54 protein-coding genes (2 of these 54 cut by a window edge) are annotated in these 55,973 nt (G+C 67.2%); 27 read left to right on the top strand and 27 right to left on the bottom strand.

Features of this window, described 5'->3' with window-relative positions; all coding sequences use genetic code 11:
* The 10 genes from cofD to J2S76_RS09810 all read left to right on the top strand — a co-directional run.
* Positions 1-804, top strand: the 3' portion of a protein-coding gene (gene cofD / locus J2S76_RS09855; protein WP_307059950.1) for a 2-phospho-L-lactate transferase. The gene continues 132 nt to the left of window position 1, outside the view; only the last 804 of its 936 coding nucleotides appear in the window; its start codon lies beyond the left edge, outside the window; it ends in the stop codon at positions 802-804.
* On the top strand, positions 801-1,466 hold the full coding sequence (cofC, locus tag J2S76_RS09850; protein WP_307059947.1) for a 2-phospho-L-lactate guanylyltransferase: 666 nt from the start codon (positions 801-803) through the stop codon (positions 1,464-1,466). The genes cofD and cofC overlap by 4 nt, the downstream gene beginning before the upstream one ends.
* Before the next feature lie 147 nt (positions 1,467-1,613).
* Positions 1,614-2,714: an ABC transporter ATP-binding protein gene (locus tag J2S76_RS09845; protein ID WP_307059945.1), complete on the top strand. Its 1,101-nt coding sequence runs from the start codon at positions 1,614-1,616 to the stop codon at positions 2,712-2,714.
* Positions 2,711-3,847 carry an ABC transporter ATP-binding protein gene (locus J2S76_RS09840; protein WP_307059943.1) on the top strand — a complete coding sequence of 379 codons (1,137 nt, stop codon included), beginning with the start codon at positions 2,711-2,713 and terminating at the stop codon, positions 3,845-3,847. The genes J2S76_RS09845 and J2S76_RS09840 overlap by 4 nt, the downstream gene beginning before the upstream one ends.
* A 31-nt stretch (positions 3,848-3,878) precedes the next feature.
* Positions 3,879-5,279: an extracellular solute-binding protein gene (locus J2S76_RS09835; RefSeq protein ID WP_307059941.1), complete on the top strand. Its 1,401-nt coding sequence runs from the start codon at positions 3,879-3,881 to the stop codon at positions 5,277-5,279.
* A 229-nt stretch (positions 5,280-5,508) separates the two neighbouring features.
* Positions 5,509-6,432: a carbohydrate ABC transporter permease gene (locus J2S76_RS09830; RefSeq protein ID WP_307059938.1), complete on the top strand. Its 924-nt coding sequence runs from the start codon at positions 5,509-5,511 to the stop codon at positions 6,430-6,432.
* An 11-nt stretch (positions 6,433-6,443) separates the two neighbouring features.
* A complete protein-coding gene (locus tag J2S76_RS09825) occupies positions 6,444-7,280 on the top strand; it encodes a carbohydrate ABC transporter permease (protein WP_307059937.1) in 837 nt (278 codons plus the stop codon).
* Positions 7,281-7,285: 5 nt separating this feature from the next.
* Positions 7,286-7,783 (top strand): hypothetical protein, encoded by a 498-nt coding sequence (locus J2S76_RS09820; protein ID WP_307059936.1) that lies wholly within the window; start codon positions 7,286-7,288, stop codon positions 7,781-7,783.
* Between the two features lie 25 nt (positions 7,784-7,808).
* Entirely contained in the window at positions 7,809-9,371 is a 1,563-nt protein-coding gene (locus J2S76_RS09815; RefSeq protein ID WP_307059935.1) for a GMC family oxidoreductase, read from the top strand.
* The gene (locus J2S76_RS09810; protein ID WP_307059933.1) at positions 9,368-10,087 is read left to right on the top strand and encodes a phosphoribosyltransferase; all 720 of its coding nucleotides are present in this window, start codon (positions 9,368-9,370) and stop codon (positions 10,085-10,087) included. The genes J2S76_RS09815 and J2S76_RS09810 overlap by 4 nt, the downstream gene beginning before the upstream one ends.
* 6 nt (positions 10,088-10,093) lie before the next feature.
* Here J2S76_RS09810 and J2S76_RS09805 read toward each other — a convergent pair whose 3' ends face one another.
* Positions 10,094-12,388 (bottom strand): xanthine dehydrogenase family protein molybdopterin-binding subunit, encoded by a 2,295-nt coding sequence (locus J2S76_RS09805; RefSeq protein WP_307059932.1) that lies wholly within the window; start codon positions 12,386-12,388, stop codon positions 10,094-10,096.
* A gap of 164 nt (positions 12,389-12,552) precedes the next feature.
* On the opposite strand from J2S76_RS09805, the gene J2S76_RS09800 reads away from it, so the two are divergent.
* From J2S76_RS09800 to J2S76_RS09790, 3 genes are read left to right on the top strand one after another with little or no spacing between them, the layout of a single operon-like run.
* Positions 12,553-14,952, top strand: coding sequence for a xanthine dehydrogenase family protein molybdopterin-binding subunit (locus tag J2S76_RS09800; protein ID WP_307059929.1), 2,400 nt, complete (start codon positions 12,553-12,555; stop codon positions 14,950-14,952).
* The gene (locus J2S76_RS09795) at positions 14,949-15,764 is read left to right on the top strand and encodes an FAD binding domain-containing protein (RefSeq protein WP_307059927.1); all 816 of its coding nucleotides are present in this window, start codon (positions 14,949-14,951) and stop codon (positions 15,762-15,764) included. The genes J2S76_RS09800 and J2S76_RS09795 overlap by 4 nt, the downstream gene beginning before the upstream one ends.
* Positions 15,761-16,951 (top strand): xanthine dehydrogenase family Fe-S subunit, encoded by a 1,191-nt coding sequence (locus J2S76_RS09790; protein ID WP_307059925.1) that lies wholly within the window; start codon positions 15,761-15,763, stop codon positions 16,949-16,951. The genes J2S76_RS09795 and J2S76_RS09790 overlap by 4 nt, the downstream gene beginning before the upstream one ends.
* Positions 16,952-16,981: 30 nt before the next feature.
* On the opposite strand, the gene J2S76_RS09785 is transcribed toward J2S76_RS09790, so the two are convergent.
* The 3 genes from J2S76_RS09785 to pxpB form a co-directional block, all read right to left on the bottom strand.
* A complete protein-coding gene (locus tag J2S76_RS09785; RefSeq protein WP_018389522.1) occupies positions 16,982-17,734 on the bottom strand; it encodes a GntR family transcriptional regulator in 753 nt (250 codons plus the stop codon).
* A 107-nt stretch (positions 17,735-17,841) separates the two neighbouring features.
* Positions 17,842-18,882: a 5-oxoprolinase subunit C family protein gene (locus J2S76_RS09780; RefSeq protein WP_307059922.1), complete on the bottom strand. Its 1,041-nt coding sequence runs from the start codon at positions 18,880-18,882 to the stop codon at positions 17,842-17,844.
* Positions 18,879-19,640 (bottom strand): 5-oxoprolinase subunit PxpB, encoded by a 762-nt coding sequence (pxpB, locus tag J2S76_RS09775; RefSeq protein WP_307059920.1) that lies wholly within the window; start codon positions 19,638-19,640, stop codon positions 18,879-18,881. Before pxpB ends, J2S76_RS09780 begins: the two co-directional genes overlap by 4 nt.
* A gap of 138 nt (positions 19,641-19,778) precedes the next feature.
* Between pxpB and J2S76_RS09770 the strand changes: the two genes are divergently transcribed.
* On the top strand, positions 19,779-20,549 hold the full coding sequence (locus J2S76_RS09770; RefSeq protein ID WP_307060217.1) for a LamB/YcsF family protein: 771 nt from the start codon (positions 19,779-19,781) through the stop codon (positions 20,547-20,549).
* A 31-nt stretch (positions 20,550-20,580) separates the two neighbouring features.
* On the top strand, positions 20,581-22,995 hold the full coding sequence (gene cofH / locus J2S76_RS09765) for a 5-amino-6-(D-ribitylamino)uracil--L-tyrosine 4-hydroxyphenyl transferase CofH (protein ID WP_307059918.1): 2,415 nt from the start codon (positions 20,581-20,583) through the stop codon (positions 22,993-22,995).
* A gap of 25 nt (positions 22,996-23,020) precedes the next feature.
* Here cofH and J2S76_RS09760 read toward each other — a convergent pair whose 3' ends face one another.
* The 10 genes from J2S76_RS09760 to J2S76_RS09715 all read right to left on the bottom strand — a co-directional run bounded on the left by J2S76_RS09760 (position 23,021) and on the right by J2S76_RS09715 (position 32,569).
* Positions 23,021-23,398, bottom strand: a complete 378-nt coding sequence (locus J2S76_RS09760; protein WP_307060214.1) for a hypothetical protein — start codon at positions 23,396-23,398, stop codon at positions 23,021-23,023.
* A gap of 126 nt (positions 23,399-23,524) precedes the next feature.
* Complete coding sequence (locus tag J2S76_RS09755) at positions 23,525-24,469, bottom strand: LLM class flavin-dependent oxidoreductase (protein WP_307059916.1); 945 nt, start codon at positions 24,467-24,469, stop codon at positions 23,525-23,527.
* Positions 24,470-24,606: 137 nt separating this feature from the next.
* Complete coding sequence (locus tag J2S76_RS09750; protein WP_307059914.1) at positions 24,607-25,404, bottom strand: CoA-transferase subunit beta; 798 nt, start codon at positions 25,402-25,404, stop codon at positions 24,607-24,609.
* Positions 25,394-26,350: a CoA transferase subunit A gene (locus J2S76_RS09745; RefSeq protein ID WP_307059912.1), complete on the bottom strand. Its 957-nt coding sequence runs from the start codon at positions 26,348-26,350 to the stop codon at positions 25,394-25,396. The genes J2S76_RS09750 and J2S76_RS09745 overlap by 11 nt, the downstream gene beginning before the upstream one ends.
* 9 nt (positions 26,351-26,359) lie before the next feature.
* Positions 26,360-27,856 carry a pyridoxal-phosphate dependent enzyme gene (locus J2S76_RS09740; RefSeq protein ID WP_307059910.1) on the bottom strand — a complete coding sequence of 499 codons (1,497 nt, stop codon included), beginning with the start codon at positions 27,854-27,856 and terminating at the stop codon, positions 26,360-26,362.
* A 100-nt stretch (positions 27,857-27,956) separates the two neighbouring features.
* Positions 27,957-28,673, bottom strand: a complete 717-nt coding sequence (locus tag J2S76_RS09735) for an ABC transporter ATP-binding protein (protein ID WP_307059908.1) — start codon at positions 28,671-28,673, stop codon at positions 27,957-27,959.
* A complete protein-coding gene (locus J2S76_RS09730; RefSeq protein WP_307059906.1) occupies positions 28,666-29,424 on the bottom strand; it encodes an ABC transporter ATP-binding protein in 759 nt (252 codons plus the stop codon). The genes J2S76_RS09735 and J2S76_RS09730 overlap by 8 nt, the downstream gene beginning before the upstream one ends.
* Positions 29,421-30,368 (bottom strand): branched-chain amino acid ABC transporter permease, encoded by a 948-nt coding sequence (locus J2S76_RS09725; RefSeq protein ID WP_307059903.1) that lies wholly within the window; start codon positions 30,366-30,368, stop codon positions 29,421-29,423. Before J2S76_RS09725 ends, J2S76_RS09730 begins: the two co-directional genes overlap by 4 nt.
* The gene (locus J2S76_RS09720) at positions 30,365-31,228 is read right to left on the bottom strand and encodes a branched-chain amino acid ABC transporter permease (protein ID WP_307059901.1); all 864 of its coding nucleotides are present in this window, start codon (positions 31,226-31,228) and stop codon (positions 30,365-30,367) included. The genes J2S76_RS09725 and J2S76_RS09720 overlap by 4 nt, the downstream gene beginning before the upstream one ends.
* A gap of 117 nt (positions 31,229-31,345) precedes the next feature.
* Positions 31,346-32,569, bottom strand: coding sequence for an amino acid ABC transporter substrate-binding protein (locus J2S76_RS09715; protein WP_307059899.1), 1,224 nt, complete (start codon positions 32,567-32,569; stop codon positions 31,346-31,348).
* Positions 32,570-33,003: 434 nt separating this feature from the next.
* On the opposite strand from J2S76_RS09715, the gene J2S76_RS09710 reads away from it, so the two are divergent.
* Genes J2S76_RS09710 through J2S76_RS09700 form a run of 3 tightly spaced genes read left to right on the top strand, consistent with a single transcriptional unit; the run spans position 33,004 to position 34,902 of the window.
* Positions 33,004-33,489, top strand: coding sequence for an SRPBCC family protein (locus J2S76_RS09710; protein ID WP_307059898.1), 486 nt, complete (start codon positions 33,004-33,006; stop codon positions 33,487-33,489).
* A gap of 45 nt (positions 33,490-33,534) precedes the next feature.
* Complete coding sequence (locus J2S76_RS09705) at positions 33,535-34,068, top strand: (2Fe-2S)-binding protein (protein ID WP_307059896.1); 534 nt, start codon at positions 33,535-33,537, stop codon at positions 34,066-34,068.
* Positions 34,069-34,077: 9 nt separating this feature from the next.
* Complete coding sequence (locus J2S76_RS09700) at positions 34,078-34,902, top strand: FAD binding domain-containing protein (RefSeq protein WP_307059894.1); 825 nt, start codon at positions 34,078-34,080, stop codon at positions 34,900-34,902.
* Positions 34,903-34,956: 54 nt separating this feature from the next.
* Here J2S76_RS09700 and J2S76_RS09695 read toward each other — a convergent pair whose 3' ends face one another.
* The 7 genes from J2S76_RS09695 to J2S76_RS09665 form a co-directional block, all read right to left on the bottom strand.
* A complete protein-coding gene (locus J2S76_RS09695) occupies positions 34,957-35,640 on the bottom strand; it encodes an SDR family NAD(P)-dependent oxidoreductase (RefSeq protein ID WP_307059892.1) in 684 nt (227 codons plus the stop codon).
* Positions 35,637-35,999: a thiol-disulfide oxidoreductase DCC family protein gene (locus J2S76_RS09690; RefSeq protein WP_307059889.1), complete on the bottom strand. Its 363-nt coding sequence runs from the start codon at positions 35,997-35,999 to the stop codon at positions 35,637-35,639. The genes J2S76_RS09695 and J2S76_RS09690 overlap by 4 nt, the downstream gene beginning before the upstream one ends.
* Complete coding sequence (locus J2S76_RS09685) at positions 35,996-36,976, bottom strand: NAD(P)/FAD-dependent oxidoreductase (protein ID WP_307059888.1); 981 nt, start codon at positions 36,974-36,976, stop codon at positions 35,996-35,998. The genes J2S76_RS09690 and J2S76_RS09685 overlap by 4 nt, the downstream gene beginning before the upstream one ends.
* On the bottom strand, positions 36,973-37,422 hold the full coding sequence (locus tag J2S76_RS09680) for a DUF3429 domain-containing protein (RefSeq protein ID WP_307059886.1): 450 nt from the start codon (positions 37,420-37,422) through the stop codon (positions 36,973-36,975). Before J2S76_RS09680 ends, J2S76_RS09685 begins: the two co-directional genes overlap by 4 nt.
* Positions 37,423-37,478: 56 nt before the next feature.
* Positions 37,479-38,474: a sodium-dependent bicarbonate transport family permease gene (locus J2S76_RS09675; RefSeq protein ID WP_307059884.1), complete on the bottom strand. Its 996-nt coding sequence runs from the start codon at positions 38,472-38,474 to the stop codon at positions 37,479-37,481.
* A gap of 127 nt (positions 38,475-38,601) precedes the next feature.
* The gene (locus tag J2S76_RS09670; protein WP_307059882.1) at positions 38,602-39,588 is read right to left on the bottom strand and encodes a TerC family protein; all 987 of its coding nucleotides are present in this window, start codon (positions 39,586-39,588) and stop codon (positions 38,602-38,604) included.
* Between the two features lie 186 nt (positions 39,589-39,774).
* Positions 39,775-40,011, bottom strand: coding sequence for a hypothetical protein (locus J2S76_RS09665; protein WP_307059880.1), 237 nt, complete (start codon positions 40,009-40,011; stop codon positions 39,775-39,777).
* Between the two features lie 93 nt (positions 40,012-40,104).
* On the opposite strand from J2S76_RS09665, the gene J2S76_RS09660 reads away from it, so the two are divergent.
* Positions 40,105-41,025, top strand: a complete 921-nt coding sequence (locus tag J2S76_RS09660) for a hydrogen peroxide-inducible genes activator (RefSeq protein ID WP_307059878.1) — start codon at positions 40,105-40,107, stop codon at positions 41,023-41,025.
* On the opposite strand, the gene J2S76_RS09655 is transcribed toward J2S76_RS09660, so the two are convergent.
* Entirely contained in the window at positions 41,017-41,625 is a 609-nt protein-coding gene (locus J2S76_RS09655; RefSeq protein ID WP_307059877.1) for a TetR/AcrR family transcriptional regulator, read from the bottom strand. The genes J2S76_RS09660 and J2S76_RS09655 overlap by 9 nt on opposite strands.
* Before the next feature lie 201 nt (positions 41,626-41,826).
* Between J2S76_RS09655 and J2S76_RS09650 the strand changes: the two genes are divergently transcribed.
* The 4 genes from J2S76_RS09650 (at position 41,827) to J2S76_RS09635 (ending at position 48,299) form a co-directional block, all read left to right on the top strand.
* Positions 41,827-43,095, top strand: coding sequence for an efflux RND transporter periplasmic adaptor subunit (locus tag J2S76_RS09650; protein WP_307059875.1), 1,269 nt, complete (start codon positions 41,827-41,829; stop codon positions 43,093-43,095).
* 9 nt (positions 43,096-43,104) lie between these two features.
* A complete protein-coding gene (locus J2S76_RS09645) occupies positions 43,105-46,251 on the top strand; it encodes an efflux RND transporter permease subunit (RefSeq protein ID WP_307059873.1) in 3,147 nt (1,048 codons plus the stop codon).
* Between the two features lie 46 nt (positions 46,252-46,297).
* A complete protein-coding gene (locus J2S76_RS09640) occupies positions 46,298-47,890 on the top strand; it encodes an efflux transporter outer membrane subunit (RefSeq protein ID WP_307059871.1) in 1,593 nt (530 codons plus the stop codon).
* Positions 47,891-48,014: 124 nt separating this feature from the next.
* A complete protein-coding gene (locus J2S76_RS09635) occupies positions 48,015-48,299 on the top strand; it encodes a hypothetical protein (RefSeq protein WP_307059869.1) in 285 nt (94 codons plus the stop codon).
* 37 nt (positions 48,300-48,336) lie between these two features.
* Here J2S76_RS09635 and J2S76_RS09630 read toward each other — a convergent pair whose 3' ends face one another.
* Genes J2S76_RS09630 through J2S76_RS09615 form a run of 4 tightly spaced genes read right to left on the bottom strand, consistent with a single transcriptional unit; the run spans position 48,337 to position 51,867 of the window.
* Complete coding sequence (locus J2S76_RS09630; protein WP_307059867.1) at positions 48,337-49,182, bottom strand: metal ABC transporter permease; 846 nt, start codon at positions 49,180-49,182, stop codon at positions 48,337-48,339.
* Positions 49,179-50,003, bottom strand: coding sequence for a metal ABC transporter permease (locus tag J2S76_RS09625; RefSeq protein WP_370874728.1), 825 nt, complete (start codon positions 50,001-50,003; stop codon positions 49,179-49,181). Before J2S76_RS09625 ends, J2S76_RS09630 begins: the two co-directional genes overlap by 4 nt.
* 35 nt (positions 50,004-50,038) lie before the next feature.
* Entirely contained in the window at positions 50,039-50,926 is an 888-nt protein-coding gene (locus J2S76_RS09620; RefSeq protein ID WP_307059864.1) for a manganese/iron ABC transporter ATP-binding protein, read from the bottom strand.
* A complete protein-coding gene (locus J2S76_RS09615) occupies positions 50,923-51,867 on the bottom strand; it encodes a metal ABC transporter substrate-binding protein (RefSeq protein ID WP_307059863.1) in 945 nt (314 codons plus the stop codon). The genes J2S76_RS09620 and J2S76_RS09615 overlap by 4 nt, the downstream gene beginning before the upstream one ends.
* 308 nt (positions 51,868-52,175) lie before the next feature.
* Here J2S76_RS09615 and J2S76_RS09610 point away from each other — a divergent pair, with 308 nt between their 5' ends.
* The gene (locus J2S76_RS09610; RefSeq protein ID WP_307059861.1) at positions 52,176-53,099 is read left to right on the top strand and encodes a hypothetical protein; all 924 of its coding nucleotides are present in this window, start codon (positions 52,176-52,178) and stop codon (positions 53,097-53,099) included.
* Between the two features lie 117 nt (positions 53,100-53,216).
* Positions 53,217-53,471 carry a DUF2188 domain-containing protein gene (locus tag J2S76_RS09605; protein WP_307059859.1) on the top strand — a complete coding sequence of 85 codons (255 nt, stop codon included), beginning with the start codon at positions 53,217-53,219 and terminating at the stop codon, positions 53,469-53,471.
* 123 nt (positions 53,472-53,594) lie between these two features.
* Here J2S76_RS09605 and J2S76_RS09600 read toward each other — a convergent pair whose 3' ends face one another.
* A complete protein-coding gene (locus J2S76_RS09600) occupies positions 53,595-54,494 on the bottom strand; it encodes a LysR family transcriptional regulator (RefSeq protein ID WP_307059857.1) in 900 nt (299 codons plus the stop codon).
* Between the two features lie 114 nt (positions 54,495-54,608).
* Between J2S76_RS09600 and J2S76_RS09595 the strand changes: the two genes are divergently transcribed.
* Both J2S76_RS09595 and J2S76_RS09590 read left to right on the top strand, forming a co-directional pair.
* Positions 54,609-55,568, top strand: coding sequence for an extracellular solute-binding protein (locus J2S76_RS09595; protein ID WP_307059855.1), 960 nt, complete (start codon positions 54,609-54,611; stop codon positions 55,566-55,568).
* A protein-coding gene (locus tag J2S76_RS09590) for an ABC transporter ATP-binding protein (RefSeq protein ID WP_307059853.1) crosses the window boundary here: on the top strand, positions 55,565-55,973 show its 5' end (the start). 692 nt of this gene lie beyond the right edge of the window; the window shows 409 of its 1,101 coding nt (coding positions 1-409); its start codon is at positions 55,565-55,567; the stop codon falls past the right edge of the window. The genes J2S76_RS09595 and J2S76_RS09590 overlap by 4 nt, the downstream gene beginning before the upstream one ends.

Here is a 55,973-nt window from a genome sequence, read left to right as displayed (position 1 = left end):
CTGCACATCTCGCCCGACATCGACACGCTGCTCTACACGCTGGCCGGGCTCGACGACCCGGTGAAGGGCTGGGGACGGCGTGACGAGACGTGGACCTTCACGCGCGCGCTGGCGGAACTGGGCGGCGAGGCCTGGTTCCAGCTCGGCGATGGCGATCTCGCCATCCATGTCGAGCGCACGCGGCGCCTGGCGGCGGGCGAGACGCTCTCGCAGGTGACGGAGGCGCTGCGGCGCCGGCTCGGCATCGGCGCGCGGATCGTGCCGATGAGCGACGAGCCGGTCGCCACCCGCGTGCACACCGACGAGGGATGGCTGGATTTCCAGCATTATTTCGTCCGCCGGCGCTGCGAGCCGCGCGTGGTCGGGCTCGATTTCGCTGGCGCCGGTGAGGCGCGGATGGCGCCGGAGGTGGCGGCGGCCTTTGCCGATCCGGCCCTGCGGGCGGTGATCCTGTGCCCGTCCAACCCCTATCTCAGCGTCGATCCTATTCTCGCCGTGCCCGGGATGCGGGCGGCGCTGGCCGGGTGCGCCGCGCCTGTCATCGCCGTCTCGCCGATCATCGCCGGGCAGGCGGTGAAGGGGCCGACGGCGAAGATGATGGCCGAGCTCGGGCTGGAGCCAAGCGCGGAAACGGTGGCGCGCCATTATGAAGGGCTGATCGACGCCTTCGTGGTCGACGAAGCTGATGCCGGCCTTGCGATCGCGGGAATGCAAATTGCCGCCACCCCGACCCTGATGCGCAGCCTCGCCGACAAGCAACGCCTCGCCCGTTTCGTGCTCGGCCTGGCGGCGCGACTTGCATGAACGCAAAGACGGGTGGCATCTGGGCGGTCGTGCCAGTGAAGCCGTTCACCCTCGCCAAGCAGCGCCTCGCCGGCGCGTTCACTCCCCTTTTCCGCCAGGAACTGGCGCAGGCCATGCTGTGCGACGTGCTGGCGGCGCTGCGGGAGGCGCGGGCGCTGGCCGGCTTTGCTGTGATCACCGCCGATCTGCAGGCGGGCCGGCTGGCGCGGGACCATGGCGGCCATTGGTTGATCGAGCGCGAGGTTCGCGGCCTCAATGCCGCAGCGACCGAGGCGGCCGCCGTCCTCGCCGCGGAAGGGTGCGCGGCGGCGCTGGTGCTGCCCGGCGACCTGCCGGCCGTGACGGCGACGGAGATTGACGGGTTCATTGCCAGCCATGGGCCGGGCCGGGCGGTCAGCCTGATTCCGGCAGAGGACCGGCAGGGCACCAATGGCCTGCTGGTCACGCCGCCGGCGGCGCTGGACTTTGCCTTCGGCCCGGGGAGCTTTGCGCGGCACCGGGAGGGCGCGCGGGCGCTCGGCATTGTGCCGCAGCTGCATGAGCCTGAGCGCTTTCCCGGGTTCGCGCGCGACATCGACACGCCGCAAGCAGTGCGCCGGCTGAGGGGCCTTCCGCCTTCGTCAAGCACCGGCCGGCTGCTCGCCTCCGTGCGCTGCTCATAATCGGTGCAGCCTGCGCGCACGAGGCGTCGTTTTGTGCAGGCGCGGCGTGATCGACCCGCGCGAGCTTAAGTTATCCTGAGTTTCTATAAACCAGCACATTTTGGCACAGAACTTGGATGGATCATCGGCATAGCCCTGGAGTGCCGGATGTCATCCATCGCCTTTGTCTCCGTTTCCAAGCGCTACGGCGAGGTTAATGCGGTCAGCCAGCTCGACCTCGCCTGCGCGTCGGGAGAAATGCTGGCGCTGCTCGGTCCCTCGGGCTGCGGCAAGAGCACGACGCTGAAGATGGCGGCGGGCATCGAGGCCGTCTCCTCGGGCGAGATCTATTTCGGCGAGCGGCCGGTGTCCCATCTTGCGCCCGGGGCGCGCAACATCGCCATGGTGTTCGAGGACTACGCCCTCTATCCCCGCATGACCGTGTGGGAAAACGTCGCCTTCCCGCTGAAGGTGCGCGGCATTACCGGCCAGCCGGCGGCGCAGCGCATCGGCGAGGTGCTGCAGCTGCTCGGGCTGCGGCAGATGGCGGAGCAGGATGTGCGCGGCCTTTCCGGCGGCGCCCAGCAGCGGGTGGCGATCGGCCGGGCGCTGGTGCGCGATCCCGACGTGATCCTGTTCGATGAGCCTCTCTCCCATCTCGATGCCGACCAGAAGGTGCAGCTGCGTGCCGAGATCAAACGGCTGCAGAAGCTGCGGCAGGTCACGTCCATCCTCGTCACCCATGACCAGACCGAGGCCATCGCCATGGCGGACCGGGTGGCGGTGATGAACCATGGCGTGCTCCAGCAGGTGGGCGCGCCGCAGGACCTCTATGAGCATCCGGCAAATCTCTTTGTCGCAAATTTCATCGGCGAGCCGCCGATGAACCTGATGGAAGCCACCCTTGCCGAGGGAGGCCGCGTGGTCGGCGCGGGGTGGAGCACGCGGCTCGGCTCGGCGCGCCTCGGCACGCTGCCGGCGGGCGCCAGCGTCATCATCGCCGGCATCCGTCCGGAGAACATCGCGGTGCGTGGGCCAGACGCGGCGGGAGAGGCGCGCGGCACCATCGTCTATCGCGAGCCGCGCGGCGATGCCGACATTCTCACCGTCGCCCTCGACTCCACGGGCGAAGCGGCGGTGAAGCTGATTGCGGAAATCCCCGGTCCCGCGCCCTGGCGGACGGGCGACCGGGTGACGCTGGGCATCGACGAGGCGCGGCTGCTGGTCTTCGACGCCGTGAGCGGGCGAAACCGGGAGGTTGTGCCATGAGTGCTTCGGTCCCGACCGGGCTTGCCGCGCTCGGCATCTGCAAGAGCTTCGCCCATCAGGTCTTGCACGACATCGGCATCGACATCGCGCCGGGCGAACTGGTCGCCCTTACCGGGCCCTCAGGTGCCGGCAAAACCACCTTCTGCCGCATTCTCGCCGGGCTGGAGCGGCCCGATGCCGGCAGCGTGGCGCTGGGTGGCCTGGATCTCGCACGCGTGCCGCCGCAGCAGCGGCGTGTCGCGCTGATGTTTGAATCCTATGCGCTCTATCCGCACCTCACCGTGCGCGGCAATGCACTCTCCCCGCTGCAGGCCCCAAGCGGCCGGCTCGATCCTGCAGCGGCCGCCGCGCGCGTCGACGAGGTGCTGGAACTGCTGGAAATACACCATCTCGGCGATCGGCTTCCAGGCGCGCTCTCGGGCGGGCAGAAGCAGCGGGTGGCGCTCGCCCGCACCTTGGTGCAGGCGCCGGACCTCTACATTCTCGACGAGCCGATCTCCCATCTCGACGCCAAGCTGCGCCACAAGCTGCGCGGCGAAATCCGCCGCCGCCTCGCCGGCCAGCAGGTGCCGACCCTCTGGTCGACGCCGGACGGCATGGAAGCTCTCTCGGTCGGCGACCGTGTGGTGGTGATCGATGGCGGGCGTGTTGAGCAGGTCGGCACCCCGGAGGACATCTGGCTACGGCCGGCGAGCACACGGGTGGCCCGGCTGCTCGGCGACCCGCCGATGAACCTGATCGAGGGGCAGCTGAAGCGGGAGAACGGCACGCTGTTCTTCACCCGCCGGGAGCTGCGCCTCGCCCTACCGCCGGCCCTCGCCCGGGCGGCCGTTCAGGCGGGCAGCGATGCGGTCAGTCTCGGCATACGGCCGGATGACATTGCTTTCGCCGCACCAGACACAACCGGCGCAGTGGGCGCCGAAGTCTATTCCAACGAGCCGTTCGGAAAGCACGCCATCGTCACCCTCGATCTCGGCGCCATGCTCGCCAAGGCGAAGACGAGTATGGCCATTGCCGCCTCGCTCGGGGACGGCTGGGGCGATGGCATCGGCCGGCCGGTGGGACTGATGTTCCCGAAGGAGGGGCTCGCGCTTTTCGACGGGACGACGGGCCGCGCGCTGCCCGGCACTTGAAGCCGCTTACCATAAACAGAGGGAAAGAGCGATGAAGAGCAGGTTCTGGTGTTTCGCCGCCGCCTTGGCGGCCTCGACCGTGCTGATGGCACCGGTGGCAAAGGTGCAGGCGGACGACACGTCCTTCTACGCCGAGGCGGCCAAACCCTATAAGGGCAGCACGATCCGCGTGCTCGACGAGATCACGCCGTTGCAGGAGACCCTGTCCAAGATCGTGCCGGACTTCCAGAAGGAGACCGGCATCAAGGTGGAGTGGGAACTGCTCAACCACTTTGAGGTCATCAACAAGGGCCAGGCCGACATGTTGTCTGGCCGCGGCTATTATGATGCCATCATGCTGCACGGCTTCCAGCTCGGCCCGATGATCTCGGCCGGGGTGATCCGCGAGCTCAACGATTTCGTCACCAATCCGAAGCTCGCCAACCCGAACCTGAATTCGGCGGACTTCATCCAGAACCCGTTCAAGACGGCGGCTTTTGTCGGCGACAAGCAGTATTCCTTCATCAACTGGAACTATAACCAGATCTATTGGGCGCGCGCCGACCTGCTGAACGACCCCGGTGAGAAGGAAGCGTTCAAGGCCAAATATGGCTATGAGCTGGCACCGGCCGCCACCATCGAGCAGATGCGCGACATCGCGGAATTCTTCACCCGCAAGAAGGGTGCGATGCTCGCCGGCAAGCCGCTGGAGAGCGATTTTTACGGGATCGTGCTTGAGGGCATCAAGGGTGGTTCTACCTTCCCGACGCTATGGAACAACTTCGTCAAGAATTACGGCGGCAACCTGATCGATGCCGCCGGCAAGCCGGACTTCGACAGCCCGCAGACCGTTGCCGCGCTGAAGATGTGGCATGAATTGTGGACATTCGCCCCGCCCGGCATCGCCGAATACTCGCTGGTTGACGTGCCGACGGTGATGGGCAACGGCATTGCGGCGCAGTCCATCGCCTGGTCGGACTTCGTGCTCGGCATTGACAAGCCCGGCGTTTCGCCGCTCGCCGGCAAATTCGTCTACGGCCCGATCCCGATCAAGGCCGGCTCAAAGGAGCGCTATGCCGAGGCCGAACCGTCGGTCACCGTCATCAGCGCCGCCTCCAAGAGCCCCGAGGCCACTTTCATCTTCCTGCAGTGGCTCGCCGACAAGAAGCAGCAGGACAAGTTGATCGCGCTCGGCGCCGGCGGCGTGCCGATCCGTGAGTCGTCGTGGGCGCTGCCGGCAATCACCGGCTCGGCCAACAAGACGCTCTATGTCGCGATGAAGGCGACCCTCGACGTAGCCGAGGCCAAGCCGAAGATGCCGAAATTCTACGAGATCTACGACGTGATGAGCGGCGTCGCGCAGGAAGTTGGCCTCGGCCGGATCACCCCGGAAGAGGGCGCCAAGAAAGGTCAGGCGGAACTCCTCAAGCTCTGCACCAAGTGCCTGCTGTGACGCGCCGGCTCTGACGCCTGTTGTGACGGGGTTCCCGTCATCCTGAGGTGCGCGCTTCAGCGCGCCTCGACGGATGGAGGTTCCGGGCGCACCCGGACGACCTTCCTTCAAGGCCCGGCAGAAGCCGGGCACCTCAGGATGGTTATCCCGCCCACATCGCCCAGAAACTCCGTCTCTCCCGCAAAGCGGCGGGGGCGCCTTTCCCCTTCGGACGACCACGAGGACCACCATGGCGATCGCCGGCGACACCATCACGGCCACGGATGCGCTGGCTCCGCTGCCGCGCGAGCGGCTCTGGTACCCGTACCTTCTCATCGCGCCGTCGATGATCATGCTGGTCGTGGTCTCGCTCGTGCCGTTCCTCTACACGATCTATCTGAGCTTCCACGCCGCCAAGTTCGGTCGCGTGACCGACTTCATCGGCTTCGAAAATTACGCGGTGCTGCTCACCGATCCCCGCTTCTGGAACTCCATCGGCGTCGCCGCCACTTTCGTGCTGATCGCGGTGCCGGTGGAATTCATGCTCGGGCTGGCCGGCGCGCTGGTGTTGAACCAGAATGTGCGCGGGCGTTCCATCCTCGTGCCGCTGCTGTTCATGCCGACCATGATGGCGCCGATCGTCGTCGGGCTGCTGTGGAAGATCATGCTGGCCGGCTCGTGGGGGTTCTTGTCCTACAACGTGCTGGAGCGCTTCAATCTGCTTGAGGGCACGTCGGTCTTCGCCTCACCGGAGTTCGCTCTCTACGCGCTGATCTTCGTCGATATCTGGCAATGGACGCCCTTCATGATGCTGGCCTTCTTTGCCGGCCTGCAGGCGCTGCCCATGGGGCCCTATCGCGCGGCGGCGGTGGATGGAGCGAACCCGCTGCAGATGTTCTTCCATATCACCCTGCCGATGATGACGCCGCTGCTGGCGGTCATCGGCCTGCTGCGCTTCATCGATGCCTTCAAGGTGTTCGACACCATCTACATCCTCACCGGGGGCGGGCCCGGCATCGCCACCGAGACGCCCTCCATCCTCGCCAACAAGATGACCTTCGAATTCTGGAACATCGGCGAGGCCTCGGCGCTCGCGGTGCTGGTGTGGCTTGCCTTCTTCGCCTTCTGCAACGTCTTCTACCAGGTCGCCAAGAAGCGCCTGAACGCCTTCTGAGGAAACTCGCCATGGCCGAAGCACAAAGCCGCCCCGAAGGCTCCAAGGCTCTGCTCTGGACCAGCGTCACTGTCGTCTATGCCGCGATCATGCTGTTCCCCATCTTTTGGATGGCGTCGATGATGGTGAAGCCGAACGACGCCATGTTCGCCCGGCCGACCCAGTTTCTGTTCATGCCGACGCTGGAGCATTTCAGCTACGTGCTTGAGCATGGCTTCCACTGGTACCTGTTGACCTCGTTCCTGCTGTGCACCGTGTCGACGGCGCTGGTGGTCATCATCGGCACGCCGGCGGCCTATGCCTTTGCCCGCTTCGAGATGCGGGCGAAGGATGACCTGTTCCTATTCATCCTCGCCTCGCGCATGGCCCCGCCCGTGTGTCTCGTCATCCCGTTCTACCTGATCTTTGCCAAGGTCGGGCTGCTCGACACCTTCCTGGGCCTAACGCTGGCCTATATGACATTCAACCTATCTTTCTACATCTGGGTACTGCGCTCCTTCTGCCGCGATTTGCCGGTCGAGTTGGAGGAGGCGGCGGCGCTGGAAGGCTGGTCGAAGCCGCAGATCTTCCGCCGCGTGGTGTTTCCTCTGCTGCGCAACGGCATCGTCGCCACCGCCGTGCTGTGCTTCATCTTTGCCTGGAACGAGTTCCTGTTCGCCTTCATGCTCGGCGGGCGGGCGGTGCAGACGCTGCCGGTCTCCATCCCCAAACTCATCACCTCGCAGGGCGTGCGCTGGGGCGAGATGGCGGTGGTCGGTATGACCGCGCTGCTGCCCGTCCTCGCCGTGGTCTTCGTTTTGCAGCGTCACATCGTGCGCGGCCTCACCCTCGGCGCGGTGAAGGGATGATGGGAATGGAAGGGATCAAGGCTCACAAGGACCCGAAACTGCCGCCACCGATCGAGGTCGCGGAAGGACCGGAATGGGTGGAGGCGCTGACACTCCTCGACCGCGACGTGGCGCATACGCTCCTCGCCGCCGCCCGCACCCTCTACCCCCATGACGGTCTGCCCGAGCGGGTCTATCGCCGGGTTGTTCTTCATTTCGACCGCATGGCGGCGCACTCCCCCGCCGCCGCCCAGTCCTTCGCTGAATTCGTCGACCGAGTGGACGCGGCCATGCCGCTACCCTTCCGCGAACTGTCAGAGAGCTACCGGGTGGCGGTGCTGAAGGGCATGGAGACCAGCGCGGCCTTCCGGCTGGTCCAGCGCTCCACCGTCCGCTTCCTCTATGACGATGTCGAGGTCTGGCAGGCCTTCGGCTATGAGGGCGCCTCGGTGCATCTCGGCGGCTATGCGACGCGCGGCTTCAACGATCTCGACTGGCTGCCGGACCCCCCGGCCGGCATCTGACTCTGCTCACATCAAGGGTCCAACGATGACACAGTATGAACTCGACGATGCCGGCGTCGTCGTCATCATCGGTTCGGGTGCGGGCGGCGGCACGCTCGCCCATGAGTTGACGCGACGCGGCGTCGATGTGGTGTTGCTGGAAGCCGGCAAGCACCTGACCGCCGAGGACTTCGTCAATGACGAGTGGGGCGGCTACGAGATGCTGTCCTGGCTCGACAAGCGCACGGCATCGGGCGACTGGCGCGTCGCCCGCGACCATCCGGCGACGCCGAGCTGGAGCTGCCAGGTGGTGGGTGGAACCACCACGCACTGGTCCGGCTGCTGCTATCGGCTGATCGCGGACGAGATGCGGGCGCGCACCGTTTATGGCGACATTCCCGGCGCCAGCCTGATCGACTGGCCGATCACGCTGGACGAGCTGGAGCCCTATTACGACCTCGCCGAGGCCAAGATGGGCGTGACCCGCACCAATGGCCTGCCCGGCCTGCCGGCGAACAACAACTTCAAGGTGATGTATGCCGGGGCGTCGGCCTTGGGACTTCATGCCTCCACAGGCCGGCAGGCGATCAACCCCATCCCCTATGATGGGCGGCCGGCAACGATTCAGGACGGCTTCACCGTCACCGGCGACAAGGTCGGTTCGCGCTGGTCGACGCTGAATGTCGAGATCCCGCGTGCGCTGGCCACAGGCAAGCTGGAACTGCGACCGCAAAGCCGCGCCGTCCTCATCGAGCACGACCAGGCCGGCAAGGCGTCGGGCGTGGTCTATGTGGACGCGGCCGGCACGCGCCACCGGCAGAAGGCGCGGGCGGTGGTGCTGGCGGGCAATTGCGTGGAGAGCTCCCGCCTGCTGCTGCATTCCGCCAGCGGCCTGTTTCCGCAAGGCCTCGCCAACGGCCATGGCAATGTCGGGCGCTATTATCTGCGCCACATCATCCAGACTGTCTGGTCGGTGTTCGACAAGCCGGTGAACATGCACCGCGGCGAGATCATGACCGGCGTCGTCAATGATTTCGTCCGCCATGACCCCGCGCGCGGCTTTGCCGGCGGCTATTATGTCGAGCTGAACTCCATGGGGCTGCCGACCACCGCCGCCTTCCTTGATCCAGGCTGGTGGGGGCGCGATTTCGCCGGCGTCATCGAGCGTTACGCCCACATAGCCGGCATGCTGCTCTCCGGTGAGGACATGCCGCAGGCCGGGAACTGCATCACGCTGACCGATGAGCTCGACGCCTTCGGCGTGCCGGTCGCCAACATCCATTATGACGAGCACCCCAACGATCTGAAGATGCGCAGCCACGGCTACAAGAGCATGGTCGCCATCCATCAGGCGGCGGGGGCGAAGCGCTCCATCGAGGCGCCGGCCTATCCCGCCAGCCACAATCTCGGCTCCAACCGCATGAGCGCTCGGGCCGAGGACGGTGTGCTCGACGGCCATGGCCGCGCGCATGAGGTGCCGAACCTGTTCATCGCTGACGGCAGTGCCTTCGCCACCGGCGGCGCCTGCAACCCGACACTGACCATCGTCGCGCTGGCGATACGGCAGGCCGATTTCATGGCGGGCCAGATGGCGGCCGGCGCGCTGTGAGCGAGGACTTCACCGAACCGACGCTGGCCTACTGGCAGGAGCTGACCCGCGAGCCGCCTGCGCGCTTCTCCTTCACGCCGCCGCACCATCATGGCTATCCGGTGCGGCTGGCCGACGGGCAGGTTCTGGTGCTGCCGCTGCGCCGCCTGCCGGATGGCGTTCATGCCGCCGCCTCGCTGATCGCCAACCAGGCCTCGCATGCGGTGGTGGGCTCTCTCGCCGACGCGATGGCGGACGAGGCGCAGCGGTTCCAGGCGGACTGCGTCGTCGGCCTGCCGACGCTCGGCCTCTCCTTCGCCGCCCTAGTGGCGGAGCGGCTGGGGCAGCCGCGCTACGTTCCGCTCGGCTACTCCAAAAAGTTCTGGTACCGCGACGACCTCTCCGAGCCGGTGTCCTCGATCACCAGTCCCGAGGCCGGCAAGCGGCTGCGGCTCGATCCCAACCTCCTGCCGCTGGTCGAGGCGCGCCGCGTGCTGCTGGTGGACGATGCGATCTCGACCGGGGCGACCGCGCTCGCCGCCTGCCGGCTGCTGGAGCGTGCCGGGGCGAGGCTCGCCGGCATGGTGGTGGCGATGAAGCAGACCAGTCGCTGGGCCGCGGCGATCGAGGGCGTGCTGGCTCCCCCGCAGGTGCGCGCTGCCTATGGCTGCCCGCTGTTCACCCAGCGCGCGGATGGCTGGTGGCCGGTCGACGCGACCATGCCGGACGTACCCTGAACCTCATCAGCCCTCGCCCTGCGCCTCTCGTATCGCCTGCCACACCCGCCCGGGGGTGAGCGGCATGTCGAGATGGGTGATGCCGAGCGGCGCCAGCGCGTCCACCACCGCATTGACGAAGGCCGGCGGCGCGCCGATGGCGCCGGCTTCCCCCGCGCCCTTGATGCCGAGCGGGTTAGTCGTACAGGGCACGTTGTGGGTGGAGACATAAAAGAAGGGCAGGTCGTCCGCCCGCGGCAGGCCGTAATCCATGAAGCTGCCGGAAAGAAGCTGACCGCTGTCGGGGTCGTAGACCGCGCGCTCCATCATCGCCTGGCCGATCCCCTGGGCGATGCCGCCATGCACCTGCCCGCTCAGCACCAGCGGGTTGAGCGTCCGTCCGAAATCATCGACCACCGTATAGCGTTCCACGATGATGTGCCCGGTCTCCGGATCGACGGCGACCTCGCAGACATGGGCCCCGTTCGGGAAGGTACCGGCCAGTTGCTCGAAATCGCCGACACCTTCCAGCCCGCCGACTTGCGCCGCGATCTCCAGCAGCCCGACATGGCGGTTGGTGCCCGGCACGCGGAAGATGCCGGCATCGAAGTCCAGCTCGCGTTCGTCGACGGCGAGGAGGTGCGCGGCTTCCCGGCTCGCCTTGCCCAGGACCGCTCCGGTCGCGAGGCGCAGGGCGCCGCCGCCATGCACCATGGAGCGCGAGGCTACCGTGCCGCCGGCGGAGGGCAGCGGCTGGTCGGTGTCGCCGGTCTTCACCGCGATGCGCGAGGGGTCAATGCCCAGCGCTTCGGCGGTCATTTGCACATAGGTGGTCTCGTGACCCTGTCCGGTCGACTGGGTGCCGACATGGACCACGACAGTGCCATCAGTGCCGATCTGCACCACGGCACCCTCTTTTCCGGGCACGCCGGTGCGCTCGATATAATAACCGAGGCCGATGCCGCGCAGCAGGCCGTCGCCTTTCTCGCGCCGGGCGGCGAATCCGTCCCAATCCGCCGCCAGCAGCCCCGCCTTCATCACCCCGGCGAAGTCGCCGGAATCGTAGACGACGCCCGTCGCGGTGCGGTGGGGCATTTCCTCGGGCGCGATCATGTTGATCTCGCGCAGCGCTATCGGGCTCAGGCCGATCTCCCGCGCCGCCTTGTCCACCAGACGCTCGATGAGATAGGCGGCCTCCGGGCGGCCGGCGCCGCGATAGGCGTCCATCGGCGCATTGTTGGTGTAGGCGATGCGCACATCGGTGGCGACGGACGGGATGACATAAACACCGGGCGCCATGGGCGGGCCGGAGAGCGTGGGGCAGTAGACGCCGAAGGCGGAAAGTGCGCCGCCGGCGCTCGCCAGCGTCTCCACCTTCAAGGCGGTAAAGCGGGAACCGTCATCCAGCCCCAGCGTGGCGCGAGAAAAATTGTCGCGCCCCTGCGTGTCGGAAAGAAAGGCCTCGGCACGGCTCGACTGCCAGCGCACCGGGCGGCCGAGCTTGCGCGCGGCGTAAAGCACGAGCGCCTGCTCGGGATAGGGAATAGCCTTCATACCAAATCCGCCACCGACATCCGGGGTGATGACGCGCAGCTGCGACGGCGGCAGGCCGAACACACCCTCGAACATGAAGTCTCGGATCATGTGGCTGCCCTGACTGCCGCTGACGAGGGTGAACTGCCCGCTCTCCCGGTCATAAAGGCCGATGGCGTTGCGCGGCTCCATCGAGGCGACGACGATGCGGTTGTTGACCAGCTCCAGCTCAACCAAACGGGTGGAGGCTTGGAGAGCAGCGTCCACTGCGGCGATGTCGCCGAGCTGCCAGTGCAAAGCGAGATTGCCGGGGGCTTCGTCAAACAGCAGCGGGGCGTCGTCCGCCAGCGCCGCTGCCGGCTCGACCACAGCTGGCAGGTCGGCAATGTCGAGTTCCACCGCCTCGGCGGCCTCAAGCGCGGCACGCGCCGTTTCCGCCACGACAAAGGCCACCGGCTCGCCAACATAGCGCACCTTGTCCACGGCCAGCAGCGTGTGCGGAGGCTGCGGCATGGGCCCACCTTCCGCGTGGTCCAGCACGATGACCACTGGCAGCGCGCCGATCCCGTCGGCGGCAAGATCGATGGCGGTGTAGACCGCCAGCACGCCGGGCATCGCGCAGGCGGCCGCCGCGTCCACACCGTTGATCACCCCATGGGCGAGGGGTGAGCGCACCACGCAGGCGAAGGTTTCTCCCTCGAAGCGGTAATCGTCGGTGAAGCGGCCGGTGCCGGTGATGAAGCGCAGATCCTCGACCCGGCGGAATGGCTGGCCAACCCCGAATTTCATGGCTTTCCCCTTCAGCTTCCCATCAGAGTGGCGCGCAACGCAGCAGTCTCGCAACTGCATCTTTTCTAATCATTCTATCTATGTAAAGATAAGCACATATCGAGCGATAATGTCGATAATCAAACGAGATAGTCGGATGCGGGCTGAGCCCGCGGGAGTTGTCAATGGGCGCCCTTGGGCACGATGGCGAGCGCGCTGGCGATGTGAAGGCGCATAAAGGCGTCGGCGCCTCGGTTCGCCGCAAGGAGGACGCCCGCCTGCTTGCCGGGCGCGGGCGGTTCATCGGCGACATGCGATTTCCGGGCCAGCTGGAAGCGGCTTTCCTGCGCTCCTCGCTGGCCCATGCGCGGATCAAGGCAATACATATTCCGGCGCATCTGCACGGGCGCGCCTTCGTCCATGCCGACATGGCGGGAGTGAAGGACATTCTGGCGAAGACCGGCCTGCCGAGCTTTCGCGTCTCCGCCCAGCCTTCGCTGGCGAGCGGCAAGGTGCGTTTTGTCGGCGAGCCGGTGGTGATGGTGCTGGCGGAAACCCGGGCGCTCGCCGAGGATCTCTGCGAGGAGATCGAGGTCGAGTACGAAGAGCTTCCCGCCAATGTCGACATGCTGCGCTCGGCTAAGGAAGGCGCCGCGCTGATCCATGAGGACTGGCCGGAAAACGTGTTCCTGGTCTCCGCGACCGAGAAAAACTTCGACGACAGCGTGAAGAACGCACCCATTCAGGTGACCCGCGAGGTGCGGACCAGCCGGCAATGCATGGCGCCGCTGGAGGGCAAGGGCTGCATCGCCCTGTTCGATCGCACCGTCGAGCAACTCACCCTGTGGACCTCGACCCAGATGCCGCACATCGTCCGCTCGGGCCTTGCGGAGTGCCTGGGGCTCGACACCCGCAAGATCCGTGTGGTGGCGCCCGATGTCGGCGGCGGCTTCGGCTGGAAGGGCCTGCTTCAGCCCGAGGAAGTCTGCTGCGCCTGGGCATCGCTGAAGCTGGATCGCCCGGTGAAATGGCTGGAGGACCGGCGCGAGCATCTGGTCGCTGCCGCCAATTGCCGGGAGCATCATTATGTGATGACCGCTTATGCGGACGAAGACGGCCGCCTGCTCGGGCTGGAGGCGCAGGCGCATGTCGATGCCGGCGCCTATTCGGTCTACCCGTTCTCCGCCTGCCTCGAGGGTGCGCAGGTGGTGTCCAACCTGCCGGGTCCCTACAACCTGCCGGCCTATCGCTGCCGCACCTATTCCGTCTGCTCCAACAAGCCGCCCATCGTGCCCTATCGCGGCGTCGCCCGCACCGGCGTCTGCACGGCGATGGAACTGATGATCGACGCGGTGGCGCGCGCCGCCGAGCTGGAGCCCTATGAGGTGCGCCAGCGCAATCTGGTGCGCCCGGATCAGATGCCGTTCACCTCGATCACCGGCAAGGATTTCGACATGGGCGACTATCCCGAGAGCCTGCGACGGGCTTTCGCGATGGTCGACCATGAGAATGTGCGGGCCCGCCAGAAGGCCGGAGAATCGGACGGCCGGCGCATCGGCCTTGGCTATGCCGTCTATTGCGAGCAGGGCGCACACGGCACCTCGGTCTATCACGGTTGGGGCATTCCGATGGTGCCGGGCATTGAGTCCTGCGGCGCCCGGCTGACCCCGGACGGCACGCTGGAAGTCCGGATCGGCAGCCAGAGCCATGGCCAGTCGATGGAGACGACGCTGGCGCAGGTCGCCTGCGAGGTGCTGGGCATCGACCCGGAACTGGTGAACGTGGTCCATGGCGACACCGCCATGACGCCCTATTCCACCGGCACCTGGGGCTCGCGATCGGCTGTTATGGCCGGCGGCGCGGTGGCGAGTGCCTGCGAGCGGCTCGCCGGGCGGATCGCCCGGATCGGCGCGCATCTGCTGCAGGCGCCGCTGGAGGCCGTATCGGTGCGTGACGCACAGGTGGTCGGCCCGCAGGGCTCGGTGAGCTTCAAGGAGGTTGCGGCGACCTGGTATCTCGCGCCGCAGAACCTTCCCGCCGACATCGACCCGGACGGGCTGGACCTCGTCGCCGGCTATCGGCCGACCGTCGACACCGGCACCTTCTCCTATGCCGCCCATGCCTGCGTGGTGGCGGTGGCGCCGGAAACCGGGGAGGTGGAGATCCTCGACTACGTCATCGTCGAGGATGGCGGCGTACTGCTCAACCCGATGGTCGTGGACGGCCAGATCTATGGCGGCACGGCGCAGGGCATCGGCACCGCTCTTTATGAAGAGATGGCCTATGACGAGCACGGGCAGCCACTGGCCTCGACCCTGGCCGATTATCTCCTGCCCGGCGCCGGCGAGATGCCGGATGTACGCATCGCCCATATGGAGACGCCCTCGCCCAATACGCGCTTCGGCCAGAAGGGCATAGGCGAGGGTGGCGCCATTGCCCCGCCGGCGGCGATCGGCAACGCCATCAACGACGCGCTGGCCGGGCTCGGCGTCGAGATGACGGTTTCGCCAATGACGCCGCGTCGGGTGCGCGAGGCGGTCGAGGCGGCGCGACAGAAGTCATCTGCGCAAAGGCTTGCGTCGTGAAGGCCGCGCGTTTCGACTATTTGCGACTGGACGATCTCGCCGGCGCCACTGCCGCGCTGGCGGAGGGCCGCGCCCGGCCAATGTCCGGCGGGCAGAGCCTCGGCCCAATGCTAAATTTGCGCCTCGCCCGGCCGGAATGCGTAGTCGACATTTCCCGCCTGCCTGACCTGCGGCGCGTCGAGGCGCGGCCGGGCGGCATCCTCTATGGTGCCGCGCTTACCCATGCCGAGTTCGAGGACGGCGCGGTGCCGGACCCGACGCCGGGCTTTCTTGCCCGTGTGGCGCGCGGCATCGCCTATCGCGCCGTGCGTAATCGCGGTACGATCGGCGGCAGCCTTGCCCATGCCGACCCCGCCGCCGACTGGCCGACGGCGCTGGCGGCGCTCGGCGCCCGTGTGCATCTGGTCGGGCCCGCCGGGACGCGGGAATTGGCTGTCGAAGCGTTCATCCTCGGCGCCTTCGAGACGGCATTGGCGCCTGGCGAGATCATAACCGGGGTTGTTGTGCCGCGCCGCTCGGCGCAGGCGCGCTTCGGTTATCGCAAGTCCTGCCGCAAGGTCGGAGAGTTCGCCGAAGCGATGTGTGCCGTGCTGGTCGACCGGCAAAGCAAGGTTCACCGCCTCGCCATCGGTGCCACGGAGGCACGGCAACTGGTGATCGCCGAGGCCGGCGCTGCCATCGATTCCCCCGAGATCATCGACGACATCCTGCGCGCGGCCGGCCTTGCCGCCGATCCAGCCGCGTTCCGCCTCCGCCGCGAGGTCGTCCGGCAAGCCATTGCCGCGCTGGCAACCGAAGGTCAGCCGGCATGAAGCCGATCCGTCTTTCCGTCAACGGCCGCGACATTGAGGCAGAGGTCGAGCCGCGCCAGCACCTTGCTGATTTCGTGCGCGAGGAACTGCTGCTCACCGGCACGCATCTGGGCTGCGAGCACGGCGTGTGCGGGGCCTGCACCGTGCTGATCGACGGCGCGCCGGCGCGTGCCTGCATCGCCTTTCCCGTCGCGCTCGACGGTGCCGTCATCACCACGGTGGAAGGGCTGGCGGACGATCCCGTTACGGCGCGCCTGCGCGAGGCCTTCATGGGGGAGCACGGGCTGCAGTGCGGCTTCTGCACGCCCGGCATGCTCATCATGGCGCGGGATATCGTGCTGCGGCTGCCCGGCGCGGATGATGCCGTGATCCGCCACGAATTGGCGGGCAATCTGTGTCGCTGCACCGGCTATATCGGCATTCTCCGCGCCATCCGGGCGGTGGCTGCCGAGCGCGGTGCGGCCGGCGAAGCGCCCGTGGTGACGCGCGGCGGGGCGGTCGCTCCCCCGCTCCACGTCTCGCCGCTAACCCTGCCGGTGACACCGACGCGGCTTTCAACCTCGGGGGATGAGCGCCCCGGCCGAGGCGAGGACGTGCCGGCCGCCAGCGCCGCCTTCGTGCCGGAGAAGCTGTGCAACCCGGTGGAGTTGGTGCAGGAGTTCGAGGTGCCGGCGCTGCGGGCAAAGGTCTGGGCGCTGTTCCAGGACCCGGGGCGGGTGATCGGCTGCCTGCCGGGCGCGCGGCTGACCGCACCCAGCGACGGACACTCGGTGAATGCCGAGATGGCGGTCAAGCTCGGGCCGATCCAGGCCGCCTTCGGCGGCACAGGGGTGATCGCCGCTGATCCGGCGAACTGGACCGGGACGATCGAAGGCGGTGGTGTCGATCGGCGCAGCGCGACGCGGGTTCAGGCGCGGCTGGTCTATGGCCTCGACGAATTGCCGGGGGCGACAGCGACCCGCGTCCGGGTGGAGGTCGCCTATGTGCTGCAGGGCCCGCTCGCCCAGATGAGCCGTGGAGCGCTCGCCCGCGAGCTGGCCGAGCGCCTGACAGCGGCGTTCGCGACCAACCTTGCCGGCCTGCTGCGGGGCGATGCCGTCCCAGCGCAGCCTGCCCCGCTTGATGCCGGGTCGCTGCTGTTCTCGCTGGTGAAGGACTGGCTCAGGCGCCTGTTTCGGCGGGCCTGAAGGCAGGAGGGCCGACTCGCCTATCGATATTCAGCCCAGCAGGTCGATGTCGAGCTGCACGCAATCGCCGCGATAGACGATATCGGCGACATAGATCACCACATCGTTCTCATCGGTGATGACCAGATGGGCCTCCACGGTGGGAAAGCCGATCCCGGTGGCGAGCAGGTTCGCCACGCGGGGCTCCACCGTCCCGACGATGAAGGACTGCCGGGCGCGCTTCACCTTCAGCCCCTCCAGCGAGGCCACCACGGCGATGGTGGGTTCTCGGTCGAACCGGGCAGGGGCGAGCTCATACAGCGCGGCGTCGAAATGCACCCGGGCGAAGGAATAAGGCTGGCCGCGCCGGGACTGCACGCTTTCCAGGTAGCGGTAGCGCGCCGCCGGGGTGCCGTCTTCCGGCCGGATCGTCGGCGGGGCGGGAGGCGTCGCCACGGGGAGGAAGCGCGGAATATTGGCGCCGATTGTCCCGGCAAGCGAGTGCCATTTCAGGTCGAGCTTGAGCCAGCGCTTGTCCTCGACCGAGGCGGAGACGAAGGTGCCCTTGCCCTGGATCCGGCGCACCAGCCCCTCGCCCTGCAGCACTTCCACCGCCTGGCGCACGGTGACGCGCGCCACCTGAAACTCGGCTTCGAGTTCCTGCAGCGTCGAGATCTTCTCGTTGGGGCCCCATACGCCGTCCTCGATGCGGCGGCGAATGACGCCGGCGATCTGCAGATAGCGCGGCACGGGGCTGCGGCGGTAATCGGGATTAACCGTCGCGGCGGGAGAATCCTTGAGCATGGGCGTATCGGTCCGATCGTGCCGCCTCGGGCGGCGGCCTGTCGTCAGGGCAGAATCGGTGACGTCGTTCTATCTTCGGTATCATGTAATCCTATTCGCCGGGCGGGTTAGCTGCTTTCCAACGCCGTGACAACGCCCGAGATCAGATTCGCCTGGTAGAGCGCCGCCTCGTCGATGCGAGCGCCCTCGCGTACCGACGCCAGCGAGGCGATCAGCCGGACGATTTCCGCTTGCCGCGCGCGGCGGGCCTCTTCGCCCTCGGCAACCGTGACCGCCCGGAAGCGAATGAGAGCCCCCGGCATGAGCCCGCCGGCGAGGGGCAGATCGGCGGAAATGACGGTGGCAATCTTGGCATAGCCGCCAATGGTCTGATGGTCGGCGAGCAGCAGGATGGGAAGGCCCGAGCCGGGCACCTGGATCGCGCCGGTGGCGATGCCGTCGGAGACGATATCGGCGCCGTGCCGGAACACGAGTGGCGGGCCTTCCAGCCGCATCCCCATGCGGTCCGCCTCGCGCGAGATGCGATAGGGCGTGGCGAAAAAGGCGGCCACCGCCTCGTCGGTAAAGGCATCGGCCTGCGGGCCGGGCACGGCGCGTAACGTGACCTCGCCGGAGGCGCGCGGCGGAGAGGCGAGTTCGAGGCAGGGGCCCTGCGCCTCCCCCTTGCCAAGGTGCAGCCTGTCGCCGGCGGCCAGCGCGCGGCCTTCGTGTCCGCCAAAGCGGCCCTTCAGGTCGGTGGCGCGCGAGCCCAGCACGGGCGGCACGTCGACGCCGCCGGCGAAGGCCAGTACCGCGCAGCCGGAGCCCGCAAGCGCACCCACCCGCACCCGAGCGCCCTCGGGCACATCGATGGCGCGCCAGGCGCTGTAGCGCCGCGTCTCGTCCCCGAGCGTGACCTCGATGCCCGCCAGCGCTCCTGCCAGCGCCAGCCGCGCCGGTCCGCCGATGACCTCGAAGGACGGGCCGGCAAGGCGGATCTCCAGTCCCGCCTGTGCCGGCTCATTGCCGACCAGCGCATTGGCAAGCCGCAGCGCGGTTGCGTCCAGTGCGCCGCAGACCGGCACGCCATAGGCCTGGAAACCGTAGCGTCCGAGATCCTGCACGGTCGTTTGCGGGCCGGGTTGGAGAACCCTGAGGCTTGCGCTCATGCCGGCCCCTCCTCCTTGGCGACGCTATAGCGGCCCTGACCGACAGCCTCGGCGATTGCGGCATGCGCGTCCGCATCCACCGGCACAAACCGCACTCCATCACCCGGCGCGAACAGGGTGGGCGGCGACTGTGCCGGATCGAAGAAGCGCAGCGGCGTATGGCCGATGAGGTGCCAGCCCCCCGGCGATTCAACGGGGTAGATCCCGCTCATACGCTGGGCGATGGCCACCGAGCCCGGCGGCACCCGCACGCGCGGGCTGGTCCGGCGTGGCAGGTCGAGCGCTTCTGGCAGGTCGCCGAGATAGGCGAATCCCGGCAGGAAGCCCTGCACATAGACCCGGTAAAGCGTTCCGGCATGGAGGGCGATCACCTCCGCTTTGCCAAGGCCGGTGGCAGCCGCGACCTCTGCGAGGTCCGGCCCCGCCTCGCCGCCATAGAGCACCGGAATCCGCCAGATGCGCGATGGGGCCTGTCGGGGATCGTCCTCCAATTCCAGAGGGCCGATGAAGGCTTGCAGCGCCTGCGCGCTGGTGCGGAGCGGATCGTAATGTACCAGCAACGAGCGGAAGCTCGGCACCGTTTCCACCAGCCCCTCCGGCAGCGCCTCGGCCAGCAGGGCGGCGGTGCGGTGCACCAGCGCGTTGATCGCTGGATCAATGCGGTCGCCGAACTCCACAGTGAAGGCCGTGTCGCCCACCGGTAGAAAACGTGCCCGAGCGTCGATCCGCTTGGCCGTCATCGCCTCTCCGCCCGCCATCGCTGCCTCCGCCGCCACCCCGCGCATTGCCGCTGTCCGGCAATCATACTAATGTTAGTATGTTTCGACTTGAAATGCATGATTATATAATGTGTTAATGTCAACAGGACCTAGAGTGTCGGGAGGCTTGTCGTGGCGATGCGCATGAATATCAACGCCGATATGGGCGAAGGCTACGGCCATTACGACATCGGCAATGACGACGCGATCCTGAAGATCGTCAAGAGCGTCAATGTCGCCTGCGGCCAGCATGCCGGCGACGCCACTGTCATGCGCGACGTATGCCTCAAGGCCAAGGCGAACGGCGTGTCCGTCGGCGCCCATCCTGGCTTCAACGACATCTGGGGCTTCGGCCGGCGGCAGATCCGCATGAATGCCGACGATCTCGAATATCTCGTCGCCTATCAGCTCGGCGCGCTCGCCGGCATGGCGGCCTATGCCGGGGTGAGGGTGACGCATGTGAAGCCGCATGGCGCGCTCAACAACATGTGCGCCGTCGACAAGGAATATGCGCGCGCCATCGCCCGCGCCATCAAGGTGGTCGATCCCTCGCTCTATTACCTCGCTTTGTCGGGCACCGAGATGGAGAAGGCGGCGATCGATCTCGGCGTGCCGCTGTCGCGTGAAGCCTTCATCGACCGGCTCTACGAGGATGACGGCAATCTGCGCTCGCGGGTTCATGCGGATTCGATGATCCGCGACCCCAAAGTCGCCTCGGAGCGGGTGGTTCGCATGGTGCTGGATGGCGAGATCATTTCGGTGAACGGCAAGAAGATGCCGACGAAATTCGATTCGCTCTGCGTGCATGGCGACGAGCCGAGCGCCATCGCGGTGGCGTCCGCCTGCTGCGAGGCGTTGCGCGCGGCTGGGGTCGAGCTCGTTACCCTGCCCGAGATGATGGCAGGCTGAGCCGGTGGTCGGCGCGCGGGGAGGGGCGATCATGCGTGCGGACGGGCGCCTCGACGAGGAGGCCGCCCTCGCGCTGTCGGACGACACCGATCTCGCCGGGCTGATGGCGCGGGCGGCGCGGCTGCGCGATGCCGGCTTCGGCGGCACCGTCACCGTCTCGCGCAAGGTGTTCATCCCGCTCACCCAGCTCTGCCGGGATGTCTGCCACTACTGCACCTTCGCCCACCCGCCGCGTAAGGGACAGCCCGCCTTCCTGACCCCCGACGAGGTGCTGGAGATCGCCCGCGCCGGCGCGCGGATGGGCTGTGACGAGGCGCTGTTCACGCTCGGCGACAAGCCGGAGCGGCGCTATGGCGTGGCGCGGGAAGAACTGGCGGCGCTCGGCCATGCCAGCACGCTCTCCTATCTGCGCGCCATGGCGGCGCTGGTGCTGGAGGAGACCGGGCTGCTGCCCCACCTCAATGCCGGGGTGATGGACGAGGCGGAACTCGCCAGCCTGCGCGACGTGTCGGCCTCCCAGGGAATGATGATCGAGACCACCGCCGAGCGGCTCTCCGCCCGAGGCGGGCCGCATTTCGGCTCGCCGGACAAGCTGCCGGCCGCCCGCCTCGCCACGCTGGAAGCGGCGGGGCGGGCGCGCGTGCCCTTCACCACCGGCCTGCTCATCGGCATCGGCGAGACCCGCCGCGAACGGATCGAGGCGCTGCTCGCTATCCGCGCGTCGCATGAGCGGCACGGCCATGTGCAGGAAGTCATCATCCAGAATTTCCGCGCCAAGCCCGGCACCCGCATGGCAAGCGCGCCTGAGCCCTCGCTGGAGGAGCATCTGTGGACCGTCGCCGTGGCCCGGCTCATGCTCGGCCCCGGCGTCTCGATCCAGGCCCCGCCCAATCTCCAGCCGGAGGGGCTGAAGGCGCTGATCGACGCCGGCGTCAATGATTGGGGCGGTGTGTCGCCGGTGACGCCCGATCATGTGAACCCGGAGGCGCCCTGGCCGGCGCTGGCGATGCTGGGCGCCGCGACGGCGCGCGCGGGCAAGGTGCTCGCGCCCCGCCTCGCGACCTATCCCGCCTATATCGCCGCGCGGGCGACATGGCTCGACGCTCGCGTCGCCCCTCATGTGCTGCGCCGTGCCGACGCGGCCGGCCTCGCCCAGGAAAGCGGCTGGCGGGTCGGGACGGCGGGCAATGGCGCAGAAGTGGTCGACTGGCCAGCCGCACCGGCGCTGGCCGGGCCGGACAGCGCGCTCGATGCCCTGCTCGACCGTGCCTTCGCCGGGCGCGAACTGGCTGAGGCGGAGATCGCCGGCCTGTTCGAGGCACGCGGGGAGCGGGCGCACCGCGTCTTCGAGGCCGCCGATGCGCTGCGCCGCGAGACGGTGGGCGACACGGTCTCTTATGTCGTTACCCGCAACATCAACTACACCAATGTCTGCGCCTACAAATGCGGCTTCTGCGCCTTCTCCAAGGGGCGTCAGAACCAGCATCTGCGCGGCCGGGCCTATGAGCTCGACCTTGCCGAAATCCAGCGCCGCACGCAGGAGGCCTGGGCGCGCGGCGCCACCGAAGTGTGCATGCAGGGCGGCATCCACCCGGATTTCTCCGGCGAGACCTATCTCGCCATCCTGCGGGCGGTGAAGGAAGCCGTGCCGGCGATGCATGTGCACGCCTTCTCGGCGCTGGAAGTGCGCCACGGCGCGGCGACGCTTGGCCTGCCCGTGCCGGAATTCCTGCTGCGGCTGAAGGAGGCCGGGCTGGGCAGCCTTCCCGGCACCGCGGCGGAAATTCTCGACGACGAGGTCCGCGCGCTGATCTGCCCGGACAAGCTGACCACGCAGGAATGGCTGGAGACGGTGCGCGACGCCCATCGCGCCGGGCTCAACACCACCTCGACCATCATGTTCGGCCATGTCGACGGCTATCGGCACTGGGCGCGCCATCTGCTGCGGCTGCGCCATCTGCAGCGAGAGACCGGCGGCATCACCGAATTCGTGCCGCTGCCCTTCCTGCACATGGAGGCACCTCTCTACCTCAAGGGTGGCACCCGCCAGGGGCCAAGCCGGCGCGAGGCGCTGCTGATGCATGCGGTGGGGCGGCTGGCACTGCATCCGCTGATCCCGAACATCCAGGCCTCCTGGGTGAAGCTGGGTGCGGGCGGCCTTGTCGAGGCGCTGCAGGCGGGCGCCAACGACATTGGCGGCACGCTGATGGATGAATCGATCAGCCGCGCTGCCGGTGGCGCGCATGGGCAGGAGTTTCCGCCTGACCGGATGGAAGCCGCGATCAGCGCCGCCGGCCGGCTGGCCCGCCAGCGCACCACGCTCTACGCCGATGCTTCCTCGCGGCAGAAGCAGCGCTCCTACGCCGCCGAGCCGCTGAGCCCACGGATCGAGCCGGCGACCGGGAAGCGGGCGAAGCTGGGGAGCCTGGCGGCGTTGCGGGGGTAGGCGGCCCCCGAGGCCGTGGGCGGGATCAGTAAGGGATAAAGGGCCCGCCCCACGGACCGTAGTCGAAGGCCATCTGCTGGTTCATCATCGCGGTTATCTGCTGCTCACTGGCGAGCTGCTGCTGGAACACCATCTGCTGATAGGCCGCGAAATTGTCTTGCGTGCCGTAATAGATGCAGCCGCACACCGTCGGGTCGGCATAGAGAAACACCGGCTGGCCGTTCTGGTTCTGAACGGTGAACTTATGCGGCGGCAGGCTCTGCAGCGAGGCGATCTTTGCCGGTGTATCGGCGAGGCGAATCTGGAAGCCGGCGGCGGAGAGCATGTTCTCCTTCTGCTGGGTTGCCGTCACGCAGGCGGCAGTCGTGACGCCGATGAGCGTCAGTGCCGCGATCGCAGACATCTTCACGGTAGCGTCTCCTGAACGGTTAGCAATTCCCGGATGGCGCACCGTATCAGGAGGGGAAAGCGAGTCGAGCGGCGCCTCGATTCGTCGTAAACGCCTGCGTCCGGCCTGCGGATTCGCCCCTCACTTCCGCAGCAGCGGCAGCACCTCATGGGCGAGCAGATCGACCTGCTCCTTCTCATAGCGCCACGGCACGAAGACGATCTTCTTCACCCCGGTGGCGATATGGGCGGCGATCTGCTCGGCGCATTCGGCCGGGGTGCCGACGATGGCACTGTCGAAGCTGGACAGCGAGCCCTTGGACAGGTCCCATTCGGCGTGCAGCCATTCCTGCATCTTCGCCATGCCGACCTCGCGCGGGCCGACATAGATCGGAAGCTGGTTGAGGCTGTAGAGATCAGCCGGGTCGCGGCCGGCCTCTTGCGCATAGGCGGCGATCTTGCCCCACGCTTCGGTGTAGGAGGCGGGGGTGTAGAAATAGGTCAGCCAGCCGTCGCCCCTCGTGGCGGCGCGCTTGAGCACCACATCGACATAGCCACCGATGAGGATGGGCGGATGCGGCTTCTGCACGGGCTTGGGGAACATCACCGCGTTGCGCAGGTTCAGCTCGTCCCATTCGCCGCTGACGGAATCCTCGGTCCACAGCCGCTTCAGAATGTCGAGGTTGCGGTCCATGATCTTGCCGCGACGCTCATAGGGAATGCCGACGGCGTCGAATTCGCGCTTGTACCAGCCCACCGCCGCGCCGAGCATCAGGCGACCATTCGAGATCAGGTCGATGGTGGAAAGCTGCTTGGCCAGGATGACCGGGTTGCGCAGGGGTAGCACCAGCACGCCGGTGCCGATCTTGATCGTCTTGGTGCGCGCGGCCACGGCGGTGAGCAGGGAGAGCGAATCGAGAATGGGGAAATGCGGATCGGTGCCGAGCAGGATGTGGTCCCAGACCCAGAGCGACTCGAAGCCGAGTTCCTCCATCCGCACGCCATAATCGATCAGCGCCCCCGCATCGGGAAGCTCCGGGAAGCGGGTGAAATTGCGCATCGCCACGCCGAAGGCCGGAACGGTCATGGGGAGATACCTTTGTTACCTCTCCCCGTGGGGGAGAGGTCGCCGCGCGGCGGCGGGTGAGGGGGTGGGCGATTGCGGAGTAAAGGAAGACCCCTCACCCCAAATCTCTCCCGGTCGGGGAGAGGAGGCAGAAAGCATCAGGCGGTGTAGAGCCGTTCGGGATCGAGCTCGCGCAGGATGGCGAGTTCGTCCATGGTCGGGGCTTGCGTGACCTCCACATCGTCCGGCACCGGCAGATCGAAGCCGGTATTGGCTTTGATGTCGTCCGCCGAGACGCCAGGGTGGAGCGCCAGCACCGTCATGGCGCGGCTTTCCGCCTCGAAGCCGAGAATGCCGAGATCGGTCACCACGCGGAACATGCCGCCGGCGGGCAGGCCGGCCTGGGCCCGCGTGTCGCCGCCGTCGAGAAAGCCGGGTGAGGTGATGAAATCCACCTTCTCCACGAAGCGGCGCTTCTCATGCTTCATGGCGACGATCATGTCCGCCAGCGAGGCAATGTCGTTGCCCCCGCCAGTGCCGGGCAGGCGGATCTTCGGATTCTCGGCATCGCCGATGAAGGAGGAATTCAGATTGCCGAAACGGTCGATCTGTGCCCCGCCCATGAAGCCGACATCGACATAGCCGCGCTGCAAGAGCAGCAGCACTTCGGTGATCGACACCAGCATGTTGGCGCGGCGCGAGCAGCGCTGCTCATTGGTGGAGGGCGGCAGCTTGCCCGCCTCCACGAACGGCCCGATCACCCCGCCCTCGAACAGGATGGTGAGGCCCGGCGCATGGGTCTTCTGGGCTAGGATGGCCGCGAGCAGCGGAATGCCGACACCGGCGAAGACGGTCTGCCCGTCCTTCAGCAGCCGCGCGCTCATCACCGCGAGCAACTCGGACCCGGTATAAACCGGGGCGACGGAGAGGCTGACCCGTGCGCGTTCAGTCGTCATAGATGCCACTCCCGCGGCGCTGGGCATCGAGCAGTTCCGCCATGCCGATGCGACTGAGATAGTCGGCCCAGTTCTTCGGCCCGTGATAGAAGCGGTCGAGATAGGCCTGTGCCCCCGCGTCCGGATCCTTCGAGGTCATCTGCGCGTAAAGGTCCATGTGGCTGTAGAACGGCTCGTAGAGGCCGTAGCATTCATGCGGCGCACTGCCGAACGGCACCTCGACCACGGCATCCACTGTGAAGAAGCCGATCTTGGTCTGGTCCGGATGTCGCCGGATCTGTTCGTTGGAAACGATCCGCTCGGTGGTGAGGATCACCTTGTTGGCGGCCATCGCCATGTCGATGTCCATGAAGGTAAGGCCGTCGATCCGGGCGTTGCCATAGGCGTCGCAGCGCTGGACATGGATGATCGCCACTTCCGGGTTCAGCGCCGGCACCAGCAGCAGCGTCTCGCCGGTGAAGGGGCATTCCATCGTCTTTGCGCCCTCGGCGCGGTCCAGCACGCCGGAACCGAGCATGGAGCGCATCGGCATGAAGGGCACGCCCATGGCCCCGGCGCGGTAACGCAGGCCCATCGCCATGTGGCTCCATTCCTCGAAGCGGGCGCGTTTGGTCTCGGTATAGGCGCGCATCACCTTGGACACGCCCCACACGATGCCCTGGCTGAACCAGGAGGTGATGATGTGGCGCGAGACGCCCGAGGCGTAGAGCAGGTCGCCCTCGGTGGAGACGATGGAACGCGAGACTTCGAGGTCGCGCCTGCCGGCCCGGATCAGCGCCCAGATCATCGCCATTGGCGTGCGCGAAGCGGTGCAGCCGCCTATGGCGAGGCTGTCGCCATCCGCCACCAGTGCCGCCGCCTCTTCCAGCGACATCACCTTGTCGCGGAGGCTGCGGTCGCGTGCGCGGGTCTTGCTGCGCAGGTCGAGATAGGAGGGGATCGTCACATGTCGCTCCTAAGTCGCCTGCGCATTGCCGATGTCGCGGTTCATGCGCACGATCAGCTCGTCGAAGATGTCGAGATGGGCATGCAGCCCACGCCAGAAGCTCTGGTGCCGGCGCCGTTCGAAATCCTCGACGCTGATGCCCTGCTGCTCGACCCAGGTGTAGTAGCCGAGGTTGAACACGCGCTGGCGGTCGCGGTGGTCGAGTTCGAGCACATGGTCGGCGCCCGCGCCAAGCAGATGCTGGCCGAAAGCCTCCCCGGCGCTTATCTGGTCGAAGCTGCCGCCCTTGCGCGCGAGGTGCTGGGCGCGCTCGCTAGCATAGAGTGCGGCGCCGTCGGTGGCGATAGTGAGGATGACATCGTCGGCGCCGAGGTCGAGCCGGCGCGCGGTCTTGATGGCGGCCAGCACATTGCCGATGCCCGAAAGCCCGAGCGAGGCCAGCCCGTCCAGCATCGCCGCGTCCGCGCCGCGCCGCTCCGTGAGATAGGCGCGCCCGGCCGGGGTGCCGAACAACAAAGCGAGATCATCCGAGGCGGCATCTGAGACGCCGGCGACAATGTCGGTATTGGTGACGTTGTGGATGAGCGGGACGTGCTTGTCGCCGATGCCCTGGATGTTGTGCTCGCCGAAGCCGTTATAGAGCAGGGTCGGGCACTCCACCGGCTCCATGGCGACGATGCGGGCGCCATATGTCTCCTTGAGGTGGTCGCCCGCCCCCAGCGTGCCGGCCGAGCCGGTACCGGCGACGAAGGCCGCCAGCCGCAGCCCCGGCGCACCCGCGCTCAACGCTTCGAATAGTGCCCCGGCGGCCGCGCCGGTGACGGCGTAATGGGCGAGGTAGTTCGGAAATTCCGAGAACTGGTTGAGGATGAAATTGCTCTCGTCCTTCGCCATCACCGCGCAGGCGTCGTAGATTTCCTTGACGTTCGATTCCGTGCCCGGCGTGCGCACGATATCGGCGGGGTCTGTGACCCACTTCTCCAGCCAGTTGAAACGTTCTGCGCTCATCCCGCCCGGCAGCACTGCAACGCCGTGGCAACCGAGAATGCGCGAGATGGCGACGCCGCCCCGGCAGTAATTGCCGGTGGAAGGCCACACGGCGCGGTGATGGGTGGGGTCGAACGTGCCGGTGACGAGGCGCGGCGCGAGGCAGGCATAGGCCGCCAGCACCTTGTGCGCCTGGATCATTGGAAAATGCCGGCCGAGCATCACCACAATCCGCGCCGGCACGCCGGTGATCGAACTCGGCAGCTCGATATGCGCCGGCACGGCGCGGCCGGCGAGCGTTGCCGCCTCGTTGAACCAGTGCAAGCCAAACAGGTTTCGCGCGTCCGGGGCGTGCCTGTCGGCCGCCTCGGCCATGGCGCGCGCGCCAGCCGGCATTGTCGCCGGCGCCGCCAGCTCGGAAAAGCGGGGCAACACAATGCCGCGCGCGCGCAGATGCGCGACGGTGCGCTGATAGGTCGAGGCGTCGGCGACGGCGGAGGGCAGATCGAACGGGTTCATACGTGTCCTGCGAGGCGGCGAGCGATGGTCGGCGACGCGACGAAATCAGATGATACTAATGATAGAACCATTGATGCAAATTATTCTTATATCGCCGGGATTAAATCGACAGGTAAGCCTCGCTGACGGTCGGGTCCCGTGCCAGTTCCGCCGAGACTCCGGAGCGGGTGACGCGGCCACTCTCGACGATATAGGCCCGGTGCGAGAGCTCGAAAGCGGTCATCACGTCCTGCTCCACGAGGAGGATCGTCTGGCCGGCCCGGTTCAGCGCGATCAGCGCCTCGCTCAAATGCTCCACCATGCGGGGCGAAAGCCCGAGCGAGAGTTCGTCGATCATCAAGAGGCGCGGGCGCGACATGATTCCGCGCCCCACCGCGCACATTTGCTGCTCGCCGCCCGAGAGTGTGGTGGCGTCCTGGCGCTGGCGATCGCGTAGGATCGGGAACAGGTCGAACACCCAGTCGAGGTCGCGGGCGATCTCCTGCCGGTCGGTGCGCAGATAGGCGCCGAGCATCAGATTGTCGCGTACGGTGAGGCCCCGAAACAGGCGGCGGCCTTCCGGGACATGGGCAAGGCCGCCCCTGAGCACCACATCGGGCCTGGCACCTTCGATGGAGGCGCCGTTGAAGCGGATCGTGCCCGCGTGCGGGGCAAGCTGGCCGGAGATGGTGCGCAGCAGCGTGGTCTTGCCGGCGCCGTTGGAGCCGACCAGGGCGACGATCTCGCCGGAATGGACCACGAGGTCCATGCCCCACAGCACCCGGATCTGGCCATAGCCGGAGGTCACGCCATCCAGCGCCAGCAGTGGCTCAGCCATGGTTGAGCTCCTTGAGGCGCGCGGCGAATTTGGCGCCGAGATAGGCTTCGATGACGCGCTCGTCGGCGACGATCTCCGCGCTCGGCCCGTCGGCGATGAGCTGGCCGTGATGCAGCACCAGCAGTCGCTTCGACAGCGAGAGCACGACCTTCATCAGGTGCTCGATGATGAGCACGGTGACGCCGCGCTCGGCGATCTTGCGGATGAGGGCCAGCGCCCCGTCGATCTCGGACGAGTTCAGCCCGGCATTGACCTCGTCGAGCATCAGCACGCGCGGGTTCATGGCGAGGCTCTTGGCCAGCTCTAGCCGCTTGCGTGCCGCCAAGGCGAGATTGGCGGCGGGCCGGTCCGCCAGGCCGTCGAGGCCGACAAATTCGAGGCTTTGCATCGCCATGTCGCGCGCATCCCCCAGCGAGCCGGCCCCGGCACCGAACAGCGCGCCGGCGGTGACATTCTCCAGCACCGTCATGGCCGGGAAGGGCTGGACGATCTGGAAGGTGCGGGCCAGCCCGCGCCGGGCGGCCTGATAGGGCTTCTGCAGCCCGACATCCTCGCTCTTGAACAGGATGCGGCCGGAGGAGCGGCGCAGGTTTCCGGTGACGACATTGACCAGCGTGGTCTTGCCCGCCCCGTTCGGCCCGATGAGGCCGACGACCTCGCCTTCGCTCAGCGAAAACGACACGTCGGAGAGGGCGGCGAGCCCGCCAAACTGCTTGGACACGCCGTCGAGGCGCAGAATCGGCTCGATCATTGGCCGCCCCCCACCTTGGCCGCCCGCAGCCGTCGCATGCCGAGGCTCAGCAGCCCGCCCGGCAGGAAGAAGATCAGCAGCACGATGACGACGCCGAGGATGGCGCGGTTCCAGTCTAGGAAGTTCGCCCAGAACAGCTCTTCCAGCAGCACGAAGGCGGCCGCACCCAGCGTGGGGCCGAGAATGGTGCCGGCGCCGCCAAGCAGTGCCATGACGACGACCTTCACCGTCATCACGATCTGGAAAGAATCGGTCGGGTCGATATAGCCGGTCCATGAGGCATAGGCGGCGCCCGCGGTGGCGCAGAACATGGCGGAGAGCGTGTAGGCGGCGATCTTGTAGGCGGTGGTGTTGATGCCGACCATGGCGGCGGCATCCTCGTTCTGGTGGATGCAGCGCAGCCCGAAGCCGAGCCGCGAACGGTCGACAATTATTGTGGCGACGAGACTGGCGAGGAGAATGCCCAGCATCACGAACAGGAAGAAGCGCATCAGCTCCTCCGGCGGCCAGGCCATCAGCGGCAGGTTCAGCCCGTCGCCGCCGCCGGTGAGGCTCGACCAGGAGGAAACCACCAGGCGGCACAGCTCCACCACGGCGATGGAGCCGATGGCGAAATAGTGCCCGCGCAGCCGCAGAATGATACCGCCGAGCAGCGCGGCGAAGGCGGCGACCACCACGGTGGCGATCGCCCAGGCGAGGCCCATGGGGATGCCGTGGCGCTGACAGATCGCCCCGACATAGGCGCCGAGGCCGAAGAAGGCGGCGGTGGAGAAGGAGGGGTAGCCGGTGAAGCCGCCGATGAAGTTCCACGAGGTGGCCAGCGCGCCATACATCGCGACGATGGCAGCGGTGCGGACCACGTAATTATCGGCATAGAGCGGCGTGGTGGCGAGGACCAGCAGGCCGGCGATCATGGCCGCGTAAAGCGGAAAGCCGGATTTCATTCGTACCCCCTGACGCCGACGAGGCCGGTTGGCCGGGTGAGCAGCAGCACCAGCATCAGCACGAAGCCGGCGGTGATCGCCTGCTGCGGCCCGAACCAGTGGCCGGCGAAACTCTCCACCAGCCCCAGCACCAGCCCGCCGACCAGCGCACCCGGCACCGAGCCGAGCCCGCCCACCACGCAGACGACGAAGGCCTTGCCGAGCCAGATGCCGGTGACGTTGGTGGTGATGGGAAACACGGTGGCGAAGACCACTCCGGCCACGCCCGCCATCAGCGCGCCAATGCCGAAGGTGATGGCGTAGATGCGGTCGGTGCGGATGCCCATCAGCTCGGCGGCGGAACGGTCCATCCGCACCGCGACGATCGCCCGGCCGATGGAGGAGCCGCGCATCACCGCATAGAGCAACAGCGTCATCGCCAAGGCGAGGCCGGTGCCGACGAGCCGGTCCACCGGCAGCACGATGGAGCCCAGATGCACCGCGCCGAGATCGAGCGTGATCCGGCGCGGGGTCGCGGTGAACCAGTAGGTCATCGCGTTGTAGAGGATCATGTCGAGGCCGAAGGTCAGCGTCAGCGTGGTGAGAACGGGGGCGCTCACCACGCGGTTGATCACCAGCTTCTGCAGCGCGAAGCCGAGCGCGAACATCAGCGCCGCGACGAGGGGGAGCATCACCACGGGATGGATGCCGTAGAGATGCCAGGCGAAGAAGGTGAGATAGCCACCAAGGATGATGAACGAGCCGTGGAGCATGTTGATGACGTTCAACACGCCCCAGACCAGCGAGAACCCGACCGCCAGGCAGGCATAAAGCGCGCCGAGCATCAGGCCGTTGGAGAGGATTTGCAGGTAGATCGCCATGTCACTCTTAACCGCTGTCGCCCTGTCGCTGGTCCGACGCCGCTGCCTGTGGGACGCCCGCACGACTGGAGAGGACGCGCGCCGGAGGGGCCGGCGCGCGCTCGGAAGGCGCCCCGGTCAGGGCATGGCGATCATGTCGGCGTTCTTGATCGCGGCGGGAGCGAGCACCTTGATGGCCTGGTCCTGCACCTGGATGATCGGCAGTTCGCGCGAGAGGTTCATGCCGTTGGGGCCGAACTTGATCGGGCCGTAGAAGGTCTGGATGTCGGTCGCGGCGATGGCGTCGCGCACCTTGGCCTTGTCGAGCGAGCCGGCGCGGGCGAGCGCGTCGACGATGACCTCGCCCGCCGCCGCGCAGGAGCCGTGCACATAGTCCGGGTCGCCCTTGGTGCGGGCCTTGAAATCCTCATAGAAGGCGGCGGTGGTCGGCCACATGCCCTGGCCCTCATAGCTGGTGAGGTGATGCCACCAGCTCGACGAGGAGATGCCATTGGCCAGCGGGCCGAGGCCGTCGGTGAACTCCTTGTAGGAAGGGCCTGTCACCATGGTGACGATCGGCGCGGTGACGCCGAGATCCTGCATCTGCTTGCGGGCGAGGATCAGGTCCTGAGTGTAGCCGGTGATGTAGATCCAGTCCGGTTTGGCGGCCTTGATCGAGGAGAGCGCGGCCGCGTGGTCCATGGTGCCGACCGGATAGAGTTCCTTGTAGGCGATGGTCAGCCCGCCGGCCTCGGCCGCCTTGGCGATGCCTTCGGCCATGGATTTTGGGAACACGTCGTCGCGGCCGAGCACGGCGATCGACTTGGTTTTCGGGAACTTCTCCTTGAAGAACTTCACCATGGCGGTGGTCATGCCGCCATTGGGAGAAAGCGTGCCGAACAGATATTTCAGCGTCTGGTCATAGACGCTCTCGGAGGAGGCGACACAGGCGATGGTCGGCACCTGGTAACGCTCGCCGACACCAGCGACGATCTTGGTGTGGCCCGAGCCGAAGGGCGAGAACAGGAACTGCACCTTGTCGTCATTGATCAGCTTCTCGGCGAGCTGGGAGGCCCGCTGTCCTTCCGACTGGTAGTCATATTCGATCAGCTCGACCTTGAGCTTCTTGTCGCCCACCTGGATGCCGCCGGCGGCGTTGATCTTCTCAACCCACATCTTCCAGACGACGTCCTGCTTGTGGCCTTCGTCGGCCAGGCCGCCAGTGAGGGCGAGCGGGGCGCCGATTTTGATCGTCTCCTGCGCCAAAGCGGGGGACGTCAGCGCGGCGGCAAGCAGGCCGGTGGCGACGCCGCCTGCCAGCAGGCCGGCGCGTGCGGAACGAAGGATACCCTGTGCGAACATGCGATTTTTTCCTGTGCTGGAAATGCCAAAGGGTCGCTGCGGCCCCTGCCCGGCGGGGCCTTCGTGTCGCGCGCCTCCGACGACGGGCGGGTCAGCGCCGGTGCCGGATGGTCTGGTGTGCTATGTAACCATACCAATCAGGGGGATTTGCTCAATATTTAACGGTGTTGATGGCTGCGTTAATTTTGGGCAGCCGGCGGTGAACAAGGTGGCATTCGCGCCCTTCGTCCCGCTCCGGCCGGCAACGCCCTTGCCATGCGGGGCACATCGGCGGGTGGGGAAACCGTTTGGCATGGGCGTTGCTAGCTCTGCCAGGACGCTGCGTGCCCGGCGTCCCCATCGCCGCCCGCGGTCAGGCGGGGCGAGGCGAATGAGCGTGATTTTCACACCCGGCGTTTTCAACGCCGGCGCGTGGCTTTTGAGGCAGGTGGCACATGGAACTGACCGGCGCGCAGCGCATCGAGGCTCCCCGCGAGGCGGTGTGGCAGGCTCTCAACGATCCTGACATCCTTCGCCAGTGCATTCCCGGCTGCCAGGAGCTGGTGCAGGCCTCTGCCACCGCCTTCACCGCGCGGGTCACGCTCAAGATCGGGCCGGTGAAGGCCAGCTTTTCCGGTGCGGTGACACTGTCCGACTTCGATCCGCCCCACCGCTACCGCATCACGGGCGAGGGGCAGGGCGGCGTCGCCGGCTTTGCCAAGGGGGGCGCCGATGTCTGGCTGGAGCCGGAGGCGGACGGTGCCACGCTCCTGAACTACTCGGCCCAGGCCATGGTCGGCGGTAAGATCGCCCAGCTGGGCGCCCGGCTGATCGACAGCACCTCCCGCAAGCTGGCGGGCGAATTCTTCAGTGCCTTCGCGGAGATCGTCGCCCCGCCGCCGATCCCCGCACCGGCCCTGCCGAGCGAGGCCGCGCCGTGATCACGCCCCGAGCCGCACCCCCCTCCGGAACGCGGGAGTAGTGCGATGCAGCCCAGCCCGCTCGACGACACCATGCTGGCGGCCCCCCCGCCACGCCTCCTTTCGCTGACCGTGAACGGCACCGCCGTTTCCGTCACGGTGGATGTGCGGATGCTGCTGGTGCAGCTGCTGCGCGACGAATTGCGGCTCACCGGCACGCATGTCGGCTGCGACACCAGCCAATGCGGCGCCTGCACCGTGCATGTCGATGGCGTGGCGGTCAAAGCCTGCGCCGTGCTCGTTGTGCAGGTGGAAGGATGCGACGTGCGGACGATCGAGGGGGTGGCCACGGGGGAGACGCTGCACCCGATGCAGGAGGCCTTTCGCGAGCATCATGGGTTGCAATGCGGCTTCTGCACGCCGGGGATGATCCTCGCCGCCATGGACATGGTGCGTCGCCACGGTCCCGTTCTGGACGAGGCGACCGTGCGGGCCGAGCTGGAGGGGAATATCTGCCGCTGCACTGGCTACCACAACATCGTCAAGGCCATCATTGCCGGCGCGCGCGCCATGGGTGGGCCTGCCGGTGGGCAGGAATAGGAGAGCGTCATGTTCGCCTTCACATATCACCGCCCGGACACCCTCGCGGAGGCTGTCGCCCTGCTGCAGGCGCGGGAGGAGGCCAAGCCGCTCGCTGGTGGCCAGACGCTGATCGCCACGCTGAAGCAGCGGCTGGCCGCCCCGAGCGATCTGGTCGACCTCGGCGCCCTGCCGGCCCTGCGCGCCATTGCACGCGAGGACGGCCGGCTGGTCCTCGGCGCCATGGCCCGCCATGCCGACGTCGAAGCCTCGCCGCTGGTGCGCGAGAGCCTGCCGGCGCTGGCGGCGCTCGCCGGGCTGATCGGCGATCCCGCTGTGCGCAATCGCGGCACGCTGGGCGGCGCGATCGCCAATAACGACCCGTCCGCCGACTATCCCGCCGCGTGCCTCGCGCTTGACGCCACCATCGTTACCGATCGGCGGGAAATCCCGGCTGCCGATTTTTTCACCGGCCTGTTCGAGACCGCGCTGGAGCCGGACGAGATCGTGGTCAAGGTTTTGTTCCCGCTGGGCGGGGAGGGGGCCTATGAGAAATTCCGCAACCCCGCCTCGCGTTATGCCATGGCGGGCGTCTTCATCTGGCGGGGCGAAGCGTTGAGCGGCGAAAGCCCAGTGCGGGTCGCTGTCACCGGGGCCGGGCAGGGCGGCGTCTTTCGCTGGAGCGAGGCGGAGGCTGCGCTTGCCGCTCACTTCTCGCCCACGGCGCTGGCGGGTCTCGTCCTGTCGGCGGACGAGATGATCGAGGACATCCATGGCAGCGGCGCCTATCGCGCCCACCTCGCCGGCGCGATGGCCCGTCGCGCCGTGGCGCGACTGATGACAGCTGGCGCCTGATCAGAACCGCCGCTTTGTACACCGGTGCCGGTTGCGCGGGCCGCCGCCGACCTATCAGAATGGCAGCGGGTTGCCGTGACGGTCGAAGAAGCCGCCGCTGTCGGCCGGGCCCAGCTTCGTCAGGCCGGCCAGCAGGTCGCGCGCCGCTTCGGCGGGGGAAAGCGGCTCCAGCCCCACCTTGGCGAAGGGGCGGGACAGCGGCGTCGACACCGTGCCCGGGTGCACGGCGACACACACAGCCGCGCCATGGGTGCGCTTCAGCTCGATCGCGGCGCACCGCACCAGCTGGTTGAGCGCGGCCTTCGAGGCGCGGTAGCTGTACCAGCCGCCCAGCCGGTTATCCCCGATGCTGCCGACCTTGGCCGACAGTGTCGCGAAGACGGCGGGCGCGGCGCGCGGCAGGAGGGGCAGGAAGTGCTTCATCAGCAGCGCCGGCCCGATGGCGTTGATGGCGAAGGCGCGTGCCATCGCCGCCGGGTCGATCGCCCGCAGCGCCTTCTCCGGCTGCAACGTCGCATCGGACAGCAGCCCGGTGGCGTCCAGCACCAGATGCGGCGTTCCCCTTCCCGCCACATGGCGGGCCGCCTGCGCCACGGTTTCCTCCTCGAGCAGGTCAAGCCGGGGGGCGGACCGGCGCGACAGGCCGATCACCTCGTCGAAGCCGCCGCTTTCCGAAAGCGCCTCATGCAGCGCCGCCCCTATGCCGCCGCTCGACCCGATAATGACGGCGAGCCTCACCGGCGCGTCTCCTCAAAGCGCCGTGCGAAGCTCTGCAGCCGCGGCCGCAGCCGAAGAAACCCCCGATAAGCCTGCTCCAGCAGCGCAAGGACATGACGGTTGCGCGCCGCAAGACCCAGCGGGCGGAGCAGCGGAATTTGCCGCCACATCGCGGCGAAGGCCGCCGCGCCGGTCAGCAGGCATCCGTCCTCGGTGGCGTGCAGGCGCGCCAGCATGGCGCCGCGGTCGACCGGGCAGGCGTCCGCCAATTCGAGATCGACAAAGGCGATCCGCCCGCGATGGTCGAGGCGCTGCATCAGGGCGATCTCGCGCCGGCACAGCGGGCATTGCGAATCGTACCAGACCGTTACCGCGCTCATGGCAGGTCTTTTTTGAGACGCTCGGCGAGGTCGAGCGCGGCCAGGCACACCTCTTCGATCCGGCTCGTGCCGGCCCAGTCGCCCGTAGCGGCCAAGGTGCCGTCCGGTGAGATCCACGGACCGGGCCTGTCGCCTTGCTCGACCAGCGCCGAGCGCCAGCGGTGCGCCTTCGCCAGGGCTGGAGCCGGAAGGTCAAAGGGCAGCGCCGCTGTCAGCGCGTGCAGCAGCGTCGGTGCCAGCAGTTCCGCCGGCGTGTCGCAATGCAGGCGAGACCACCGACTGCGGGTCTGAACGACGAGGCTGGTGGTTTCCGTGGCCCGCCCGGGCTTGGAGCTGTCGACGGTGATCCAGCGAAGCGGCCCGTCCATCACCCGCGCGGCGATCCAGCCCTGGTACCAGGGCTTGTCGAGCGCCACCATCAGGGCGTGGCGGGGCTTCATCCTGACGTCTGGAAAGGCCTCGCCGCCCGCCACCGCGCCGAACAGGGCTCGGCTCTGCTCCGCCGGCGCGGTCGAGATCACGAGATCGAACGTACCCAGTGCCTCGCCGCTCCCGCTTGCGAGAGGGTGAGGTCCCGCCCCGGCCGCGAGCGGCGCAACATCAATGCCGACCTGCAGCTTGACGGATCCGGCAAGATGGGCCGCGAGGGCGTTCATGCCGGGCACGCCGACGAGGAGGCGTTCGACGCGATGACGGATGCCCGCAACGCGGCCGCCCTGCAGATTGCTGACCGCTCCCGGCCACTCGGCCACCACGCCTGCCGCCAGCAGGGGCGCGAGCCAGGCCATGAAGGCCGGCGTGCGCGCGGTGAAGCAGGGGGCGCCGTGATCGAACCGATAGGCCCCCTCGCGTCGGGTGGCGGTGCGCCCGCCAGGGCCGCGCGCCTTCTCGAACACGGTGATCTCCGCCCGCCCCTTCAGCGCGTGGGCGAGCGTCAGTCCGGAGAGGCCGGCACCAATGATGGCGATGCGTTTCATGCGGTAAGCCCGATCCACACACAGGCGCTCACCACCACCGCGCTGATGGCGACACGCAGCTTCCAGAACCAATCGGGCCACAGCCCGCGAACGCGCAGATGCTGGTCGACGCCGAGCAGCGCTACGAAAATAGCGGCGAGAATGAGGAAGCCGGGCTGCGGCGCCAGCAGCGCCGCCAGCCAGGCGAGCAGCGCGGCGACGTTGCTGAGCACGAAGAGCCGGACAGCCAGGGTTTGGGGCGCAAACAGCGCCGCCGCCCAGTGCATGCCGCAGACGAAGGAGGCGATCAGCGCCCCATAGATCTGCACCGTGCCCACCCGGCCGGCGCCGAGGACAGCTGCATCGGCGATGGCAGCAAGGAATGGCAGCGTTCCAGCCGAGGCGAGCAGCCAAGCGGTGACACGGACATTGGGCGCACGGGGGGAAGAAGCAGGAGCCGACCTCATGCCGCTTTTACGGCGCGCCCTGCGGACCGGATCAGGATGCCGCAGGCACGGCGCACTCAGCGATAGACCAGGCCCGCCAGCGCCGCATAGAGCGGGATGCCGAACACCACATTCAGCGGAAAAGTGACGGCAAGGGAGGCCGCCAGCGCGTAGGCGGCATTGGCCTGCGGCAGGGCGAGCCGGACCGCTGCCGGCGCCGCGATGTAGGAAGCGCTGGCCGCTAGCGTCGCCAGCACGATCGCTCCGCCTTCCGACAGGCCGGCGGCAACCCCGGCCAGAAGTCCCAGCGCGCCATTGACCAGCGGCGCGGCGATTGCGAAGGCCAGCAGCCGGCCGCCCGCCTTCCAAGCCTCGTCCGCCTTCTCTGCCGCGACGATGCCAAGTTCGAGCAGGAACAGGCAGAGGAAGCCGAGGAACAGGTCGCCGAAGAAGGGCTGCACCGGGGCCATGCCGGTCTTGCCGATCACCCCGCCAATGGCGAGCCCGCCGACCAGCAGCACGAAACTCTTGGAGGAGATCACCTCGCGCAGGGCGGCACCCAGCGAGGGCTGGGCGCTGTCCGCCGCGTTGGTGCCCGCGTGGCCCTGTGCCCGATCCCTGACCATGCGGGCCAGCAGCAGCGCGACAACGATCGCCGGGGCTTCCATCAGCGCCAATATGGCGGTCATGAAGCCTTCATGGGGAGTGCCAGCGCGTTCGAGATAGCTGATCACGGCGATGAAGGTGACGGCGGAGACCGAGCCGTAGTGCGCGGCGAGCGAGGCGGCGTCCGCCACGCCGAAGCCGGCGAGCCGGCGCAGCGCCACGAAGCACCAGAGCGGGATGAAAAGGCCGAGTGCCAGCGCCGCGCCCGCCGGCGCCGCGAAGTCCGCCCAGCGCGTTTCCGCCAGCTCCGCCCCGCCCTTCAGCCCGATGGCGAGGAGGAGATAGATCGACACCGCCTCGAACACCGGCGCCGGCACGCGCAGATTGCTGCGCAGGGCGCAGGCGAGCGCCCCCAGGCCGAAACAAAGGACAGGTGGCGAGAGCAGGGCGGCACTGGCGAGCGACATGGGGGTTCCCTCGGTGGATGGCACGTGGCGGACAGGCGAGGGCCGGGCGCGACACCGCTCAGCGGTGGTCGGCCCGGCCCTCAAAGGCTTCAGGGGAAAGGCCGGCGCCGTGGCGCCGGCCGTGGGATCAGTGGGCGCCAAGCCCGGTCTTACGGGTCTTCCACAGCGAGAAGACGACGCCACCGGCGATCATCGCCAGAGTGACCGAGAGCGAGACCGCCGGATCGAGCTTTCCGTAGAAGTAGTTCCAGAAGATCTTGCCGCCGATGAACACCAGTACGAGCGCCAGGGCGTATTTCAGGTACTCGAAACGGTGCACCATGGCGGCGAGCGCGAAGTAGAGCGCGCGCAGGCCGAGGATCGCCATGATGTTGGCGGTGAAGACGATGTAGGTGTCGGTGGTGATGGCGAAGATCGCCGGCACCGAGTCGACCGCGAAGACCAGGTCGGCAATGTTGATGACGACCAGAGCCAGGAAAAGCGGCGTCACCCAGAGCACCAACTTGCCCGTCACCGGGTGCGGCTGGCGCACGATGAAGCGCTGGCCGTGCAGCTGCGGTGTCACCCGCAAGACCCGCGAGAGCAGGCGAACCACCGGGTTCTTGGAGATGTCCTGCTCGCCCTCCTTGACGATCAGCATCTTGATGCCGGTCGCGACGAGGAAAGCGCCGAACAGCAGCAGCACCCAGTCATATTCCTGCACCAGTGCGGCGCCGACGCCGATCATGATGCCGCGCAGCACCAGCACCGCGATGATGCCCCAGACAAGGGCGCGGTACTGGTAGATGCGGGGAATGGCGAAGTAGCTGAAGATCAGCGAGATGACGAAGACATTGTCGATCGAGAGCGCCTTCTCGATCGCATAGCCGGTGAAGTACTGCATGCTGGCATCGGCGCCGCGCGAGTACCAGACCCAGCCGCCGAACAGCATGGCGACGAAAATATAGAACAGCGAGAGCCGGAGGCTTTCGCCGATGCCGAGTTCCTTGTCGCCCTTGTTCAGCACGCCGAGATCGAAGGCGAGCAGGATGAAGACGATGGCGAGGAAGCTCAGCCAGAGCCAGGCGGGCGTGCCGACGATGTCGGCCGTGACAAGCGCGATCAATGTGTCCATGGGGTCCTCGGTTCAGCCTCCGCGGCGCGCGCAGCGACGCCGGCCCACGGCGCCGGGAAGGCGCCGCAGGTCGTCCGTGCGGACGTTCGCTGGGGAAGGTGGGTAGGGGGAGGACCGACATGGCGGCGCGCTGCCGTCAGAGGGACCCGGGCCTCGGCTGGAAGGGGGTAAGGCGGGAGCTCGGCGCTAGCGCAGCGAAGGGAGGCTCAGATCGGTGAAGCGCCCTGGCCGACGCGAGACCCTCACCTCGGCCCTCTCGCGGCCCTCGCGGCGGAGATACTCGATCTGCGCCAGCAACTGGCGCTTGATGCGCTTGAGCGCCATCAGGCGCTCGCCGTCGGGCTTTTCGCGCCGGCGCTCGGCCGCGAGTTCGACATCCAGCATCTGGCTGCGGGTGGTCAGCGATTTGAGGAACTGGTCCACGTCACCCTCCTTTCGATGAGGGCAAGATGGCGTGGACGCCATCATAGTTCCAATGCATAGTCTCAATATCATCGATAGATTGGAGCTATCGACATGCCCTTCCGCCCGACTCATCGCCAGCTCGAATATGCCGTCGCCCTGGCCGAGACCGGCCATTTCGGCGCGGCGGCGCGGCGCTGCCATGTCTCGCAGCCGACCCTCTCGGTGCAGATCGCCCAGCTGGAGGCGCAGCTTGGCGCAACCTTGTTCGACCGCACGCCCGGCCGGGTGCAGCCCACCGCCATCGGGGGGCGGGTGATCGAAGCGGCGCGGGCCGTGCTGCTGACGCTGGACGACATCGTGGCGGTGGCGGCGAGCGGGGCGCGCAATCTCGGCGGGCTGATCCGGCTGGGCGTGGCGCCGACCTTCGGACCCTATTTCCTGCCCTATCTGCTACCGCCCCTCCATGCGCGCTATCCGGCGCTGCAGATCTACATCAAGGAGGAGCGCCCGGCGGTGATCCTACGCGAGGTGGTTGCCGGCGCGCTGGACTGCGGATTGGGGCCGGCGCCGGATTCCGGCCATGCCGTCACCTTCCGGCGGTTGTGCCGCGAGACGATCTTTCTCGGCGTGCCCAAGGACCATCCGCTCGCCAGCATCGGTCATGTCGACCCGCAGGCGCTGCGGGGCGAGCGGCTGCTGACGCTCGGACGCGGGCACCATCTGTTCGAGCGGACCCGTGAGCTTGCCGCCGCCTGCGGTGCCGACATACGTGAGGACTATGAAGGCACCAGCCTCGACGCGCTGCGCCAGATGGTGGTGATGGGCATGGGCATGTCGCTGTTCCCCGAGCTTTATGCCCGCTCGGAGTTCCGGATGGAGGACGACATCGCGCTGCTCACCCTCGATGGTTGGCCGGCCAGTCGCGACATGGGTTATTTCTGGCGCGCCGGCAATGGGCGCGCGGCGCAGTTCGAGGAACTGGCGCGCGAGAGCGAGGCCACCTGCGCGGGGCTGGGCCTCGCTTCACGCTGAGCGGACGCCCCCCTTCTGGGGCGCGTCGCCGGCGGGCGTCGACGGCGTCGCCACCCCGCCAAGAAACACCCGGATGCACTCGCGCACATAGGCGCGGCGCCGCGCGCTGCCGGGCCATTCCATCCGGCCGTCGCGGGTGAGCGCGATCGATCCCCCGACCATGTCCATCAGCATGGAGGCGGCATCGCGCGCATCTGGTACGTCGATCCGGCCGAGTGAGTGCTGGTGGTCGATCCAGTCGGTAAGCCGCCCCAGCACGGCATGGCGGCCGAACTTTTCGGAAATCTCCTTGAGTTCGGGGTTTACTGCCGCCTCCAGAAAGAGGAACTGCAGGAAGGCGAAGCGCTCGCGATCGGCCTCTTCATCGATCTCGTTGAAGAATATCAGGTCTAGAGCCTGCGCCAGCGGCAGATGGTCATCGTCGCGGGGCAGGTCGACCATGCGCTCGATGTGCGACTCGATGATCGCCGTCATGAGCGCGGTCTTGCTGGGGAACAGCCGGTAGAGCGTCGTCTTGGAGATCTGGCAGCGGGCGGCGACGGTGTCGGTCGTCATGCGCGCATAGCCGAGCTGGCGGAAGATCTGCAGAGCCTGAGCCACGATGTCCCTGCGCCGGGCGGAATCGGGCGCCGTCTTCGGTCGCCCCCGCGAGCGGCGCTGCGGCGACCGCACCTCACTTTCAGCCTGTGACACGCGACTACCCCTCCAGGGCCCTGGCGGACCATCGGAGTCCACCAATTGACAGATCAAGACATCCGATAATATAGATACGCATCGGTACTCTATATAGGGATTTTCACTGTGGCGTCATTTCGCCCCGCGCGTTCGGCGCTACTTCCCGGCACTCTTGCCCTGCTGCTCGTGCTCGTCGGTTGTGATGGCCGCGAGGCGGGCCAGCCGCAGGGCCCCGGCGCGCAGGGCCGCCCGCAGGTCGGCGTCGTGACGGTGCGTCCGCAGTCGGTGGCGATCACCGCCGAGATGCCCGGCCGCACCACCGCCTCGCTCGTCGCCGAGGTGCGCCCGCAAGTTGGTGGGATCATCAAGTCGCGGCTGTTCGAGGAAGGCTCGGAGGTCAAGGCGGGTGATGCCCTCTACCAGATCGACCCGGCGAGCTATCAGGCGGCCTATGACAGCGCGGCGGCTTCCCTGCAAAAGGCGCAGGCCGGGGTGCCGAGCGCGCAGTCCAAGGTCGATCGCTACCAGGGGCTCATCAAGCAGAACGCGGTCAGCAAGCAGGATTACGACGACGCCAATGCCTCGCTGGCGCAGGCGAAGGCCGATGTCGCCTCCGCACAGGCGGATGTCGAAACGGCCCGCATCAACCTCGACTATACCCGCATCACCGCCCCGATCGGCGGGCGGATCGACAAGTCGACCCTGACCCCCGGGGCGCTGGTTACGGCGAGCCAGGACACGGCGCTTACCACCATCCGCACACTCGACCCGATCAATGTCGACGTGACCCAGTCCAGCACCAACCTGCTGAACCTGCGCCAGGCGATCCGCGACGGGCGGATCAAGATTTCCGGCGACCGGGTGCAGGTGCGGCTTGAACTCGACAATGGCGAAACCTACGCCCATCCCGGCACGCTGGAATTCACCTCGGCCTATGTCGATACGACCACCGGCACCTATGGCGTGCGCGCGCAGTTTCCCAATCCCGATCGGCTGCTGCTGCCCGGCATGTATGTGCGCGCCCTCATCGAGGAGGGCGTCGCCCCCGACAGCTTCCTCGTCCCCCAGCGCGGCGTGACGCGCAACACCAAGGGCGAGCCGGTGGCGCTTGTCGTCAACGCCGACAACAAGGTCGAGCAGCGCGTGCTCGTCGTGTCGCGCAGTGTCGGTAACAATTGGCTGGTCGATAGCGGTATCGCCGATGGCGACCGCGTCATCGTCGAGGGCAGCCAGTTCGCCCGTCCCGGTCAGGATGTGACACCCGTCGACGTTGTGGTGGACGAGACCACCGGCGAAGTGCGCGACCGCGGCCAGCAGAGCATCGCGCCCGTTTCCGCTGGCAGTCAGGCAATGGCCGGCGCCTCCGCGGGTTCCCCGACCGCCACGTCGAACTGAGGCGCGTCCATGTCCCGTTTTTTCATCGACCGCCCGGTATTCGCCTGGGTGATCTCTTTGCTGATCATGCTCGGCGGCGTTCTCGCGCTGAACACCCTGCCCATCGCGCAATATCCGCAAATCGCGCCGCCGACGGTCAGCGTCACCGCCTCCTATCCCGGCGCCGATGCCCAGACCGTGGAGAACTCGGTGACCAAGGTCATCGAGCAGGGCCTGACCGGCATCGACAATCTCGACTACATGTCGGCGACCTCGACCTCGACCGGTCAGGCCACCATCACGCTCACCTTCACCAATGCGGCCGACCCCGACATTGCGCAGATGCAGGTGCAGAACAAGCTGCAGCTCGTCACTCCGCAATTGCCGAGCGTGGTGCAGACCAACGGCATCTCCGTCGACAAGGCCTCCGATGGCTTCCTGATGGTGATCGCCTTCGTGTCGACCGACGGGCGCATGTCATCCACCGATGTGTCGGACTACGTCGACTCCACGCTTAACGACACGCTGCGCCGCATCCAGGGGGTCGGCTCGACCACGCTGTTCGGCTCCTCCTACGCCATGCGGATCTGGCTGGACCCCGAGAAGCTATCAAAATACCAGCTCAACCCGGACGACGTGTCGGCCGCCATCCAGGCGCAGAACACGCAGGTTTCCGCCGGCCAGCTTGGCGGCCTGCCGGTGCGGCCGGGCCAGCAGCTCAACGCCACGGTCACGGCGCGCTCGCGGCTGCAGACGCCCGAGCAGTTCCGCAACATCATCCTCAAGAGCACGACGGACGGCTCGCTGGTGCGCATCAACGATGTCGCCACCGTCGAACTCGGGGCGGAAACCTACACCACCTCCTCGCAATATGACGGCAAGCCGGCCGGTGGCCTCGCCATCAATCTGGCGACCGGCGCCAACGCCCTTGATACGGCGGAGAAGGTCAAGGCCGCGATCGAGCGGATGAAGCCAACCTTCCCGGAAGGCGTCGAGGTCGTCTATCCCTACGACACCACGCCCTTCGTCCGGCTTTCGATCGAGGAAGTGGTCCGCACGCTCATCGAGGCGATTTTCCTCGTCTTCGTGGTGATGTTCATCTTCCTCCAGAATATCCGCGCGACGCTGATCCCCTCGCTCGCCGTGCCGGTGGTGCTGCTGGGCACGTTCGGCGTGCTGGCGCTGTTCGGCTACTCAGTGAACACGCTCACCATGTTCGCCATGGTGCTGGCCATCGGCCTGCTGGTCGATGACGCCATCGTCGTGGTCGAGAATGTCGAGCGCGTGATGGAGGAGGAAGGGCTCTCGCCGAAGGAGGCGACGCGCAAGTCGATGGGGGAGATCACCGGCGCGCTGATCGGCATCGCCACCGTGCTCTCGGCCGTGTTCATTCCCATGGCCTTCTTCGGCGGCTCGGTCGGAGTGATCTATCGCCAGTTCTCCGTCACCATCGTTTCGGCGATGGTGCTCTCGGTGCTGGTGGCGCTGATCCTCACCCCGGCGCTGTGCGCGACCCTGCTCAAGCCGCCGAAGGTGCACGCCAAGAGCCGCGGCTTCTTCGGCTGGTTCAACCGCACTTTCGACCGCACGACCCATGCCTATCGCAGCGGAACCGCCGGCATTCTGGCGCGCTCGGGGCGCTTCCTCATCGTGTTCCTCGCCATCGCGGTGGGCATGGCCTGGATGTTCGTTCGGCTGCCCTCTTCGTTCCTGCCGGAGGAGGACCAGGGCATCCTTATCACCATGGTGCAGCTGCCCGTCGGCGCCACCGCCGACCGTACCGAGAAGGTGCTGGACGCGGTCCGCACCCACTTCCTCGTCGATGAGAAGGAAGCGGTGGAAGGGGTGTTCTCCATCAATGGCTTCGGCTTCAGCGGTCAGGGGCAGAATCTCGGCATCGCCTTTGTGCGGATGAAGGCCTTCGACGAACGCAAGACACCCGAGGTCTCCGCGAGTGCGGTGGCGGGCCGGGCCATGGCCGCGCTGCAGATGCGCGACGCCATGGTCTTCACCCTCACCCCGCCGGCGATCCAGGGCATGGGCAATACCGGCGGCTTCAGCTTCTATCTCCAGGACATGACCGGCGCCGGCCACGAGAAGCTGATGGCGACGCGCAACCAGCTGCTCGGCATGGCGGCGCAGGACAAGCAGCTTGCCGCCACACGCCCCAACGGGCTGGAGGACGAACCGCAATTCGTCGTCGACATCGACCAGGAGAAGGCCAGCGCGCTCGGCCTGTCGCTGGCCGACATCAACGACACGCTCTCCACCGCCTGGGGCAGCGCCTATGTCAACGATTTCCTCGACCGCGGGCGGGTGAAGAAGGTTTATCTCCAGTCGGCGGCGCATTTCCGCATGCAGCCGGAAGACCTCGCCAAATGGGAGGTGCGCAATTCCGCCGGGACCATGGTGCCCTTCGCCTCCTTCGCCTCGACCCGCTGGACCTATGGCTCACCCCGGCTGGAGCGCTTCAATGGCGCCTCGGCGGTGGAAATCCAGGGCCAGGCGGCGCCGGGCGTGTCCTCCGGCGTGGCGATGGACGCGATCGATGACCTCATGGCCAAGCTGCCGCCGGGCTACGACCATGAATGGACCGGCCTGTCGCATCAGGAGCGACTCTCGTCCAACCAGGCGACGGCGCTCTACGCCATCTCCGTGCTGGTCATCTTCCTCTGCCTCGCTGCGCTCTATGAGAGCTGGTCGATCCCGTTCGCGGTGCTGCTGTCGGTGCCGATCGGAATCTTCGGTGCCTTGCTGGCGGCATCCTTGTTCGGGCAGACCAACGACGTCTACTTCAAGGTCGGCCTGCTCACCACCATCGGCCTCGCGGCGAAGAACGCTATCCTCATCGTCGAATTCGCCCTTGAACGGCAGGCGCATGGCATGAGCCTCGTGGAGGCGACGCTGGACGCGGCGCGCCAGCGGCTGCGGCCGATCCTCATGACCTCCTTCGCCTTCATTCTGGGCGTGACACCGCTCGCCATCGCCAGCGGCGCCGGCTCGGGGGCGCAGAACGCCATCGGCATCGGTGTGATGGGCGGCATGATCGCCGCCACCGTGCTCGGCGTGTTCTTCGTGCCGCTGCTCTTCGTCGCCGTGCGTCGGGTGTTCCCAGGCAAGGCTCCGGCGCCGGCGCCCGATCCGGCCGGGGAGGCGCGCGATGTTCCTTCCGCCTGATCCCCGCAGCCCCGCCGCGCTCTTTCTTCGCTCGTCAGGTGAACCGATGTCCTTGCCGCCCATAAAGCGCCGTTCCCTCCTCGTCGCGGCACCGCGCCTTGCCGGCGCGGTCCTTGTCGCCGCCCTGCTCGGCGGCTGCGCGGTCGGTCCCGACTATCGCGCCCCCGGCTTCCAACTGCCCGCCAGCTGGGGCAAGGCGTCTCCGTCCGTCACCACCACCGGCGAGGAGGCGGAGAATCGCCCGCCGGAACTGGCGGACTGGTGGAAGCGGCTTGGCGATCCCACGCTCAACCGGCTGGTCGACGAGGCGGTGGCCGGTAATCTCGACGTCGCCACCGCCAAGGCCCGGGTGCGCCAGGCCCGCGCCACCCGGCAGCAGGCGATGGGCGCGCTGGCGCCCAGCGTCACCGGCTCGGGCAGCTACAGCCGGGCCGACAATGGCAGCAACGTCTCCAGTAGCGGCGATGTCACGGTTTCCGGCCCGTTCGACACCTTCACCCTCGGCTCCAATGCCAGTTGGGAGCTCGACCTGTTCGGCGAGAACCGCCGCGCAGCGGAGGCGGCGACCTACGGGCTCGATGCCGCCGAGGAGACGTTGCGCAACACGCTGCTCACCCTGATCGGCGACGTGGCGACCTATTATGTCGAGGCGCGCGGCTATCAGGCGCGGGCGGCGCTGGCCCGGCGCACCGCCGTCTCGCAGCGCGAGACCGCCGGCCTGACCCGCACCAAGCTGCAGGCCGGTTCGGCCTCCGCCGTCGATGTCGCCAATGCGGAAGGCCAGGCGGCGAGCACCGAGGCCAATATTCCCGAACTGGAATCAAGCTACCAGCAGACCGTCCACCAGCTTGCCATCCTGCTCGGCCAGCCGCCAAGCGCGCTCAACGAGACCATGAAGCGCAGCGCCCCGATCCCGACGCCGGTCAAGGCGATCCCGCGCGGTGTGCCGGCCAATGTGCTGCTTTCGCGCCCCGACGTGCGCCTCGCCGAGCGCCAATACGCCCAGTACACCGCCAAGATCGGCCAGGCCGAGGCCGCGCGCTACCCCGATGTCAGCCTCGTCGGCGAGGTCACGACCTCGGCCGCCAAGGTTGGCGATCTCGCCAAGAGTTCGTCGGTCAGCTGGAGCTTCGGACCGAGCGTCAGCATCCCCATCTTCAACGCCGGCCAGCTGAAGGCGGCGGTGGACTTCGCCCAGGCCCAGCGCGACGAGTATTTCCTCACCTATCACGCCGCTGTTCTAAGCGCCCTGCAGGATGTGGAGAATGCCAGCGTCTCCCTTCAGCAGGAGCGCATCAAATATCGCAGCCTCAGCGCCTCCGCCGCGTCCTACCGGCAGGCCGTTGAGCTCGCCCGCGCCCTCTACCAGAGCGGGGCGTCGAGTTTCCTCGACGTGCTGGTCGCGGAACGCTCGGCCTATTCCGCCGACGACACGCTTCTCGCCAGCCGGGTGGCCATCGCCACCGACTATGTCGCGCTCAATAAGGCGCTGGGCGGGGGCTGGACCGGCAAGGTGGACGACCGCACACCGGCGGTGGTCGACACGCAAATGGCCCCGCGCCTGGTCTCGTTCGACCGTGCCGGCCTCAAGCCGCGTGACCCGGAGAACCAGGGCGTCGCCGAGGCCTTCGCACACTGACGGCGCGACGGGGCGGGAAGCCGAGCCGGTGGCGCTCTCGCGCAACCTCCCGTAAAGGCACATCGACGCGCCCGGAGTCCGGCGGCGCGCCGATGTGTCAGCGCGAGGTGGCAGGGTGGATTTCGTGAGACGTCATTGGCGGGGCGAGGTGCCGCTGGCGCGCGTCTTCTGCTGGAACATGCTCATCGTCGGCACGCTGGTCAATCTGATCACCGGCGGGGCGGCGCTGGCCGCCCATGTCGCCGGCGCTCCGGTCTGGCTCGCGGCGCTGATCTTCCTTCTGCCGCTGCCGCTGAATGTGCTGTTCACCGTCTCGGTCTGGCGGTCCGCCGGGCATGAGGCGCCGGGATGGGGCGCGTTCGCGCGGGCGGCGGCGTTGGTCTGGCTGGCGCTGATGCTCGTGGTTTAGCCTTGCTGCGGCAGGGGTTTGAAGAAGCCGGCCGGGCTCAGCCGGCATCTCCCGCCTCGATCCGAAGGGTCGTCAGGGACGAGCGCAGCAGGGCGGCAATGAAGACCACGCTCATCACCAGCACAATGGTCGGGGCCGGCGCGCTGTCGAGGAAGAACGAGAGATAGACGCCCAGAAGGGACGCGCCGACGCCAATGACCAGCGAGGCCGCGAGCATGGCGCCGAAGGTGCGCGTCACCAGGAAGGCGATCGCCCCCGGCGCGATCAGCATGGCGATGGCGAGGATCAGCCCCACCGCCTTCAGCGCCCCGACAATGGCGAGCGAGATCAGGCACAGCAGGCCGTAATGCAGCAGTCCGACCCGTAGCCCGACCACGCGCGCCTGCGCGGGGTCGAAGGCGTGCAGCAGAAAATCCTTCCACTTCACCGCGATGACGCCGGCGACAATGGCGGCGATGAGCGCGCTCTCGCCGATGTCGCGCCAGGCGACGCCGAGCATGTCGCCGAACAGGATGTGGTCGAGATGCACCTCGGACTGGATCTTGACGTAGAGCACCAGTCCGAAGCCGAACATGCCGGAGAACACGATGCCCATCACCGTGTCCTGCTTGATCCGGCTGTTGTCCTTCAGGAATCCCGTCGCCACGGCGCAGAACATGCCGGCGGCGAAGGCGCCGACCGCCAGCGGCAGGCCGACGATATAGGCGAGGACCACGCCGGGGAAAACGGCGTGCGAGATGGCGTCGCCCATCAGCGACCATCCCTTCAGCACCAGGAAACAGGACAGCAGCGCCATCGGCACCGCCACCAGCGCGGAGATGACGAGGGCGTTGACCATGAAGGGGAATTGGAAGGGCGCGAGCAGGGTCTCGACCATGGTCACGCCTCCTCGACCTTGAGAGCCTGCGCCGCCCGCCGCCGGGCCGCCAGCATGCCGTGCTTGGGGGCGAAGATGAAGGCGGCGAGGAAGATCAGCGTCTGCAGTACCACGATGATGCCGCCGGTGGCGCCGTCGAGGAAATAGCTGACATAGGCGCCGACAAAGCTCGTTACGGCGCCAATAGCGACGGCGATCATCAGCAGGCGCGGGAAACGGTCGCTCAGGAGATAGGCGGTGGCGCCGGGCGTCACCACCAGGCAGATGACGAGAAAGGCGCCCACCGTCTGCAGCGCCGCCACGGTCGAGGCCGAGAGCAGCGTGAAGAACATGATCTTCAGCGCCGTCGGCTTCAGCCCGATCGAGCGGGCATGCGCTTCGTCGAAGAACACCGCCAGCAGATCCTTCCATTTCAGCAGCAGGATCACCAGGGAAACCACGCCGATGATCGCCAGTTGCAGCGTGTCCTCGGGGGTGATGGTGAGGATGTTGCCGAGTACGATGGTCTGGATGTTCACCGAGGTCGGCGAGAGCGACACCATGAACAGCCCCAGAGCGAAGAAGGAGGAGAAGATCAGCCCGATGATGGCATCTTCCCGCAGCCGGGTACGCTGGTTGAGAAACAGCATGGCGGCGGCTGCCAGACCGCCGGAGAAGAAGGCCCCCACGGCATAGGGCAGGCCGAGCATATAGGCGCCGGCGACGCCGGGCACGACGGCGTGCGACAGCGCATCGCCGATCAGCGACCAGCCCTTGAGCATGAGATAGCAGGACAGGAACGCGCAGACCGCGCCGACCAGGGCCGAGACCCACATGGCGTTGCGCATGTATTCGTAGCTGAAGGGCTCCGCCAGAAGGTCGATCACGGGGTATTCTCCCGCGTCTGGGGCGGGCATTCGCCCTTCTCGCCATAGAACACCAGCGGGCGCTCGTCGTCGGTCAGCACCGAAATCTGGCGGCGGTCGTCATCGGCGTGCAGCCCGGCGCCGCCCAGCACGAAATGGCGCAGCACGCCGCCGAAAGTCTTTTCCAGATTGGCCTCGGTGAAGGTCTCGGCGGTCGGGCCATGGGCGAGGACGGTGCCCTTCACCAGCACGGTGCGATCGCAGAATTCCGGCACGCTGCCGAGATTATGGGTGGAGACGAGCATCACCCGGCCCTCGTCGCGCAGCGACCGCAGCAGCGCGACGATCGCCTGCTCGGTCTGCACGTCGACGCCGGTGAACGGCTCGTCGAGCAGTATCACCCGCGCATCCTGCGCCAGCGCGCGGGCCAGGAAGACGCGCTTCTTCTGCCCGCCGGAGAGTTCGCCTATCTGCCGGGTGCGGAAGTCGTTCATCCCGACGCGACCCAGCGCCTGCGTCACCGCCTGCCGGTCGGCGGCGCGGGGGATGCGCATGAATCCCATATGGCCGTAGCGGCCCATCATCACCACATCCTCGACCAGCACCGGAAAGTTCCAGTCGACCTCCTCGTTCTGCGGGACATAGGCGACGAGGTTCTGCCGCAGCGCCTCGGGCACGGTGCCGCCGAGAATGCTGATCTCCCCCGCTGCCGGGCGCACGAAGCCCATGATCGCCTTGAACAGGGTGGATTTTCCCGAGCCGTTCACCCCGACAAGGGCCGTGATGGTGCCCAGCGGAATGGCGAAGCTGGCATCGCGCAGGGCGGTGTGGCCGTTGCGATAGGTCACGGTCAGGCCGCGCACCGAAAGCCCGGTCGCCGACAGGACAGGCGAGGGCGCGTTCACTGTGACAGCCCCTGCGACAGGCCCTTGGTGAGCGTGCCGGAAGTCACGCGCAGCAGGTCGATATAGGTCGGCACGGGGCCGTCGGCCTCGCTGAGCGAATCGACATAGAGCACGCCGCCATAGAGCGCACCCGTCTCCCGCGCCACCTGCCGCGCGGGCTTGTCGGAAACCGTGCTTTCGCTGAACACGGCGGGGACGCCGTTCTTGCGCACAGCGTCGATCACCTTGCGCACCTGCTGCGGCGTGCCCTGCTGGTCGGCGTTGATCGGCCAGAGATAGAGTTCCTTCAGGCCATAGTCGCGGGCGAGATAGGAGAAGGCGCCTTCGCTCGTCACCAGCCAGCGCTTGTCAGCGGGGATCGTCTCCAGCTCGGCGCGGATCGGCGCTACCGACGCCTCCAGCTTCGCCTTGTAGGCCGCGGCGTTGGCCTCATAGGTCGCGGCGTTGGCGGGGTCGTATTTCACGAAGGCGTCACGGATGTTGTCGATATAGATCAGCGCGTTGGCTGGCGACATCCAGGCGTGTGGGTTCGGCTTGCCGCGATAGGGGCCGTCGGCAATGCTCATCGGCGTGACGCCGTCGCTGACGACGACGCTGGGGACATCCTTGAGGTTCTGGAAAAACTTCTCGAACCAGAGTTCGAGGTTCAGCCCGTTCCAGAGGATCAGCTGCGCTCCCTGGGCGCGCTGTATGTCGCCCGGGGTCGGGGCGTAATTGTGGATCTCCGCGCCGGGCTTGGTGATCGATTCCACCACCGCCGCGTCACCCGCCACGTTGCGCGCCATGTCGGCGATGACGGTGAACGTCGTCACCGCCTTGAATTTCGGCGGCGTTCCCTGTGGCGCACTCTCCTGCGCCAGCGCAGCGGGCGCCCCGGCGAGCCCAGCCAGGCCGGCGACCAGAAGACTGGTCAGGATTGCGCGTCTCGATTGTCTCCACATGCCAGCCCCCTTTTGCGAATGAGTTGCAGAAGCAGTCTACGCCAAGCCGACGCTTATGCAACTGCAAACGAGTTGCATCAAGAAAAGGTCATCCTGCTGCGGGCCGGTGTCGTTCGGCGGGGATGCGCTCAGGGAAATGGACGAAAGGACGACTGGCGGCTTACATCCATCGGGCGTTGCGCTCCGCCGCACCTCTCGTGGAAGGGGCGCTGCGGCGCGCGTCGCAGCCATGCCCGCTGGCGGCCCCGGATGCCCCGGCCGTCGAATGTCGGTTCAGCGGCGGGGAGGCGCCTGTGGACGGAAGCCGAATGGAAGAGATCAGGGAAAGGCTGGAGCGGGAGGGGGTGCCCTCATCTGTCATCGCATATGTCTCGAAGTGCAGCCTTATCGGTTCGTACGATATGATTGTTGCATTCGCGTCTGTATTTTTTATGGCAATACTATTTACATTAACAATTTTTCTATATTCTTATATTGAAAATATAAATAGACCCAATGTATTGATTATTTCTAAGAATATGAATGGGGTGCTTTACAACTATGATTTTTTTGCTCCTATATTCGTTAGCATGCCCGGCGCTTTCTTGCTTTCCATCTCGCTCGCGATATTTACCACCCTCTCGTCGCCCAACTGGCAGGTCACTGATTTTGTCAAGGATGTCGCCGCGCCAAAGCAGAACTGGTTCACCCGTTGGCTGCTGGGCCGGATGATGGCGCGGCTGGCGACGGAGACCGACCCCGCGCGCTATGTGCGCCGTTTCGTGTTTATGCCGGCGTGGCTTCTGACGGGCGCAGCCGCTCTGCTATTCGCGATGAGTATCCCGTTGGCGATGGTGCAGGCGCGGGCGTTCGAGGTGTTCACGCCGGAAGGCTATTACGTCTCGCCGCTGCTGCCCTGGAACACGCCGCGCCTGCACCCCTGGGCGTCGGCGACCTCGGTCGAGACGGGGTGCAGCCATTATTCGCGAAAGGGTCGCACTAGCGACAAGATGATCTACAACGTCACCTTCGACGATGGCACTGTGGCCCCATCCGCCTATGCAACGTCAGTCTGGGGCTCCTGGCTCGATCCCATGGAGATCATCGACAGTAAACTCCGCTCGGCCGGCGTGCGGTTCATTCCCTGGAACCTGAATGATTCCTATGATCGCCGCTGTATCCGTGCGATCGAACGTGAGTTTTCCGTCGATGATTTCGAACGGCTCCGGCATGTGCTGCGCTTTCCGAATTGACGCCGGCGCCAACCGTGGCAAACGGCAAGCGGGCGTGCGTCGTCTGTGCTGTAGTGCGCCGGCGGGGCACCGGAACCGCCACGCAGGCACGACGGTTAAGCAGCGGGAGGAACTACCATGAGCCATATTCGCTACGAGATCGTCGAACATGACGGCGGCTGGGCCTACAAGCTCGGCGACGTGTTCTCGGAAACCCATCCCACCCATGAATCTGCGCTCGCCGCCGCCCGCGACGCCGCGGCGCGGCAGTCGATTTCCGGCGAGACCCGGCCCATCGCCTATCAGGACAAGAGCGGCCGGTGGCATGAGGAAGTGGCGCAGGGCGTCGACCGGCCGGAGGTCGAGATCGAGGATCCCGCAAGGGGCCGCTGACGCGGTGCACGGTCGGCGCTGGGCGTGCCGCGCGGCCGGAGCGCACGAGCCCCGCCACGTCGCGCTCGCCGTCGCGCGCATTAGGCGTTCTGGCGCTAACGGTACAAAGACGATGTCTCCTCTTTAAGTGGATTGATCGGCAGGCGCGCCGCCAAGCGTGGCGAACACCGCGCTGGCCACAGCAGCGAAGGCGGCCACCGCGCCGAGCGGACGGATCTCCCGACGGGTGACGAGATATTCGTCGGCCCGCGCCGGCGCCCCTTCGATGACGACGGCATGAAGGCGCGGATCGCAGCCGAGCTCGCGATTCAGCACGATGCCAAGGCCGATCTTCGCCGCCACCGCCTCCTTCACCGCCTCGCGGCTGCCGAGCACCAGATGCGGCGCGATCGCGAGGCCGCGCCTGGCCAGCGCCGCCTCGAACAGATGCCGCGTCATCGATCCGGCCTCGCGCAGCACAAGGCGCTGGTGCGTCACGTCCGCGAGGTCGACCTTGTCCCGTCCCCACCAGGGATGGCCGTCATGCACCAGCAGCAGAACCTCCTGGGAGAGCAGGCGGTCGCAGGCGAAATCCGGATGCGGCGCCTCCAGCGTGGCGATGGCGACATCCACCCGTTGCTGGGCGACGAGGTCGAGCAGGACGCTGGAATTCTCCAGCCGCACATCGAGCCTTATGCCGGGATGCAGCGCCGTGAAACGCTCGAGGATCGGCATCGCCACATAGGGCGCGCACAGGCCCAGCGCGAGATAGCCGGCATTGAGCGTGCGGCCCTCATCCATGCGGGCGCCGATGTCGTCGAGCATCAGCATCACCTGCCGCACCCGGGGCAGCAGGTCGCGCGCATCGGGGGTCAGCTCGATGCCCGCTCCGGTGCGCAGGAAAAGCCGTGCGCCGACCGCCTCCTCCAGCGCCTTCACATGCTGGGTGATGGCTGGCTGGCTCACCCCCAGTGCCTGCGCCGCCTCCGAGAAGGTGCGGTGGGTGGCGATGGCCTGGAAGGCGCGCAGCTGGGCGAAGTTCATGGTGATCGGTCTCGGCGAGGGAGTCTCAGGCCATAAGTGTGACTTCATTCAGACGTCACACACTTTAGCGACACTTATATCACGGCCTCGTTCCCCCCTGCTGCGGAGACCCCGATGTTCTTCGATACGCTGAAAGCCCTCGGCCTTGCCACGGCCCTCGCCACGCTCGGCGCGGCCCCCTCCCTTGCCCGGGAAGTCGTGCTCTATAACGCCTCAGACAGCGTCAACACCGCGCTGGTCGCCGCCTTCAAGAAGGTGCATCCGGAGATCGAGGTGAAATTCGTTTCCGGCTCGACCGGCCCGATCACCGAGCGCGCGATTGCCGAGAAGGGCAAGCCGCAGGCGGATGTGGTCTACCTCGTCAACAATGTCGCGCTGGAACAGCTGAAGCAGGCCGGCGTGTTCGAGCCCTACGCGCCCAAGGACAGCAAGATCGCCCCGGCCTTCCGCGACCCGGACGATTTCTACAGCAAGTACTTCGCCACGACGATGTGCATGGTGGTGAACAAGGACCGCCTGGCGCAGAAGAAGCTGCCCATGCCGACCACCTGGGAAGACCTGATCAAGCCGGTCTATGCCAAGGAGATCGCGCTGCCCTCGCCGCTGAAGTCCGGCACGGGCGGGGCGATCCTCACCACCTTCGTCGACGCCTTCGGCTGGCCCTTCGTCGAGAACCTGAACGAGAACGTCTACCAATATTCCGACGGCGGCTCGGGCGGTGCGGCGCTGGCGGGCGCGGGCGAGGTCGCCATCGGCCTCACCTTCGACACCACCTGCTTCGAGACCAAATCCTCCGGCAAGCCGGTGGAAATCGTCTATGGCCGCATCACCCCGAACGTCTCGGAAGGCGGCGGCCTCGTCGCCGGCGGGCCGAACCCGGCGGAGGGCAAGATCTTCCTCGACTTCATGGCGAGCGAAGAGGCGGCGCAGGTTCTCGGCAAGGTCGTCGGCGCCACCGCCGTTCCCGGCCACGGGCTGGTGGATCTCAATGAGATCACGCTGTGGCAGATGCGTCGCCCGGTCGATATCGCGGCCTTCCGCCGCGACTTCGCCAGCCGCATCCTGAAGCAGTGAACGACGCCTCCTTCACGCGCGCCCCGGCGCGGCCGGCTCCGCAGGAGAGTCGGCCGCATCTGGCCGTGCGGGCGGTGAGCAAGGCCTATGAGCGCCATCGCGCGGTGGACGCGGTGTCCTTCGATCTCGCCAAAGGCGAGTTCGTCACGCTGCTGGGCGATTCCGGCTGCGGCAAGACCACGCTGCTGCGCATCATCGCCGGCTTTGCCCGCCCGGATGCCGGGCAGGTGCTGCGCGAGGGCGAGGATGTGACCCACATGGCCCCGGCCCGGCGCCGCATGGGCTTCGTGTTCCAGTCCTATGCGCTGTTCCCCACCAAGACGGTGGCGCAGAATATCGGCTTCGCGCTCGCCGGCCCGCGTGCCGCCCGCGCGCGCCGCATCGAGGAACTGGCACACCTCGTCG

It is taken from the genome of Ancylobacter vacuolatus (assembly GCF_030813595.1).
GTDB classification, from domain to species: domain Bacteria; phylum Pseudomonadota; class Alphaproteobacteria; order Rhizobiales; family Xanthobacteraceae; genus Ancylobacter; species Ancylobacter vacuolatus.
The sequence above is the reverse complement of the archived record's forward strand: the minus strand, read 5'-3'. Positions and strand labels throughout refer to the sequence as shown.

Bases quoted from the DNA above. Each gene is read 5' to 3' on its own strand.
- cofC (WP_307059947.1), top strand. From the start codon at position 801: ATGAACGCAAAGACGGGTGGCATCTGGGCGGTCGTGCCAGTGAAGCCG.
- J2S76_RS09845 (WP_307059945.1), top strand. From the start codon at position 1,614: ATGTCATCCATCGCCTTTGTCTCCGTTTCCAAGCGCTACGGCGAGGTT.
- J2S76_RS09840 (WP_307059943.1), top strand. From the start codon at position 2,711: ATGAGTGCTTCGGTCCCGACCGGGCTTGCCGCGCTCGGCATCTGCAAG.
- J2S76_RS09835 (WP_307059941.1), top strand. From the start codon at position 3,879: ATGAAGAGCAGGTTCTGGTGTTTCGCCGCCGCCTTGGCGGCCTCGACC.
- J2S76_RS09830 (WP_307059938.1), top strand. From the start codon at position 5,509: ATGGCGATCGCCGGCGACACCATCACGGCCACGGATGCGCTGGCTCCG.
- J2S76_RS09825 (WP_307059937.1), top strand. From the start codon at position 6,444: ATGGCCGAAGCACAAAGCCGCCCCGAAGGCTCCAAGGCTCTGCTCTGG.
- J2S76_RS09820 (WP_307059936.1), top strand. From the start codon at position 7,286: ATGGAAGGGATCAAGGCTCACAAGGACCCGAAACTGCCGCCACCGATC.
- J2S76_RS09815 (WP_307059935.1), top strand. From the start codon at position 7,809: ATGACACAGTATGAACTCGACGATGCCGGCGTCGTCGTCATCATCGGT.
- J2S76_RS09805 (WP_307059932.1), bottom strand. From the start codon at position 12,388: ATGAAATTCGGGGTTGGCCAGCCATTCCGCCGGGTCGAGGATCTGCGC.
- J2S76_RS09800 (WP_307059929.1), top strand. From the start codon at position 12,553: ATGGGCGCCCTTGGGCACGATGGCGAGCGCGCTGGCGATGTGAAGGCG.
- J2S76_RS09790 (WP_307059925.1), top strand. From the start codon at position 15,761: ATGAAGCCGATCCGTCTTTCCGTCAACGGCCGCGACATTGAGGCAGAG.
- J2S76_RS09785 (WP_018389522.1), bottom strand. From the start codon at position 17,734: ATGCTCAAGGATTCTCCCGCCGCGACGGTTAATCCCGATTACCGCCGC.
- J2S76_RS09780 (WP_307059922.1), bottom strand. From the start codon at position 18,882: ATGAGCGCAAGCCTCAGGGTTCTCCAACCCGGCCCGCAAACGACCGTG.
- pxpB (WP_307059920.1), bottom strand. From the start codon at position 19,640: ATGGCGGGCGGAGAGGCGATGACGGCCAAGCGGATCGACGCTCGGGCA.
- J2S76_RS09770 (WP_307060217.1), top strand. From the start codon at position 19,779: ATGCGCATGAATATCAACGCCGATATGGGCGAAGGCTACGGCCATTAC.
- cofH (WP_307059918.1), top strand. From the start codon at position 20,581: ATGCGTGCGGACGGGCGCCTCGACGAGGAGGCCGCCCTCGCGCTGTCG.
- J2S76_RS09760 (WP_307060214.1), bottom strand. From the start codon at position 23,398: ATGTCTGCGATCGCGGCACTGACGCTCATCGGCGTCACGACTGCCGCC.
- J2S76_RS09755 (WP_307059916.1), bottom strand. From the start codon at position 24,469: ATGACCGTTCCGGCCTTCGGCGTGGCGATGCGCAATTTCACCCGCTTC.
- J2S76_RS09750 (WP_307059914.1), bottom strand. From the start codon at position 25,404: ATGACGACTGAACGCGCACGGGTCAGCCTCTCCGTCGCCCCGGTTTAT.
- J2S76_RS09740 (WP_307059910.1), bottom strand. From the start codon at position 27,856: ATGAACCCGTTCGATCTGCCCTCCGCCGTCGCCGACGCCTCGACCTAT.
- J2S76_RS09735 (WP_307059908.1), bottom strand. From the start codon at position 28,673: ATGGCTGAGCCACTGCTGGCGCTGGATGGCGTGACCTCCGGCTATGGC.
- J2S76_RS09730 (WP_307059906.1), bottom strand. From the start codon at position 29,424: ATGATCGAGCCGATTCTGCGCCTCGACGGCGTGTCCAAGCAGTTTGGC.
- J2S76_RS09725 (WP_307059903.1), bottom strand. From the start codon at position 30,368: ATGAAATCCGGCTTTCCGCTTTACGCGGCCATGATCGCCGGCCTGCTG.
- J2S76_RS09720 (WP_307059901.1), bottom strand. From the start codon at position 31,228: ATGGCGATCTACCTGCAAATCCTCTCCAACGGCCTGATGCTCGGCGCG.
- J2S76_RS09715 (WP_307059899.1), bottom strand. From the start codon at position 32,569: ATGTTCGCACAGGGTATCCTTCGTTCCGCACGCGCCGGCCTGCTGGCA.
- J2S76_RS09710 (WP_307059898.1), top strand. From the start codon at position 33,004: ATGGAACTGACCGGCGCGCAGCGCATCGAGGCTCCCCGCGAGGCGGTG.
- J2S76_RS09705 (WP_307059896.1), top strand. From the start codon at position 33,535: ATGCAGCCCAGCCCGCTCGACGACACCATGCTGGCGGCCCCCCCGCCA.
- J2S76_RS09700 (WP_307059894.1), top strand. From the start codon at position 34,078: ATGTTCGCCTTCACATATCACCGCCCGGACACCCTCGCGGAGGCTGTC.
- J2S76_RS09690 (WP_307059889.1), bottom strand. From the start codon at position 35,999: ATGAGCGCGGTAACGGTCTGGTACGATTCGCAATGCCCGCTGTGCCGG.
- J2S76_RS09685 (WP_307059888.1), bottom strand. From the start codon at position 36,976: ATGAAACGCATCGCCATCATTGGTGCCGGCCTCTCCGGACTGACGCTC.
- J2S76_RS09680 (WP_307059886.1), bottom strand. From the start codon at position 37,422: ATGAGGTCGGCTCCTGCTTCTTCCCCCCGTGCGCCCAATGTCCGTGTC.
- J2S76_RS09675 (WP_307059884.1), bottom strand. From the start codon at position 38,474: ATGTCGCTCGCCAGTGCCGCCCTGCTCTCGCCACCTGTCCTTTGTTTC.
- J2S76_RS09670 (WP_307059882.1), bottom strand. From the start codon at position 39,588: ATGGACACATTGATCGCGCTTGTCACGGCCGACATCGTCGGCACGCCC.
- J2S76_RS09660 (WP_307059878.1), top strand. From the start codon at position 40,105: ATGCCCTTCCGCCCGACTCATCGCCAGCTCGAATATGCCGTCGCCCTG.
- J2S76_RS09645 (WP_307059873.1), top strand. From the start codon at position 43,105: ATGTCCCGTTTTTTCATCGACCGCCCGGTATTCGCCTGGGTGATCTCT.
- J2S76_RS09640 (WP_307059871.1), top strand. From the start codon at position 46,298: ATGTCCTTGCCGCCCATAAAGCGCCGTTCCCTCCTCGTCGCGGCACCG.
- J2S76_RS09625 (WP_370874728.1), bottom strand. From the start codon at position 50,003: ATGCGCAACGCCATGTGGGTCTCGGCCCTGGTCGGCGCGGTCTGCGCG.
- J2S76_RS09615 (WP_307059863.1), bottom strand. From the start codon at position 51,867: ATGTGGAGACAATCGAGACGCGCAATCCTGACCAGTCTTCTGGTCGCC.
- J2S76_RS09610 (WP_307059861.1), top strand. From the start codon at position 52,176: ATGGAAGAGATCAGGGAAAGGCTGGAGCGGGAGGGGGTGCCCTCATCT.
- J2S76_RS09605 (WP_307059859.1), top strand. From the start codon at position 53,217: ATGAGCCATATTCGCTACGAGATCGTCGAACATGACGGCGGCTGGGCC.
- J2S76_RS09600 (WP_307059857.1), bottom strand. From the start codon at position 54,494: ATGAACTTCGCCCAGCTGCGCGCCTTCCAGGCCATCGCCACCCACCGC.
- J2S76_RS09595 (WP_307059855.1), top strand. From the start codon at position 54,609: ATGTTCTTCGATACGCTGAAAGCCCTCGGCCTTGCCACGGCCCTCGCC.